Annotated in this window: 37 protein-coding genes, 2 tRNA genes and 3 rRNA genes (2 of these 42 cut by a window edge); 28 read left to right on the top strand and 14 right to left on the bottom strand. The window is 59.0% G+C overall.

Annotated elements, in window-relative coordinates; translation table 11 throughout:
- From C4J85_RS22905 to C4J85_RS22810, 19 genes are all read left to right on the top strand, one after another.
- Positions 1 to 486 carry the 3' portion of a M48 family metallopeptidase gene (locus tag C4J85_RS22905; RefSeq protein WP_124364412.1) on the top strand. 249 nt of this gene lie to the left of the window's left edge, so 486 of the gene's 735 nt are visible here — the last part of the coding sequence; the start codon falls outside the window, past its left edge; its stop codon occupies positions 484 to 486.
- Positions 486 to 815 (top strand): YqcC family protein, encoded by a 330-nt coding sequence (locus C4J85_RS22900; RefSeq protein WP_124410784.1) that lies wholly within the window; start codon positions 486 to 488, stop codon positions 813 to 815. The genes C4J85_RS22905 and C4J85_RS22900 overlap by 1 nt, the downstream gene beginning before the upstream one ends.
- Positions 816 to 1,246: 431 nt before the next feature.
- Positions 1,247 to 2,971 carry an acetolactate synthase 3 large subunit gene (locus C4J85_RS22895; protein WP_124364410.1) on the top strand — a complete coding sequence of 575 codons (1,725 nt, stop codon included), beginning with the start codon at positions 1,247 to 1,249 and terminating at the stop codon, positions 2,969 to 2,971.
- Positions 2,972 to 2,973: 2 nt separating this feature from the next.
- The gene (gene ilvN / locus C4J85_RS22890; protein ID WP_003176102.1) at positions 2,974 to 3,465 is read left to right on the top strand and encodes an acetolactate synthase small subunit; all 492 of its coding nucleotides are present in this window, start codon (positions 2,974 to 2,976) and stop codon (positions 3,463 to 3,465) included.
- A 46-nt stretch (positions 3,466 to 3,511) separates the two neighbouring features.
- Positions 3,512 to 4,528, top strand: a complete 1,017-nt coding sequence (gene ilvC / locus C4J85_RS22885; protein ID WP_124410783.1) for a ketol-acid reductoisomerase — start codon at positions 3,512 to 3,514, stop codon at positions 4,526 to 4,528.
- 146 nt (positions 4,529 to 4,674) lie between these two features.
- Positions 4,675 to 5,532 carry a CDP-diacylglycerol--serine O-phosphatidyltransferase gene (gene pssA, locus C4J85_RS22880; protein ID WP_070994366.1) on the top strand — a complete coding sequence of 286 codons (858 nt, stop codon included), beginning with the start codon at positions 4,675 to 4,677 and terminating at the stop codon, positions 5,530 to 5,532.
- Between the two features lie 63 nt (positions 5,533 to 5,595).
- The gene (gene msrP / locus C4J85_RS22875; RefSeq protein WP_124368356.1) at positions 5,596 to 6,609 is read left to right on the top strand and encodes a protein-methionine-sulfoxide reductase catalytic subunit MsrP; all 1,014 of its coding nucleotides are present in this window, start codon (positions 5,596 to 5,598) and stop codon (positions 6,607 to 6,609) included.
- Complete coding sequence (gene msrQ, locus C4J85_RS22870; protein ID WP_124368355.1) at positions 6,609 to 7,229, top strand: protein-methionine-sulfoxide reductase heme-binding subunit MsrQ; 621 nt, start codon at positions 6,609 to 6,611, stop codon at positions 7,227 to 7,229. Before msrP ends, msrQ begins: the two co-directional genes overlap by 1 nt.
- Before the next feature lie 489 nt (positions 7,230 to 7,718).
- Positions 7,719 to 9,255: ribosomal RNA gene (locus tag C4J85_RS22860) — 16S ribosomal RNA — on the top strand.
- A gap of 161 nt (positions 9,256 to 9,416) precedes the next feature.
- Positions 9,417 to 9,493 (top strand) — tRNA-Ile (locus C4J85_RS22855).
- A gap of 30 nt (positions 9,494 to 9,523) precedes the next feature.
- A tRNA-Ala gene (locus C4J85_RS22850) sits at positions 9,524 to 9,599 on the top strand.
- A gap of 249 nt (positions 9,600 to 9,848) precedes the next feature.
- Positions 9,849 to 12,740, top strand: a 23S ribosomal RNA gene (locus C4J85_RS22845).
- Positions 12,741 to 12,908: 168 nt separating this feature from the next.
- Positions 12,909 to 13,024: ribosomal RNA gene (gene rrf / locus C4J85_RS22840) — 5S ribosomal RNA — on the top strand.
- Together the 16S, 23S and 5S rRNA genes with 2 tRNA genes alongside form the textbook arrangement of a ribosomal RNA operon.
- A gap of 135 nt (positions 13,025 to 13,159) precedes the next feature.
- Entirely contained in the window at positions 13,160 to 16,612 is a 3,453-nt protein-coding gene (recC, locus tag C4J85_RS22835; protein WP_124410782.1) for an exodeoxyribonuclease V subunit gamma, read from the top strand.
- Entirely contained in the window at positions 16,609 to 20,280 is a 3,672-nt protein-coding gene (recB, locus tag C4J85_RS22830; protein ID WP_124410781.1) for an exodeoxyribonuclease V subunit beta, read from the top strand. Before recC ends, recB begins: the two co-directional genes overlap by 4 nt.
- A complete protein-coding gene (gene recD, locus C4J85_RS22825; RefSeq protein ID WP_124410780.1) occupies positions 20,277 to 22,346 on the top strand; it encodes an exodeoxyribonuclease V subunit alpha in 2,070 nt (689 codons plus the stop codon). Before recB ends, recD begins: the two co-directional genes overlap by 4 nt.
- A gap of 142 nt (positions 22,347 to 22,488) precedes the next feature.
- Positions 22,489 to 23,055, top strand: a complete 567-nt coding sequence (locus C4J85_RS22820; protein WP_124410779.1) for a YfiR family protein — start codon at positions 22,489 to 22,491, stop codon at positions 23,053 to 23,055.
- A complete protein-coding gene (locus C4J85_RS22815; protein ID WP_124410778.1) occupies positions 23,052 to 24,314 on the top strand; it encodes a diguanylate cyclase domain-containing protein in 1,263 nt (420 codons plus the stop codon). Before C4J85_RS22820 ends, C4J85_RS22815 begins: the two co-directional genes overlap by 4 nt.
- Before the next feature lie 4 nt (positions 24,315 to 24,318).
- A complete protein-coding gene (locus C4J85_RS22810; RefSeq protein WP_124410777.1) occupies positions 24,319 to 24,810 on the top strand; it encodes an OmpA family protein in 492 nt (163 codons plus the stop codon).
- Between the two features lie 147 nt (positions 24,811 to 24,957).
- On the opposite strand, the gene C4J85_RS22805 is transcribed toward C4J85_RS22810, so the two are convergent.
- Complete coding sequence (locus C4J85_RS22805; RefSeq protein WP_124410776.1) at positions 24,958 to 25,905, bottom strand: LysR family transcriptional regulator; 948 nt, start codon at positions 25,903 to 25,905, stop codon at positions 24,958 to 24,960.
- A 125-nt stretch (positions 25,906 to 26,030) separates the two neighbouring features.
- Here C4J85_RS22805 and C4J85_RS22800 point away from each other — a divergent pair, with 125 nt between their 5' ends.
- The 3 genes from C4J85_RS22800 (at position 26,031) to C4J85_RS22790 (ending at position 29,287) form a co-directional block, all read left to right on the top strand.
- The gene (locus C4J85_RS22800; protein ID WP_124410775.1) at positions 26,031 to 27,548 is read left to right on the top strand and encodes a CoA-acylating methylmalonate-semialdehyde dehydrogenase; all 1,518 of its coding nucleotides are present in this window, start codon (positions 26,031 to 26,033) and stop codon (positions 27,546 to 27,548) included.
- Positions 27,549 to 27,563: 15 nt separating this feature from the next.
- Positions 27,564 to 28,451, top strand: a complete 888-nt coding sequence (mmsB, locus tag C4J85_RS22795) for a 3-hydroxyisobutyrate dehydrogenase (RefSeq protein WP_124410774.1) — start codon at positions 27,564 to 27,566, stop codon at positions 28,449 to 28,451.
- A gap of 341 nt (positions 28,452 to 28,792) precedes the next feature.
- Positions 28,793 to 29,287 carry a C40 family peptidase gene (locus tag C4J85_RS22790; protein ID WP_124410773.1) on the top strand — a complete coding sequence of 165 codons (495 nt, stop codon included), beginning with the start codon at positions 28,793 to 28,795 and terminating at the stop codon, positions 29,285 to 29,287.
- 45 nt (positions 29,288 to 29,332) lie between these two features.
- Here C4J85_RS22790 and C4J85_RS22785 read toward each other — a convergent pair whose 3' ends face one another.
- The 4 genes from C4J85_RS22785 to C4J85_RS22770 all read right to left on the bottom strand — a co-directional run bounded on the left by C4J85_RS22785 (position 29,333) and on the right by C4J85_RS22770 (position 32,024).
- The gene (locus C4J85_RS22785; RefSeq protein WP_124410772.1) at positions 29,333 to 29,635 is read right to left on the bottom strand and encodes a hypothetical protein; all 303 of its coding nucleotides are present in this window, start codon (positions 29,633 to 29,635) and stop codon (positions 29,333 to 29,335) included.
- Positions 29,608 to 29,964 carry a DUF4398 domain-containing protein gene (locus C4J85_RS22780; protein ID WP_124410771.1) on the bottom strand — a complete coding sequence of 119 codons (357 nt, stop codon included), beginning with the start codon at positions 29,962 to 29,964 and terminating at the stop codon, positions 29,608 to 29,610. Before C4J85_RS22780 ends, C4J85_RS22785 begins: the two co-directional genes overlap by 28 nt.
- Positions 29,961 to 30,356, bottom strand: coding sequence for a chemotaxis protein CheY (locus tag C4J85_RS22775; RefSeq protein WP_124410770.1), 396 nt, complete (start codon positions 30,354 to 30,356; stop codon positions 29,961 to 29,963). Before C4J85_RS22775 ends, C4J85_RS22780 begins: the two co-directional genes overlap by 4 nt.
- Positions 30,357 to 30,482: 126 nt before the next feature.
- Entirely contained in the window at positions 30,483 to 32,024 is a 1,542-nt protein-coding gene (locus tag C4J85_RS22770; RefSeq protein ID WP_124410769.1) for a catalase, read from the bottom strand.
- A gap of 425 nt (positions 32,025 to 32,449) precedes the next feature.
- Here C4J85_RS22770 and C4J85_RS22765 point away from each other — a divergent pair, with 425 nt between their 5' ends.
- From C4J85_RS22765 to C4J85_RS22755, 3 genes are all read left to right on the top strand, one after another.
- Entirely contained in the window at positions 32,450 to 39,199 is a 6,750-nt protein-coding gene (locus C4J85_RS22765) for an Ig-like domain-containing protein (RefSeq protein WP_124410768.1), read from the top strand.
- Between the two features lie 123 nt (positions 39,200 to 39,322).
- A complete protein-coding gene (locus tag C4J85_RS22760) occupies positions 39,323 to 40,246 on the top strand; it encodes an OmpA family protein (protein WP_124410767.1) in 924 nt (307 codons plus the stop codon).
- A 289-nt stretch (positions 40,247 to 40,535) separates the two neighbouring features.
- Positions 40,536 to 41,465, top strand: coding sequence for an OmpA family protein (locus tag C4J85_RS22755; RefSeq protein ID WP_164487819.1), 930 nt, complete (start codon positions 40,536 to 40,538; stop codon positions 41,463 to 41,465).
- 151 nt (positions 41,466 to 41,616) lie between these two features.
- Here the strand turns inward: C4J85_RS22755 and C4J85_RS22750 are convergent, their stop codons facing one another.
- From C4J85_RS22750 to C4J85_RS22735, 4 genes are all read right to left on the bottom strand, one after another.
- Complete coding sequence (locus C4J85_RS22750) at positions 41,617 to 45,225, bottom strand: transporter substrate-binding domain-containing protein (RefSeq protein ID WP_164487871.1); 3,609 nt, start codon at positions 45,223 to 45,225, stop codon at positions 41,617 to 41,619.
- Positions 45,226 to 45,356: 131 nt separating this feature from the next.
- Entirely contained in the window at positions 45,357 to 47,180 is a 1,824-nt protein-coding gene (locus C4J85_RS22745) for a TolC family protein (RefSeq protein WP_256657814.1), read from the bottom strand.
- A gap of 2 nt (positions 47,181 to 47,182) precedes the next feature.
- Positions 47,183 to 48,427, bottom strand: coding sequence for an HlyD family type I secretion periplasmic adaptor subunit (locus C4J85_RS22740; protein WP_124371853.1), 1,245 nt, complete (start codon positions 48,425 to 48,427; stop codon positions 47,183 to 47,185).
- Positions 48,424 to 50,799 carry a type I secretion system permease/ATPase gene (locus C4J85_RS22735; protein ID WP_124410764.1) on the bottom strand — a complete coding sequence of 792 codons (2,376 nt, stop codon included), beginning with the start codon at positions 50,797 to 50,799 and terminating at the stop codon, positions 48,424 to 48,426. The genes C4J85_RS22740 and C4J85_RS22735 overlap by 4 nt, the downstream gene beginning before the upstream one ends.
- Before the next feature lie 449 nt (positions 50,800 to 51,248).
- Between C4J85_RS22735 and C4J85_RS22730 the strand changes: the two genes are divergently transcribed.
- Entirely contained in the window at positions 51,249 to 51,950 is a 702-nt protein-coding gene (locus C4J85_RS22730; RefSeq protein WP_124410763.1) for a response regulator transcription factor, read from the top strand.
- Between the two features lie 16 nt (positions 51,951 to 51,966).
- On the opposite strand, the gene C4J85_RS22725 is transcribed toward C4J85_RS22730, so the two are convergent.
- The 3 genes from C4J85_RS22725 to C4J85_RS22705 form a co-directional block, all read right to left on the bottom strand.
- Complete coding sequence (locus tag C4J85_RS22725) at positions 51,967 to 52,602, bottom strand: response regulator transcription factor (protein WP_124410762.1); 636 nt, start codon at positions 52,600 to 52,602, stop codon at positions 51,967 to 51,969.
- A 201-nt stretch (positions 52,603 to 52,803) separates the two neighbouring features.
- Positions 52,804 to 53,178 (bottom strand): cell wall hydrolase, encoded by a 375-nt coding sequence (locus C4J85_RS22720; protein WP_124371849.1) that lies wholly within the window; start codon positions 53,176 to 53,178, stop codon positions 52,804 to 52,806.
- Positions 53,179 to 53,800: 622 nt separating this feature from the next.
- Positions 53,801 to 54,145 carry a cupin domain-containing protein gene (locus tag C4J85_RS22705; protein ID WP_124371846.1) on the bottom strand — a complete coding sequence of 115 codons (345 nt, stop codon included), beginning with the start codon at positions 54,143 to 54,145 and terminating at the stop codon, positions 53,801 to 53,803.
- Positions 54,146 to 54,508: 363 nt separating this feature from the next.
- Between C4J85_RS22705 and kynB the strand changes: the two genes are divergently transcribed.
- Together kynB and kynA are read left to right on the top strand one after the other, a co-directional pair.
- Positions 54,509 to 55,159 (top strand): arylformamidase, encoded by a 651-nt coding sequence (gene kynB / locus C4J85_RS22700; RefSeq protein WP_124408171.1) that lies wholly within the window; start codon positions 54,509 to 54,511, stop codon positions 55,157 to 55,159.
- On the top strand, positions 55,156 to 56,028 hold the full coding sequence (gene kynA / locus C4J85_RS22695; RefSeq protein ID WP_124405275.1) for a tryptophan 2,3-dioxygenase: 873 nt from the start codon (positions 55,156 to 55,158) through the stop codon (positions 56,026 to 56,028). Before kynB ends, kynA begins: the two co-directional genes overlap by 4 nt.
- Positions 56,029 to 56,071: 43 nt before the next feature.
- Here the strand turns inward: kynA and C4J85_RS22690 are convergent, their stop codons facing one another.
- Together C4J85_RS22690 and antC are read right to left on the bottom strand one after the other, a co-directional pair.
- Positions 56,072 to 57,472: an amino acid permease gene (locus tag C4J85_RS22690; RefSeq protein ID WP_124364393.1), complete on the bottom strand. Its 1,401-nt coding sequence runs from the start codon at positions 57,470 to 57,472 to the stop codon at positions 56,072 to 56,074.
- A 71-nt stretch (positions 57,473 to 57,543) separates the two neighbouring features.
- Positions 57,544 to 57,671: the 3' portion of an anthranilate 1,2-dioxygenase electron transfer component AntC gene (gene antC, locus C4J85_RS22685; protein ID WP_124410761.1), read on the bottom strand. 880 nt of this gene lie beyond the right edge of the window; only the last 128 of its 1,008 coding nucleotides appear in the window; its start codon lies beyond the right edge, outside the window — the gene reads right to left on this strand; it ends in the stop codon at positions 57,544 to 57,546.

Raw genomic sequence — 57,671 nt, 5'->3', positions numbered from 1 at the left:
ATCAGTGCCGAACCCTGGACGCCAGGCCCAGGCACTTCGGCGCCGATCGATTCCACGCCGATCCAGACGGCGCCGGTCAACCAGGGCACTTACACCATGCCTTCGACGCCGAGCGGTATTCCTTCGTCGTCCAGTGCCGGCGGCCTGTCGGCTGACGAACAACTGGATGGCCCGGTACTGGCGCTGCTCACCACCGCCCAGCAACAGCAGGCCGGTGGTGATCTCAATGGCGCTTCGTCGAGCCTGGAGCGTGCTCAACGCGTTGCCCCTCGCGAACCACAAGTGTTGTATCGCCTGGCCCAGGTACGCCTGGCCCAGGGTGATGCGCCGCAAGCCGAGCAGTTCGCTCGCCGTGGTTTGACCCTGGCCAACGGTCGCCCCGACCTGCAAGCCAGCCTGTGGGGGTTGATCGGTGACGCGCGTGCCGCCCAAGGCGACGCTGCCGGCGCTGCCCAGGCTCGGGCAAAAGCCAAGGTCAGCCTCTGATGGATGGGCGGTTCCCGGCGATTGCCGAGCAGTTGTTATTGATCGAGCGAGAGTTGCGCGTGCAGGGCTGGTGGGATGAAGTGCCCCCCAGCGCCGAAGCGCTCAGCAGCGTCGAGCCTTTTTCGGTCGACACATTGGATTTTCACCAATGGCTGCAATGGATTTTCCTGGTACGCATGAAGCAGATCCTCGAACACGACCTGCCTCTGCCCAATGCTTCCGGTATTCTGGAAATGGCCGAGATGGTCTATGCCGACCGTCCGCGAGAGAGCCTTGGCTTGCGTAATGCGCTGAAAAAGTTCGACCAACTGATCGCTGACGCTGGTTAATTGCCTGACTGTCGGTTTTTCCGGCAGTCTTGCGCATATTTCTACCGCTTGACGACATTCAGGCGAGTTTTATCCCTCCTCACAGGCCTTTCTCCTACGTTCTCATGCGCTTAGTTGGAAAAAAGCGCAATTATTGCTTGACTTGAAGGGCCTGAAACAGAAGAATCCAAAGTCCGCTGTATCGGGACTGCCAGAAGCAGGCCCGCTCGGCAGATCATGAGGCGCACACCCGCGCCGACCTGTAACACCCGCAACGCGTTACCTCGCGCTGGGTGGGAAAAGCCCGCAACACTTGGGACGATCCCAATACTTGCTCAGTCAGTGCTGACGTAGTCGGCGACCACCGTCGCTCATGCTCTGTTGAGAAGTAAACCTATTAAGACCCGTCGGTTTTCAACGGACGGTATTCTGGCGTTTTAGAGGTGAACAACGTGGAGCTTTTATCTGGCGGTGAGATGCTCGTCCGCTTTTTGCGTGACGAAGGCGTCGACTATATCTACGGGTACCCAGGTGGTGCTCTGCTGCATGTCTACGACGCACTGTTCAAGGAACCGGCTGTTACCCACATCCTGGTTCGCCACGAGCAGGCCGCAACCCATATGGCTGACGGTTATGCCCGTGCCACCGGTAAAGCCGGCGTGGTACTGGTAACCTCCGGCCCAGGCGCAACCAATGCCATCACTGGCATCGCGACTGCTTATATGGACTCCATTCCCATGGTGATCATTTCCGGCCAGGTCGCCAGCACCATGGTCGGTACCGACGCGTTCCAGGAAACCGACATGATCGGTATCTCCCGCCCGATCGTGAAACACAGCTTCATGATCAAGCACGCGTCGGAAATTCCGGAAATCATGAAAAAGGCGTTCTACCTCGCACAATCCGGTCGTCCGGGGCCTGTCGTGGTGGATATTCCCAAGGACATGACCAACCCGGCCGAGAAATTCGAATACATTTTCCCGAAGAAAGCCAAGCTGCGCTCCTACAGCCCGGCCGTACGTGGGCACTCCGGACAAATCCGCAAGGCGGCGGAAATGCTTCTCGCGGCCAAGCGCCCGGTGCTGTACTCCGGCGGCGGCGTGATTCTGGGGGGCGGCTCCGCACCGCTCACAGAATTGGCCAAGCTGCTCAACCTGCCGGTGACCAATACCTTGATGGGGCTTGGCGCATTCCCGGGTTCGGACCGTCAATTCGTCGGCATGCTCGGTATGCACGGCAGCTATACCGCCAACCTCGCCATGCACCACGCCGATGTGATTCTGGCGGTCGGCGCACGGTTCGATGATCGCGTGATCAACGGCGCGAGCAAGTTCTGCCCGAATGCCAAGATCATCCATATCGACATCGACCCGGCGTCCATTTCCAAGACCATCAAGGCCGACGTGCCAATCGTGGGCCCGGTGGAAAGCGTGCTGACCGAAATGGTCGCCGCGCTCAAGGACATCGGCGAAACGCCGAACAAGGAATCCGTTGCCAGCTGGTGGAAGCAGATCGACGAATGGCGCGGTGACCGCGGCCTGTTCCCGTACGACAAGGGCGACGGCAGCATCATCAAGCCACAAACCGTGATCGAAACCCTGTGCGAAGTGACCAAGGGCGACGCCTTTGTGACCTCCGACGTGGGCCAGCACCAGATGTTCGCCGCGCAGTACTACAAATTCGACAAGCCTAACCGCTGGATCAACTCCGGTGGCCTGGGCACGATGGGCTTTGGTTTTCCGGCGGCCATGGGCGTAAAGCTGAGCTTTCCGGATGCCGACGTTGCCTGTGTCACCGGTGAAGGCAGCATCCAGATGAACATCCAGGAGCTGTCAACGTGCCTGCAGTACGGCCTTCCGGTGAAGATCGTCTGCCTGAACAATGGCGTGCTGGGCATGGTTCGCCAGTGGCAGGACATGAGCTACGGTAGCCGTCACTCCCATTCCTACATGGAATCGTTGCCGGATTTCGTCAAATTGGTTGAAGCCTATGGCCACGTCGGCATGCGCATCACCGATCTGAAAGATCTGAAGCCGAAGATGGAAGAGGCGTTCGCCATGAAGGACCGCCTGGTGTTCATCGATATTCAGGTGGATACCAGCGAGCACGTCTACCCGATGCAGATCAAAGACGGCTCGATGCGCGACATGTGGCTGAACAAGACGGAGCGTACTTAATCATGCGGCACATTATCTCCCTGCTTCTGGAGAACGAACCCGGCGCTCTGTCTCGTGTTGTCGGCCTGTTTTCGCAACGCAACTACAACATCGAAAGCCTGACCGTGGCCCCGACCGAAGACCCGACCCTGTCGCGCCTGACGTTGACCACCGTGGGCCACGATGAGGTGATCGAGCAGATCACCAAGAACCTCAACAAGCTGATCGAAGTGGTCAAGCTGGTCGACCTGTCGGAAAGTGCCCACATCGAGCGCGAGCTGATGCTGGTCAAGGTCAAGGCCACAGGTGCCCAGCGTGCCGAGATCAAGCGCACCACCGATATTTATCGCGGGCAGATCGTCGATGTGAGCGCCAGCGTTTATACCGTTCAATTGACCGGTACGAGCGACAAGCTGGACAGCTTCATCCAGTCGATCGGGACGGCCTCGATTCTGGAAACCGTACGCAGTGGTGTCACCGGGATTGCCCGTGGCGACAAAGTACTCAGCATCTAACCCAATTAGCGAATGGCCTTACGGCCTGGATATATAGAGGAACCTCATGAAAGTTTATTACGATAAAGATTGTGACCTGTCGATCATCCAGGGCAAGAAAGTCGCCATCATCGGTTACGGCTCCCAGGGCCACGCTCAAGCGTGCAACCTCAAAGATTCCGGCGTTGACGTCACCGTTGGCTTGCGCAAAGGCTCGGCGACCGTTGCCAAGGCTGAAGCCCACGGCCTGAAAGTGACCGACGTTGCTTCCGCTGTGGCAGCTTCCGACCTGGTCATGATCCTGACCCCGGACGAATTCCAATCCGCGCTGTACAAGAACGAAATCGAGCCGAACATCAAGAAGGGCGCCACCCTGGCCTTCTCCCACGGCTTCGCGATCCACTACAACCAGGTTGTGCCGCGCGCTGACCTCGACGTGATCATGATCGCGCCGAAGGCTCCGGGCCACACCGTACGTTCCGAGTTCGTCAAGGGCGGCGGTATCCCTGACCTGATCGCGATCTACCAGGACGCTTCGGGCAACGCCAAGAACGTTGCTCTGTCCTACGCTGCCGGTGTCGGCGGTGGTCGTACCGGCATCATCGAAACCACCTTCAAGGACGAGACTGAAACCGACCTGTTCGGCGAACAAGCCGTCCTGTGCGGTGGTACCGTTGAGCTGGTGAAAGCCGGTTTCGAAACCCTGGTTGAAGCTGGCTACGCGCCGGAAATGGCCTACTTCGAATGCCTGCACGAACTGAAGTTGATCGTTGACCTCATGTACGAAGGCGGTATCGCCAACATGAACTACTCGATCTCCAACAACGCCGAGTACGGTGAGTACGTCACCGGCCCGGAAGTGATCAACGCCGAGTCCCGTCAGGCAATGCGCAACGCTCTGAAACGTATTCAGGACGGCGAATACGCCAAGATGTTCATCAGCGAAGGCGCGACCGGCTACCCTTCGATGACCGCCAAGCGTCGTAACAACGCCGCCCACGGTATCGAAATCATCGGCGAGCAACTGCGTTCCATGATGCCGTGGATCGGTGCCAACAAGATCGTCGACAAAGCCAAGAACTAAGTCGCACGTATCAAGGGAAAACGCGGCTTCGGCCGCGTTTTTTCGTTTGGGTAAGCGGGTTCTGGTATAAAGCTGCATCGTTTGCGGGCGAACACTCGCCGCAAGTATCTGTCGAATTTTTTTCACACCGTTGCAAGGTAAAGTCCATGAGCGAACGTCCCGAAGAGCCAAGCCAGGCTTCTGACGCCGAAAGCCTGCTGCCAATCGATGAACATGTCGAAGAAGGGCATGACGCGGAAGGCCGCAAGGTCCGGCATCGTGGCATCTATCTGCTGCCCAACCTGTTCACCACGGCGAACCTGTTTGCCGGCTTCTATTCCATCATCAACTCGATGAGTGCCCAGAGCGCATTGGCGGCGGGTGATGCCGCGAGTGCCAGCAAGTATTTCGGTTTTGCTGCCATCGCCATCTTCGTCGCCATGGTGCTTGATGGACTGGATGGTCGTGTGGCGCGCATGACCAATACCCAAAGCGCCTTCGGTGCCGAGTACGACTCGTTGTCGGACATGGTTGCCTTTGGTGTCGCCCCGGCGTTGCTGGCGTTTGCCTGGGCGCTGGGTGACATGGGTAAGGTCGGCTGGATGGTGGCCTTCATCTATGTGGCGGGCGCGGCGTTGCGTCTGGCGCGCTTCAACACTCAAGTAGGCACTGCCGACAAGCGTTACTTCATTGGCCTGGCCAGTCCGGCTGCTGCGGGCGTGGTGGCGGGTATCGTCTGGGCGTTCAGTGACTATGGCATCCAGGGTTCGAAGATGTCGTTCCTGGTAGCCTTGATGGTTGCGGCAGCCGGCATGCTGATGGTCAGCAACATCAAGTACAACAGCTTCAAGGAGTTCGACCTCAAGGGGCGTGTGCCTTTCGTGGCTATTCTTGTGGTGGTGCTGGTGTTTGCGGTGGTGTTCAGCGACCCGCCAAGAATTCTATTGTTGGCCTTCCTGGTCTACGCGGCGTCGGGGCCGGTGCAGTACCTGCTGCATCTTCGCCGGGACAAAACATTGCCTTAATGTAATTTCCCCCATACTCCGCAGTCTATTGGTGCACCTGTCCTCCAATGCTGCGGAGTTGCCATGTTAATCAAGATCCCCAAAGCGTCCGATTGCCACGAATCGGATGTCACGCCTGAATCGTTCTACCTCTCTCGCCGCAGCTTGCTTGGTGGTGCGCTTGCCGGTATTGCCGCGAGCAGCTTGCCACGTTGGGCCAGTGCCGAAGAGGCGGCACGTTATGCCGATGTCGAGCCGGGCAGGGCGCCTGACTGGTTTACGCAAAAGCTTCCAGGCACCAAGTGGCAGGCTGTGACGGTCAAGGGCGAGGCCATCACGCCGTTCAAGGATGCAACCCACTACAACAACTTCTACGAGTTCGGCACAGATAAGGGCGATCCGGCGGCAAATGCGGGTTCGCTCAAGACTGAGCCCTGGAGTGTTGTGATTGATGGTGAAGTTGCGAAGCCGGGGCGCTACGCCTTGGAAGACTTCATGAAACCTTACGAATTGGAAGAGCGCATCTACCGGCTGCGTTGCGTCGAAGCGTGGTCGATGGTGATTCCCTGGATCGGCTTTCCTGTTTCCGCCTTGCTCAAGCAGGTTGAGCCTACTTCAAGGGCGAAATTCATCCGCTTCGAAACGCTACAGGATCCAAAGAGCATGCCGGGTCAGCGCTCCAGTTTCGGCTTGATCGACTGGCCTTATGTAGAAGGGCTGCGTCTGGACGAGGCGATGAATCCGTTGGCGATCCTTGCCGTGGGTATGTACGGGCGGGAGCTGCCTAACCAGAACGGGGCGCCCCTGCGTTTGGTCGTGCCTTGGAAGTATGGCTTCAAGAGCGTGAAGTCGATTGTGCGGATCAGTCTTGTCAGCGAGCAACCTAAAACGACCTGGCAGAGTATTGCTGCCGATGAGTATGGGTTTTATGCGAATGTGAACCCTACGGTTGACCATCCGCGCTGGACCCAGGCACGGGAGCGTCGTCTACCGAGCGGCCTTTTCAGCCCGAATGTGCGTGAGACGCAGATGTTCAATGGCTACGCGGATGAGGTTGCTGCTCTCTATACAGATCTCGACCTGAAGAAGAATTACTGATGCGCTATCCGATCTGGCGCATCGGCGTCTTTATAGCCGCCGCTGTCTGGCCGTTGTTCTGGCTCTATGAAGCCTGGAGTTTTGCCCTGGGGCCCGACCCGGGCAAGGTGCTGGTGGATCGCTTGGGTCTGGGCACCTTGATCCTGTTGCTGATCACGCTCGCGATGACACCGCTGCAGAAGCTCAGCGGTTGGCCGGGGTGGATCGCAGTGCGCCGGCAGCTGGGTTTGTGGTGCTTTGCCTATGTGGTGCTGCACCTGGCGGCTTATTGCGTATTTGTCCTTGGGCTCGACTGGTCGCAGCTGGGCGTGGAGTTGCGTAAGCGTCCGTACATAATTGTCGGCGCCTTGGGGTTTTTGTCTCTACTGGTTTTGGCTCTGACCTCCAATCGTTACAGTCAGCGCCGGCTGGGCAGTCGCTGGAAGAAATTGCATCGCCTGGTGTACGTGATTCTGGGGCTCGGTTTGCTACACATGCTGTGGATAGTGCGGGCTGACCTCAAGGAGTGGGCTATCTATGCTTCCATAGGTGCACTGCTTCTGTTGCTGCGCGTACCGCCAGTGATGCGTCGGATCCCGCGTCTTATTACTAAAAAGGCACCGGCAGCAACAAAAGCGTAATTAACCCTTGACGGCAGATTCTGTGCGCCTATAATTCGCCCCACTTCCGGCGCAGTCGAAACGGAAAACTTCTTGGTAAACAACGAGTTAAGTAGGTTTCGGCAGCAGGTTGCTTCAGACCATCGAAGCCAAAAGGAAGTTGAAAAAGAGGTGTTGACAGCAGCGTGTAACGCTGTAGAATTCGCCTCCCGCTTACGAGAGATCGCAAGCGCAAGTGGTTGAAGTTGTTGAAGAATTCTTCGAAAACTTCTGAAAATAACCACTTGACAGCAAATGAGGCTGCTGTAGAATGCGCGCCTCGGTTGAGACGAATAGCTCTTAACCAACCGCTCTTTAACAACTGAATCAAGCAATTCGTGTGGGTGCTTGTGGAGTCAGACTGATAGTCAACAAGATTATCAGCATCACAAGTTACTCCGCGAGAAATCAAAGATGTAACCAACGATTGCTGAGCCAAGTTTAGGGTTTCTTAAAAACCCAAAGATGTTTGAACTGAAGAGTTTGATCATGGCTCAGATTGAACGCTGGCGGCAGGCCTAACACATGCAAGTCGAGCGGTAGAGAGAAGCTTGCTTCTCTTGAGAGCGGCGGACGGGTGAGTAATGCCTAGGAATCTGCCTGGTAGTGGGGGATAACGTTCGGAAACGGACGCTAATACCGCATACGTCCTACGGGAGAAAGCAGGGGACCTTCGGGCCTTGCGCTATCAGATGAGCCTAGGTCGGATTAGCTAGTTGGTGAGGTAATGGCTCACCAAGGCGACGATCCGTAACTGGTCTGAGAGGATGATCAGTCACACTGGAACTGAGACACGGTCCAGACTCCTACGGGAGGCAGCAGTGGGGAATATTGGACAATGGGCGAAAGCCTGATCCAGCCATGCCGCGTGTGTGAAGAAGGTCTTCGGATTGTAAAGCACTTTAAGTTGGGAGGAAGGGCAGTTACCTAATACGTGATTGTTTTGACGTTACCGACAGAATAAGCACCGGCTAACTCTGTGCCAGCAGCCGCGGTAATACAGAGGGTGCAAGCGTTAATCGGAATTACTGGGCGTAAAGCGCGCGTAGGTGGTTTGTTAAGTTGGATGTGAAATCCCCGGGCTCAACCTGGGAACTGCATTCAAAACTGACTGACTAGAGTGTGGTAGAGGGTGGTGGAATTTCCTGTGTAGCGGTGAAATGCGTAGATATAGGAAGGAACACCAGTGGCGAAGGCGACCACCTGGACCAACACTGACACTGAGGTGCGAAAGCGTGGGGAGCAAACAGGATTAGATACCCTGGTAGTCCACGCCGTAAACGATGTCAACTAGCCGTTGGGAGCCTTGAGCTCTTAGTGGCGCAGCTAACGCATTAAGTTGACCGCCTGGGGAGTACGGCCGCAAGGTTAAAACTCAAATGAATTGACGGGGGCCCGCACAAGCGGTGGAGCATGTGGTTTAATTCGAAGCAACGCGAAGAACCTTACCAGGCCTTGACATCCAATGAACTTTCCAGAGATGGATTGGTGCCTTCGGGAACATTGAGACAGGTGCTGCATGGCTGTCGTCAGCTCGTGTCGTGAGATGTTGGGTTAAGTCCCGTAACGAGCGCAACCCTTGTCCTTAGTTACCAGCACGTTATGGTGGGCACTCTAAGGAGACTGCCGGTGACAAACCGGAGGAAGGTGGGGATGACGTCAAGTCATCATGGCCCTTACGGCCTGGGCTACACACGTGCTACAATGGTCGGTACAGAGGGTTGCCAAGCCGCGAGGTGGAGCTAATCCCAGAAAACCGATCGTAGTCCGGATCGCAGTCTGCAACTCGACTGCGTGAAGTCGGAATCGCTAGTAATCGCGAATCAGAATGTCGCGGTGAATACGTTCCCGGGCCTTGTACACACCGCCCGTCACACCATGGGAGTGGGTTGCACCAGAAGTAGCTAGTCTAACCTTCGGGAGGACGGTTACCACGGTGTGATTCATGACTGGGGTGAAGTCGTAACAAGGTAGCCGTAGGGGAACCTGCGGCTGGATCACCTCCTTAATCGACGACATCAGCTGCTTCATGAGCTCCCACACGAATTGCTTGATTCATTGAAGAAGACGAAAAGAAGCAGCCCAAAGGGTTGTAGCTTAGTTGGTTAGAGCGCACCCCATGCTTTGTGGTAAAGAGCAGGGTGAGGTCGGCCTTAGCAGCTCGAAATTGGGTCTGTAGCTCAGTTGGTTAGAGCGCACCCCTGATAAGGGTGAGGTCGGCAGTTCGAATCTGCCCAGACCCACCAATTTTGTGTGGGAAACGCCTGTAGAAATACGGGGCCATAGCTCAGCTGGGAGAGCGCCTGCCTTGCACGCAGGAGGTCAACGGTTCGATCCCGTTTGGCTCCACCACTACTGCTTCTGTTTGTAGAAAGCTTAGAAATGAGCATTCCATCGCTGTGATGGTGAATGTTGATTTCTAGTCTTTGACTAGTTCGTTCTTTAAAAATTTGGGTATGTGATAGAAAGATAGACTGGACGTTACTTTCACTGGTAACGGCTCAGGCTAAGGTAAAATTTGTGAGTCGCTCTTAATTGAGTATGATCGAATTTTCGGCGAATGTTGTCTTCACAGTATAACCAGATTGCTTGGGGTTATATGGTCAAGTGAAGAAGCGCATACGGTGGATGCCTTGGCAGTCAGAGGCGATGAAAGACGTGGTAGCCTGCGAAAAGCTTCGGGGAGTCGGCAAACAGACTTTGATCCGGAGATGTCTGAATGGGGGAACCCAGCCATCATAAGATGGTTACCTTACACTGAATACATAGGTGTATGGAGCGAACCAGGGGAACTGAAACATCTAAGTACCCTGAGGAAAAGAAATCAACCGAGATTCCCTTAGTAGTGGCGAGCGAACGGGGACTAGCCCTTAAGTGGCTTTGAGATTAGCGGAACGCTCTGGAAAGTGCGGCCATAGTGGGTGATAGCCCTGTACGCGAAAATCTCTTAGTCATGAAATCGAGTAGGACGGAGCACGAGAAACTTTGTCTGAATATGGGGGGACCATCCTCCAAGGCTAAATACTACTGACTGACCGATAGTGAACTAGTACCGTGAGGGAAAGGCGAAAAGAACCCCGGAGAGGGGAGTGAAATAGATCCTGAAACCGTATGCGTACAAGCAGTGGGAGCCCACTTTGTTGGGTGACTGCGTACCTTTTGTATAATGGGTCAGCGACTTATTTTCAGTGGCGAGCTTAACCGAATAGGGGAGGCGTAGCGAAAGCGAGTCTTAATAGGGCGTCTAGTCGCTGGGAATAGACCCGAAACCGGGCGATCTATCCATGGGCAGGTTGAAGGTTGGGTAACACTAACTGGAGGACCGAACCGACTACCGTTGAAAAGTTAGCGGATGACCTGTGGATCGGAGTGAAAGGCTAATCAAGCTCGGAGATAGCTGGTTCTCCTCGAAAGCTATTTAGGTAGCGCCTCATGTATCACTGTAGGGGGTAGAGCACTGTTTCGGCTAGGGGGTCATCCCGACTTACCAAACCGATGCAAACTCCGAATACCTACAAGTGCCGAGCATGGGAGACACACGGCGGGTGCTAACGTCCGTCGTGAAAAGGGAAACAACCCAGACCGTCAGCTAAGGTCCCAAAGTTATGGTTAAGTGGGAAACGATGTGGGAAGGCTTAGACAGCTAGGAGGTTGGCTTAGAAGCAGCCACCCTTTAAAGAAAGCGTAATAGCTCACTAGTCGAGTCGGCCTGCGCGGAAGATGTAACGGGGCTCAAACCATACACCGAAGCTACGGGTATCACGTAAGTGATGCGGTAGAGGAGCGTTCTGTAAGCCTGTGAAGGTGAGTTGAGAAGCTTGCTGGAGGTATCAGAAGTGCGAATGCTGACATGAGTAACGACAATGGGTGTGAAAAACACCCACGCCGAAAGACCAAGGTTTCCTGCGCAACGTTAATCGACGCAGGGTTAGTCGGTCCCTAAGGCGAGGCTGAAAAGCGTAGTCGATGGAAAACAGGTTAATATTCCTGTACTTCTGGTTATTGCGATGGAGGGACGGAGAAGGCTAGGCCAGCTTGGCGTTGGTTGTCCAAGTTTAAGGTGGTAGGCTGGAATCTTAGGTAAATCCGGGATTCCAAGGCCGAGAGCTGATGACGAGTTGTCTTTTAGACGACGAAGTGGTTGATGCCATGCTTCCAAGAAAAGCTTCTAAGCTTCAGGTAACCAGGAACCGTACCCCAAACCGACACAGGTGGTTGGGTAGAGAATACCAAGGCGCTTGAGAGAACTCGGGTGAAGGAACTAGGCAAAATGGCACCGTAACTTCGGGAGAAGGTGCGCCGGTGAGGGTGAAGGACTTGCTCCGTAAGCTCATGCCGGTCGAAGATACCAGGCCGCTGCGACTGTTTATTAAAAACACAGCACTCTGCAAACACGAAAGTGGACGTATAGGGTGTGACGCCTGCCCGGTGCCGGAAGGTTAATTGATGGGGTTAGCTAACGCGAAGCTCTTGATCGAAGCCCCGGTAAACGGCGGCCGTAACTATAACGGTCCTAAGGTAGCGAAATTCCTTGTCGGGTAAGTTCCGACCTGCACGAATGGCGTAACGATGGCGGCGCTGTCTCCACCCGAGACTCAGTGAAATTGAAATCGCTGTGAAGATGCAGTGTATCCGCGGCTAGACGGAAAGACCCCGTGAACCTTTACTATAGCTTTGCACTGGACTTTGAATTTGCTTGTGTAGGATAGGTGGGAGGCTTTGAAGCGTGGACGCCAGTTCGCGTGGAGCCAACCTTGAAATACCACCCTGGCAACTTTGAGGTTCTAACTCAGGTCCGTTATCCGGATCGAGGACAGTGTATGGTGGGTAGTTTGACTGGGGCGGTCTCCTCCTAAAGAGTAACGGAGGAGTACGAAGGTGCGCTCAGACCGGTCGGAAATCGGTCGTAGAGTATAAAGGCAAAAGCGCGCTTGACTGCGAGACAGACACGTCGAGCAGGTACGAAAGTAGGTCTTAGTGATCCGGTGGTTCTGTATGGAAGGGCCATCGCTCAACGGATAAAAGGTACTCCGGGGATAACAGGCTGATACCGCCCAAGAGTTCATATCGACGGCGGTGTTTGGCACCTCGATGTCGGCTCATCACATCCTGGGGCTGAAGCCGGTCCCAAGGGTATGGCTGTTCGCCATTTAAAGTGGTACGCGAGCTGGGTTTAGAACGTCGTGAGACAGTTCGGTCCCTATCTGCCGTGGACGTTTGAGATTTGAGAGGGGCTGCTCCTAGTACGAGAGGACCGGAGTGGACGAACCTCTGGTGTTCCGGTTGTCACGCCAGTGGCATTGCCGGGTAGCTATGTTCGGAATAGATAACCGCTGAAAGCATCTAAGCGGGAAACTAGCCTCAAGATGAGATCTCACTGGGACCTTGAGTCCCCTGAAGGGCCGTCGAAGACTACGACGTTGATAGGTTGGGTGTGTAAGCGCTGTGAGGCGTTGAGCTAACCAATACTAATTGCCCGTGAGGCTTGACCATATAACACCCAAGCAATTTGTTGCTCCTAGTTGAAAGACGAAAGAGGCCAGATTGCGGTGTGTGAAGACGCAATGAACCGAAAGTTCGATACTCACAAAACACCGACTTCTATCCCATACCCAATTTGCTGAAGCGAGGCCACATGGCCACGACTCAGTACCCGAATTTCTTGACGACCATAGAGCATTGGAACCACCTGATCCCATCCCGAACTCAGTAGTGAAACGATGCATCGCCGATGGTAGTGTGGGGTTTCCCCATGTGAGAGTAGGTCATCGTCAAGATTAAATTCCAGAACCCCATTTGCGAAAGCAGATGGGGTTTTGTTTTGGGCGGTGGAAAAGTGCCAAGACGCTCATTGCAGTGGCCTTCAGTGCTAAAGTCCACGCCTCGATTCTTGCTTTTCCAAGGAAACCGTTATGCCGGGTGCGACGTCCCTCAGCGCTGGATTCATGGTGGTTCACGGTAACCGCCTGGACGAGTTGCGCAGCCTGGTAGTCAGCTGGATGCGTCGTTATCCCCTGGCGCCTTTGGAAAACGAAATCGCTCTGGTCCAAAGCAACGGCATCGCCCAATGGCTCAAGCTTGCCCTGGCCGAAGATCCGCAAGAAGACGATATGGGCGGCTGTGGCATTGCAGCAGCAATCGATGTGCAACTGCCCGGCAGCTTCATGTGGCAGCTCTATCGCATGGTCCTGGGTCGTGACGAAATTCCCCCTAAGTCTTTGCTTGATAAGGCACCGCTGACGTGGCGACTCATGCGCCTGCTCCCGCAGCTTATCGACCAGCCCCATTTCGAGCCGCTGCAACGCTTCCTGACTCACGACACCGACCTGCGCAAGCGCTACCAGCTCGCCGAGCGCCTGGCCGACCTGTTCGACCAATACCAGGTGTATCGCGCCGATTGGCTGGAAGACTGGGCCGCAGGGCGTCATCAGTTACGCAATGGACGCGGCGAATCCAAACCCCTTAACACTGCGAACTGTTGGCAGGCTGAGTTATGGCGCGCGTTGCTGCTCGACGTCGGCGCGCAGGGCATGGCCGAGAGTCGGGCCGGCGTTCACCAGCGTTTTATCGAGCGCATCAACACGCTCGAGCAAGCGCCTCCTGGCCTACCTTCCCGAGTGATCGTTTTCGGCATTTCATCCCTGCCCGCCCAAGCGCTTGAAGCCCTGGCGGGCCTGGCCCGTTTCAGCCAAGTGCTGCTGTGCGTGCACAACCCTTGCCGCCATCATTGGTCAGACATCGTGGCCGACAAGGACCTGCTGCGTAACGAATACAAGCGCCAAGCGCGCAAAGCGGGCATGCCAGTCACCATCGACCCACAAACCCTGCATCAGCATGCCCATCCGTTACTCGCCGCCTGGGGCAAGCAGGGCCGTGACTACATCAGCCTGTTGGACAGTTATGACGACCCCAACAGCTACCGCGCCGCCTTCCGTGATGGGCGTATCGATCTGTTCAGCGACAGCCAGCCCACCACGCTGCTCAACCAGCTGCAGGACGATATCCTGGAACTGCGCCCACTCGATGAAACCCGCGAACTTTGGCCTGCGGTCGACCTGAAGCGCGACTCATCCATTCGCTTTCACATCGCCCACAGCGCCCAGCGCGAAGTGGAAATTCTCCACGACCAGTTGCTTCAACGCTTCAGCGCCGACCCCACCTTGCGCCCTCGGGACATCATCGTCATGGTCCCCGATGTCGACAGCTACGCGCCGCACATTCGCGCGGTTTTCGGCCAACTGGAAAGAAACGACCCACGCTTCATTCCATTCACCCTGACAGACCAGGGTCAACGCGGCCGTGACCCGCTGCTGATCGCCGTCGAGCACCTGCTCAAGCTCCCCGACAGCCGCTTCCCCGTCAGCGAGATTCTCGACCTGTTGGATGTTCCCGCCCTGCGCGAACGTTTCGCCATCAATGAACGCGACCTGCCGACGCTGCACCGCTGGATCGAAGGCGCGGGCATCCGCTGGGGTCTCAACGCCGAACAGCGTGCTGGCCTGGGGCTGCCCGAAGCGCTGGAGCAGAACAGCTGGCGATTCGGCCTGAGGCGGATGCTGCTGGGTTACGCCGTCGGCACTGGTGTCGCGTGCGACGGCATCGAGCCCTACGACGAGATCGGTGGGCTCGATGCAGCGCTGATCGGCCCACTGGTTGCCTTGCTCGACGCATTAAACGACGCGCATCAAGCGCTGTCGCAACCAGCACCTCCCCAAGTGTGGGGCGAGCGTCTGCAACGCTTGATGCAGCAGTTTTTCCTGCCCAGCAGCGAGCACGATGACTACCTGTTGGGCCAACTCGAACAATTAAGAGAGACCTGGCTGGAAACCTGCGAGTCGGTCGGCCTGCAGGACGAATTACCGCTCACTGTAGTCCGTGAAGCGTGGCTAGCCGGGCTTGACCAAGGCCGCCTGTCCCAGCGCTTCCTCGCGGGTGCGGTCAATTTTTGTACCCTGATGCCCATGCGCGCAATCCCGTTCAAGCTGGTCTGTCTGCTCGGCATGAACGACGGCGACTACCCGCGTGCCCAGCCCCCGCTGGACTTTGACCTGATGGGCAGCGACTACCGGCCCGGCGATCGTTCCCGCCGTGAGGACGACCGCTACCTGCTGCTCGAAGCCCTGCTTTCCGCGCGCGACCAGCTCTATATCAGCTGGGTCGGCCGCAGCATCCGCGACAACAGTGAGCGCCCGGCCTCGGTGCTGATCGGCCAATTGCGCGACCATCTCGCCAGCGGCTGGCATAACGCCGATAGCCAAGAAGCCCTGATCGAAGCGATGACCCAGGAACACCCGCTCCAACCGTTCAGCGCCCGCTACTTCCATGAAGGCGACCCGCTGTTCAGTTACGCCCGCGAATGGCAGCTGCTGCACGAAGCGCCGGCCGCAATGGCCCACGACCACGCGCTGGCACCTCACCATCAGGAAGAACCCCTGAGCCTCGGCCAGTTGCAGGATTTCCTGCGCAATCCGGTAAAGCATTTCTTCAGCCAACGCCTGAAAGTGTTCTTCGAGGCTGCCGAAGTACCGCTGGCCGACGAAGAGCCCTTCGTCCTCGACGCACTGCAACGCTACAGCCTCAGCGACAGTCTGCTGAGCGCCGCACTGGCCCGGCCCGACCAGCTTGATCAGGCCCTCAACGCCCAAGCCTTGCGCCTGCAAGGCAGTGGCCTGCTGCCAATGGTCGGTTTCGGCGAATGCCTGCGCAACGAGCTGATCGAGCCGTTGCCGGACCTGTTGCAGCGCTACCAACACCTCCTGGCGCTCTGGCCAACCCCGCACGCTGGCGCGGAACCGATCAGTTTCGAGTATCAGGGCATCCAGCTCGAAGGCTGGATCAGCGGCCTGCATCGACGCAGTGATGGCGGATTGTTAAGCGTGACCACCATCCCCAACAGCATCGGTTCGATCAAGACGCGCAAGTGGCACCGGCTGATTCGCCCCTGGGTCAATCACGTGGTCGCCTGTGCGTGTGGCGTGCCGTTGAGCACCGGGCTGGTGGCCAGTGACGACACCTTGCTCCTGGCCCCACTGGACACCGCCACCGCGCAGCACATCCTCGCCGACCTGCTGCTCGCCTGGCACACCGGCATGAGCAAACCGCTGCCCGTCGCGGTAAAAACCGCCTTTGCCTGGCTCGGCCAGACCGACCCCGCCAAGGCCCACGCTGCAGCCAGCAAAGCCTACGAGGGCGACGGCATCACCACCGACGGTGAGCGCCGTGAAACGCCCGCGCTCACTCGTCAGTTCCCCGACTATGCGACGCTGGTCGCCAGCGAAGAATTCGAAGGTTGGTGTGAAACCCTGTATCGCCCCCTGATCAGCGCCCCCTGGCGTTCACTGTCCAGCGCGGAGGCCGGCGCATGAGTAACAAGCCCTTGGCCCTGGCCTTCCCGCTCAAAGGCAGCCAACTGATCGAAGCCAGCGCTGGCACCGGCAAAACCTTCACGATTTCGGCCTTGTACCTGCGCCTGGTCCTCGGCAACGGTGGTGATGAGTCCGGCTTCGGCCGCGAACTGCTGCCGCCGCAGATTCTGGTAGTGACCTTCACCGACGCCGCCACCAAGGAGTTGCGTGAACGTATCCGTATCCGCCTGGCCGAAGCGGCGCGGTTCTTCCGTGGCGAAATCGAGCCGCCTGACGCCTTGATCGCCGACCTGCGTAATCAATACCCCGAGGAGCAGTGGCCCGCCTGCGCCAATCGGTTGGACATCGCTGCGCAATGGATGGACGAAGCGGCCGTCTCGACGATCCACAGTTGGTGCCAGCGTATGCTGCGCGAGCACGCCTTCGACAGCGGCAGCCTGTTTACCCAGACCCTGGAGACCGATCACAGCGACCTGCTCGGTGAAGTGCTGCGCGACTACTGGCGCTTGTTCTGCTACCCGATGCACGACGACGCACTCAACTGGGTGCGCAACAACTGGGGTGGCCCGGCCGCGTTGATGCCACGGGTGCGCGCGCTGTTCGGCAGTGAGCGGCCCGCCGAGGACAGCCGCGAGCCGGCCGACATGATCACCGCCTGCCTGCAGGAGCGCCGCGAGGCGTTGACCCGCATCAAGGCGCCTTGGCTGCAATGGGCCGCCGAGCTGCGCGAGCTGTGCTTGCAAGCCGTTGCTGCCAAGGCGGTCGATGGGCGCAAAATGCAGGCGCGTTACTTCGAGCCCTGGTTCGAAAAAATCAGCGCCTGGGCCGCCGACGAAACCCTGGAACAACTGGATATCGGCACCGGCTTTACCCGGCTGACCCCCGACGGCATGGCCGAAGCCTGGAAAGGCGAGCCGCCACGGCATCCCGGCATCGACGGCATGGCCGGCCTTAAAGCCGCCCTTGACGCACTGCCAACCCCGGACGCCGCTGTGTTGCAACACGCCGCGTCCTGGGTGGGCAAGCGCTTCGAAGAAGAGAAGCGGCGGCGCGCCGAAATGGGCTTCGACGACATGCTGATCCGCCTCAACGCCGCGCTCCAGGCCGACGGTGGCGAGCGCCTCGCCAGTGTGATCCGCGAGCAATTCCCGGTGGCCTTGATCGATGAATTCCAAGACACCGACCCCGTGCAGTACAGCATCTTCGACAGCATTTACCGCATCGAAGAAAACCACCTGGACAGCGGCCTGTTCCTGATCGGCGACCCCAAACAGGCGATCTACGCCTTCCGCGGCGCGGATATTTACACCTACCTGCGCGCCCGGCAGTCCACCACCGGGCGCCACCACACCCTGGGCACCAACTTCCGCTCCAGCCATGCGATGGTCGAGGCGGTGAACCATGTGTTCCAGCGTGCAGAAACCGGCCGGGGCGCCTTCCTGTTTCGTGAGCCCGACGGCCATAACCCGGTGCCGTTTCACCCGGTGCTGTCCCAGGGCCGCAAGGAACAGCTGCAGGTCGACGGCCATACGCTGCCGGCGATGAACCTTTGGCACCTGCCCACCGACCAGCCGATTTCCAATGTGCTGTATCGCCAGCAACTGGCCGCCGCCTGCGCCACGCACATCGTCGCGTTGCTCAATGGCGGGCAGCAAGGCAGCGCGGGTTTTGTCAAAGACAACACCTTCAACGGCGTGCTGCCGTCAGACATCGCCATCCTCGTGCGAGACGGCAAGGAAGCCCAGGCCGTGCGCGCCGAGTTGGCGGCGCGGGGCGTGCGCAGCGTGTACCTGTCGGATAAAGACTCGGTCTTCGCCGCCCAGGAAGCCCACGATCTGCTGGCCTGGCTCAAGGCCTGCGCCGAACCGGACGTCGAGCGCCCGCTGCGCGCGGCCTTGGCCTGCGTCACCTTGAACCTGTCACTGGCGGAACTGGAGCGTCTGAACCAGGACGAGCTGGCGTGGGAAAGCCGCGTGATGCAGTTCCGTGGCTACCGTTCGATCTGGCGCACCCAAGGCGTGCTGCCGATGCTGCGCCGCCTGCTGCATGACTTCAAGCTGCCGCAAACCCTGATCGCCCGAAGCGATGGCGAGCGCGTGCTGACCAACCTGTTGCACCTCAGCGAACTGCTGCAGCAGGCGGCGTCGGAACTGGACGGCGAGCAGGCGTTGATTCGCCATCTTGCCGAGCACCTGGCGCTGTCGGGTCAGGCCGGTGAAGAGCAGATCCTGCGCCTGGAAAGCGATGAGCAACTGGTCAAGGTGGTGACGATCCACAAATCCAAGGGCCTCGAATACGACCTGGTGTTCCTGCCCTTCATCTGTTCGGCCAAACCGGTGGACGGCACGCGCTTGCCGCTGCATTACCACGACGAGCAGGGTAAATCCCACGTCAGCCTGCGGCCCACCGCAGAGTTGATCGCCCAGGCCGACGATGAGCGCCTGGCCGAAGACCTGCGCTTGCTGTATGTCGCCCTGACCCGCGCCAAACACGCCTGCTGGCTGGGCATCGCCGACCTCAAGCGCGGCAACGGCAGCAGCTCCGTGCTGCACCTTTCGGCGCTGGGCTATTTGCTCGGCGCCGGTGCACCGCTGGGGGAGTCCGCCGACCTGGCGCGCTGGTTGATGGCGCTGCAGGAAGGCTGCCCGACCATCAGCTATGGCCATGTGCCGCAAGCGCAAGACACTGTGTTTCATCCACCGCGCAACGAAGCCACCTTGCTGGCCCCGCTGCTGCCTAAACGCAAGGCCGCAGAAAACTGGTGGATTGCCTCCTACAGTGCCTTGCGCATTGGCGACAGCATGAGCGCCGCGAATCTCGAAGCGCCTGAAAGCCCACAGGCCCAAAAACTGTTCGATGACGAACGTCTTGATCCCGATGCACCACGGGAAGTGGCGGCGTCCGGCGGCGATATTCATCGTTTCCCACGCGGTCCAAATCCAGGCACCTTCCTTCACGGCTTGTTGGAATGGGCCGGTGAAGAAGGCTTCAACCTGAGCCCCGAGGCCATCGAAAAGGCCGTCGGCGCCCGCTGTAACCGCCGCCATTGGGAAGGCTGGATCGTCACCCTCAGCGCCTGGCTTGGCCACTTGTTGCAAACGCCGCTGCCTGTGTACGACGACCGCGTCAGCCTCAGCGCCCTGCAGCAGTACCAGATCGAAATGGAGTTCTGGTTCGCCAGCCATAAAGTCGACGTGCTCGCCCTCGACAAGCTGGTGTGCCAGTACACCCACCACGGCGTCTCCCGCGTGGCGGCCGAACCGGTGTTGCTCAACGGTATGTTCAAGGGCTTTATCGACCTGACCTTCGAGCACGACGGTCGTTATTACGTGGCTGACTACAAATCCAACTGGCTTGGCCCTGACGATTCGGCCTACACCCTGGAAGCCATGGAACAGTCGATCCTCGAGCATCGGTACGACCTGCAATACGTACTTTACCTGCTGGCCCTGCATCGCCAACTCAAGGCGCGTCTGCCCGATTACGACTACGAACGCCACATCGGCGGCGCCCTGTACCTGTTCCTGCGCGGTACGCAATCGGTGAGCCAGGGCGCGTATTTCACCCGGCCACCGCGAGAACTGATCGAAGGGCTGGACCTGTTGTTCCAAGGCAAGCCTATCCCGCCCAAAGCCGAGCCCGCCTGGGAACAAGGAGTGCTGCTATGAGCCTGTCGCCGTTACTGCCGCAAGAGCTGACACCTCTCAGTCGCGCCGCCGACCTGGTGCAATTACTCGAGCGTTGGGTCGAGCGTGGTTGGTTACGGGCCCTGGACAAAGCCTTCGTCGGCTTCCTGCATGAGCTTGACCCAGAAGCCGATCCCTTGGTGTTGCTGGCGGCGGCGTTGACCAGCCACCAATTGGGTCACGGCCATGTGTGCCTCGACCTGTTCGAAACGCTCAAGGCGCCGGACTTTGCCTTGTCGCTGCCGCCTGAAGGCGACCTGCAAACCGGCGCGATGCTGTTGCCGTCGCAATTGCTCGAAGGTTTAGACGGCGCCCACTGGTGTCATGCCCTGGCTGCCAGCCCCTTGGTCGCGCTGGCTGTCGATGGCAGTGAGTCGGCCCGAAGCCGTCCGTTGGTGCTGTCCGGAAAACGCCTCTATCTGCGCCGCTATTGGGCGTATGAACGGCGCATCGACAGCGCCTTGCGCCTGCGGCTGGCCAGCCACGAAAGCGTCGCCACCGATTTGCCGCAGCGGCTCAATGGTTTGTTCGATCAACCGGCGCCCGATGGCGTGATCGACTGGCAAAAACTGGCCTGTGCCCTGGCCACCCGTGGCGCGTTCAGCATCGTCACGGGCGGCCCCGGCACCGGCAAGACCACCACCGTGGTGCGCCTGCTCGCGCTGTTGCAGGCACCGGCTGTGGAAAGCGGCAATCCCTTGCGTATCCGCCTGGCCGCGCCCACCGGTAAAGCCGCTGCCCGTCTCACCGAGTCCATCAGCCAGCAAGTGCTGTCGCTGAAAGTGCCCGACACTGTGCGTGAAAAAATCCCGACCCAGGTCACCACGGTTCACCGCTTGCTGGGCAGTCGCCCGGGTACTCGGCATTTTCGTCATCACGTCGGCAACCCATTGCCGCTGGATGTGCTGGTGGTGGACGAAGCGTCGATGATCGATCTGGAAATGATGGCCAACCTGCTCGACGCCTTGCCCCCCCATGCTCGCCTGGTGCTGCTGGGCGACAAGGACCAGCTCGCTTCGGTAGAGGCGGGCGCGGTGCTCGGCGATTTGTGCCGCGATGCCGAGGCCGGTTGGTACAGCCCGGCCACGCGCCAATGGCTGCAAGCGGTCAGCGCTGAAAATCTCGCCGACAGCGGTTTGCAGGAGGACCTCGACGGCACTCATCCCCTGGCGCAGCAGGTGGTGATGCTGCGCTACTCGCGGCGTTTCGGCGAGGGCAGCGGCATCGGCCAACTGGCGCGCTGGGTGAACCAGCAGAACGCTGAGCAAGCGCGCAAGCTGTTGGCCGCGCGCAGTCATGACGACCTGTTCTGCCTCAGCCTCAAGGGCGAGCATGATCATGCCCTTGAGCGCGTGGTACTGGACGGGCAGGGCGCCGGCGCCCAGGGCTATCGCTATTACCTGAATCTACTGCACTCGGCGCGGCCTGCACTGGACACCCCGCGTGACGATCACACCTGGACCCACTGGGCGCAACAACTGCTGCAAGCCTTCGACGCATTCCAGCTGCTCTGCGCGGTGCGCAAAGGCCCGTGGGGCGTCGAAGGCCTGAACCTGCGCATCACCGCCGCCTTGCACAAGGTACGGCTGATCGAAGGCGACGAGCAGTGGTATGAAGGCCGTCCGGTGTTGATGACCCGTAACGACTACGGCCTGGGCCTGATGAACGGAGATATTGGCATCGCCTTGAAGTTGCCCGAAAGCGACGGCGGGCCCCAGGTGCTGCGCGTGGCTTTCCCGCGTAATGACGGCCAGGGGGGCGTGCGCTTCGTGCTGCCCAGCCGACTCAACGACGTGGAAACCGTGTATGCCATGACCGTGCACAAATCCCAGGGGTCAGAGTTCACCCATACCGCGCTGATCCTGCCGGACGCGTTGAACCCGGTGCTGACCAAAGAACTCATCTACACCGGTATCACGCGTGCCAAGCGCTGGTTCAGCCTTATCGAGCCCCGTGCCGGAGTCTTTGAGGAAGCCGTACGGCGCAGGGTCAAACGCTTGAGCGGGCTGATGCTGGAGTTGGACGCCACGCCCGCAGAAGCTGACTGAGTGGTCATGTAAGATTTCTGATTCAGATGACTGATTTTTCTGAAAAAATAGTCAGCCCCGCGAAAACCCCTGCGTCGTGGGATTTTCCGCCGCTGTGCTATCGTTGCGGCATCACCTTGAAATTTCTTGAGAGAATTGCTGCATGAACGTGGCTGTCTCGCTCACCGAGCGTAGTTTGAGCTGGAGACGCCTGCTGCGGGTGGCGGTGCTATGCCTGCTCGCCCCGCAGGCATGGGCTCAAACATCCAGCCCGGCTGAACAGCGCGCCCAGGCGGTGACCCAGGTCGTGCTCGGTATCCTCAGTTACGCCCGCTGGCCGGTGGAGCCTGCGCAACTGCGCTTGTGCATCGTCGGGCCCACCCAATACACCGACGACCTGATCAAAGGCACCACCCAGGCGACCGGCCGTCCGGTGACGGTGCGCCGCCTGCTGGCGAGCAATACCGATATCGTCAGTGCCTGCGACGCTGTTTACATCGGCAAACTCAGCGCTGACGAACGCAGCGCATTGTTTACCTCATTGATGGGCCACCCGGTGCTCAGCATCAGCGAAGGCGGTGACCAATGCACCGTGGGTAGCCTGTTCTGCCTGCGGGTGAGCGATGCGCAAGTGTCGTTCGAGGTGAACCTGGACTCCGTCGCCCGCAGCGGCGTACGCATTCATCCGAGCGTGCTGCAACTGTCGCGCCGGCGAGCACCGGCGCCATGAAGGCTGCTAAGGCACGGCCGACCCTGGGTTCGGTCATCGGCAGGGGGCACCTGATTCTGGCGTTGGTGGCGGTGACCCTGGCCAGTGTGTCCCTGACCCTGCTCGGCGTGCTGGCGCTGCGCGTGTACGCCGAACATAACCTGCACTTGATCGCGCGCTCGATCAATTACACCGTGGAAGCGGCGGTGGTGTTCGACGACAGCGCCGCAGCCACCGAAGCCCTCAGCTTGATTGCCTCAACCGAAGAAGTGGCCCAGGCCGAGGTCTTCGATGCAAGTGGCAAACTACTGGCGCAATGGGTACGACCGAACACTGGCATGTTGTCACGAGTTGAGCTGGAACTGGCGCATGCCTTGCTCGAGCAGCCCATCAGCCAGCCGATCCTCCATCAAGGGCAAACGGTCGGCAGCATCCACCTGACCGGGCATGGCGGCAGCCTGTTGCGCTTCCTGCTTAGCGGCCTGGCGGGCATTGTGATCTGCACCGCGCTCAGCGCCTGGGTCGCGTTGCACCTGGCGCGGCGCCTGTTGAACGGTATCACCGGGCCGCTGCAAAGCCTCGCCGCCGTGGCCCACGCCGCCCGCAGCGAGCGCGACTTCGACCGCCGCGTGCCCCCGGCGCAGATCGCTGAACTCGACAGTCTGGGCAGCGACTTCAACGCCCTGCTTGGCGAGATGGAAGCCTGGCAGAACCACCTGCAAAGCGAAAACGAAACCCTTGCCCACCAGGCCAGCCACGACAGCCTCACCGGCCTGCCCAACCGTGCGTTCTTCGAAGGCCGGTTGATTCGTGCCTTGCGCAGCGCCGCCAAGACCAATGAGCGGGTGGCGGTGCTGTTTCTCGACAGCGATCGTTTCAAAGACATCAACGATAACTTCGGCCACGCCGCCGGCGATGCGGTGCTGATGGCCGTTGCCGAGCGCGTGCGTGCACAACTGCGCGAAGACGACTTGGTGGCTCGGCTGGGCGGCGATGAGTTCGCCGTGCTGCTCGCGCCGCTGCACAAAGCCGAAGATGCACAGCGCATCGCCGACAAGATCATTGCCAGCATGGACGCGCCGATCCCACTGCCCGGCAACACTCAGGTGGTGACCTCCCTCAGTATCGGCATCGCTATTTATCCCGAGCATGGCGCCACACCCGGCACCCTGCTCAATGCCGCCGACGCGGCGATGTACCAGGCCAAACGGCTGTCTTCGGGCAGCCAGCAAACGGCGGAATCGGAGCATTCCGTCGTCAATGTCCAACACAGGAGTTGATCCCTTGTTTTCTAACCTACGCGTTCTATTCATCACCTTGCTCGTCGCCTGCCTGGCCCTCGGCGGCTGCCAGACCCCACCGGCCAAAGGCCTGACCCCGGCGCAGGTCACCGTGCTCAAACAGCAGGGTTTTGAGCTGACTGACGAAGGCTGGGCCTTCGGCCTGTCTGGCAAGGTGCTGTTTGGCAGCGACGTCGAAAGCCTCAACACGCCCAGCACCGACATCGTCGAGCGCATCGGCAAGGCCCTGGTGGGCGCAGGCATCGAACGCGTACGCGTCGAAGGTCACACCGACGCGTCGGGCAAAGAAACCTACAACCAGACCTTGTCCCTGCGCCGCGCCAAAAGCGTGGGCGAGGTGCTGACCCGGGTGGGCATGAAAGAACAAAACATCCAACTGCGCGGCCTGGGCAGCAGCGAGCCGGTGGCGGCAAATACAACCACGGCGGGGCGCACCGAGAATCGTCGCGTGTCAATCGTAGTCATCGCGGACTAAAGCATTTCCCCCACCTCAACCTGAAATGCACTCCAAATGTGGGAGGGTGCTTGCCCCCGATAGCAGTGTGTCAGCCAATACATCGGGTGACTGACACTCCGCCATCGGGAGCAAGCACCCTCCCACATTTGCGCTTGTGCGGTGCTATCAATCAGCAAACCGCATCTCCCGCGTTTCCCCCATCAACAACCCCCGATTCTGCTCCGTCACTTCCCGGATGTAGTCCCACAACAACGTAATCCGCTTCAACTTGCGCAAATCTTCCCGGCAGTACATCCAGAACTGCCGCGTAATCGCGATCTGCTCCCCCAGCACCGGCAGCAATCGCGGGTCCTGCGCCGCCAGAAAGCACGGCAATATCGCCATCGACCGCCCCTGCTGCGCCGCCACGTACTGGGCAATCACACTGGTGCTGCGCAGGCTGGCGCTGGCGCCGGGCACTACATTTGCCAGGTACAGCAGCTCCGAGCTGAACGCTAAATCATCCACATAGCTGATAAACGGATGCTCGGCCAAATCCGCCGATTTGCGGATCGGCGGGTGTTGGTCGAGGTATTGCTGGGTCGCGTATAACTGCAGCTTGTAATCGCACAGTTTGCAGCACACATACGGCCCGTGTTCCGGGCGTTCCAGGGCGATGACGATGTCGGCTTCGCGCTTGGACAGGCTGATGAAGTGCGGCAGCGGCAGGATGTCGACCGAGATCGCCGGGTAGGTATCGACGAAATGACTCAATTGCGGGGTGATGAAAAAACTGCCGAAGCCCTCAGTGCAACCCATGCGCACATGCCCGGACAGCGCCACGCCAGAGCCGGAGACTTGTTCGCAAGCCATGTGCAAGGTGCTTTCGATGGATTCGGCGTAGCCCAGCAAGCGCTGGCCTTCGGTGGTGAGCACAAAACCGTTGGTCCGGGATTTTTCGAACAGCAGGGTGCCGAGTGACACTTCCAATGAACTGATGCGCCGCGACACGGTGGTGTAGTCCACCGCCAGGCGCTTGGCGGCCACGCTGGCCTTGCGGGTGCGGGCCACTTCGAGGAAAAACTTCAGGTCATCCCAGTTCAGGGAGCCCAATGATGTGATGTTTTTTTGCATATTGGACCGGCTTTTATGTGCGTTCTTATTAGAGATTTGCACATCTATACTCCAAAAACAGTCCGAACGCCTCCTTCTTCAAGGCGATTCACTCTCTGCATAACAACAAGATTCCGGAGACCCTCATGAACGCATCTGCCGATATTTCCGTACAACAGGTCAAGTTGCTGATCAATGGCGAGTGGGTCGAGTCCAAGACCACCGAGTGGCAAGACATCGTCAACCCCGCTACCCAGCAGGTGCTGGCCAAAGTCCCGTTCGCCACGGCCGATGAGGTCAACGCTGCCATCGACGCTGCTCATCGCGCCTTCCAGACCTGGAAGCTGACCCCGATCGGCGCGCGCATGCGCATCATGCTCAAGCTGCAAGCGTTGATCCGCGAACACTCCAAGCGCATCGCCGTGGTGCTCAGCGCCGAGCAGGGCAAGACCATTGCCGACGCCGAGGGCGATATTTTCCGTGGGCTTGAAGTGGTGGAACACGCCTGTTCCATCGGCACCCTGCAAATGGGTGAATTCGCCGAGAACGTCGCCGGCGGTGTCGACACCTACACCCTGCGCCAGCCCATCGGCGTCTGCGCCGGCATCACGCCGTTCAATTTCCCGGCGATGATTCCGCTGTGGATGTTCCCGATGGCCATCGCCTGCGGTAACACCTTCGTGCTCAAGCCGTCCGAGCAGGACCCGTTGTCGACCATGCTACTGGTGGAGCTGGCGTTGGAAGCCGGTGTGCCGGCTGGCGTGCTTAATGTGGTACACGGCGGCAAGGACGTGGTGGATGCGCTGTGCACCCACAAGGATATCAAGGCGGTTTCGTTCGTTGGCTCCACCGCTGTGGGCACGCATGTCTACGACCTGGCCGGTAAACACGGCAAGCGTGTGCAGTCGATGATGGGCGCCAAGAACCATGCGGTGGTGCTGCCGGATGCCAATCGCGAGCACACCCTCAATGCCCTGGTTGGTGCTGGTTTCGGCGCTGCGGGCCAGCGTTGCATGGCCACCTCGGTGGTGGTGCTGGTGGGGGCGGCCAGGCAATGGTTGCCGAATCTAAAGGCGCTGGCGCAGAAGCTCAAGGTCAACGCGGGCAGCGAAGCGGGCACCGATGTCGGCCCGGTGATTTCCAAGCGGGCCAAGGCGCGCATCCTGGAGCTGATCGAAAGCGGTGTGAAAGAAGGCGCGAAGCTGGAGCTGGACGGCCGTGACATCAAGGTGCCGGGTTTCGAGCACGGCAATTTTGTCGGCCCGACGCTGTTCTCGGGCGTGACCACCGACATGCGCATCTACACCGAGGAAATCTTCGGCCCGGTGCTGGTGGTGCTGGAAGTCGATACCCTCGATGAGGCCATTGCGCTGGTCAACGCCAACCCGTTCGGCAATGGCACCGGCCTGTTCACCCAGAGCGGCGCGGCGGCGCGTAAGTTCCAGAGCGAAATCGATGTAGGCCAGGTCGGTATCAACATTCCGATTCCGGTGCCGGTACCGTTCTTCAGCTTCACCGGTTCCCGTGGCTCCAAGCTCGGCGACCTCGGCCCGTACGGCAAGCAAGTGGTGCAGTTCTATACACAGACCAAAACCGTCACCAGCCGCTGGTTCGACGACGATACAGTCAACGATGGCGTCAACACCACCATCAACCTGCGCTGACTCCGGGAGACGACCATGAAGATTGCATTTATCGGCCTGGGCAACATGGGCGCACCCATGGCCCGCAACCTGATCAAGGCCGGGCACGCGTTGAACCTGTTCGACCTGAACCAGACCGTGCTCAAGGAGCTGGCCGAATTGGGCGGCCGCATCAGCGACTCACCGCGTAACGCGGCCCAGGGCGCTGAACTGGTGATCACCATGCTGCCGGCCGCTGCGCATGTACGCAGCGTGTGGCTGAATGAAGACGGTGTGCTCGCCGGCATCGGCGAAGGCATTCCCGCAGTGGACTGCAGCACCATCGACCCGCAGACCGCCCGCGATGTGGCGGCCGCAGCCGCCAGGCAAGGTGTGGTGATGGCCGATGCCCCGGTCTCCGGCGGCACCGGCGGCGCGCAAGCCGGCACGCTGACCTTCATGGTCGGCGCCACCCCCGACCTGTTCGCCACCCTGCAACCGGTGCTGGCGCACATGGGCCGTAACATCGTGCACTGCGGCGAAGTCGGCACCGGGCAAATCGCCAAGATCTGCAACAACCTGCTGCTGGGCATCAGCATGATCGGCGTCAGTGAAGCCATGGCCCTGGGCGACGCGCTCGGCATCGATACCCAGGTGCTGGCCGGCATCATCAACAGCTCCACCGGGCGCTGCTGGAGTTCGGACACCTACAACCCGTGGCCGGGCGTGATTGAAACGGCGCCGTCGTCGCGCGGCTATACCGGCGGTTTTGGCGCCGACCTGATGCTCAAGGACCTGGGCCTGGCCACTGAAGCAGCGCGGCAGGCCAAGCAACCCGTGATCCTGGGAGCCGTGGCCCAGCAGTTGTACCAGTCGATGAGCCAGCGTGGGGAAGGGGGCAAGGACTTCTCGGCGATTATCAACAGCTATCGCAAACCGCAATAGAGCGTTCTCCGGGGGCCTGCTATGCATGGGCTCCCGGTTTTTGCGGCTCAGCGAGCCTTCTGGCCTGTTGTCGGCGAATCGCTCAGGACCATTGGGACAGCCCTGTCGCCATGAGATCTAGTCAGGTTCCCGATACGCGTTCATACACGGTAGGTCACCATTGCAGCCGCTAATGGGTGGGGTCCACGACAATATCCATTACTCCCGTTCGTCGATTCCTACACGCTTTTGGGTATGACTGAGACAAGTCTTATGTGATGGCCGTCGCCACCTGAATACTATTGCACCCCCAACCAACTTACCTCTATCTTTCGGTGCATAAAGTGTCAAAGTTTACATTAATGATTGTGTTCAGTTATTTGTTTTCGGACTATTTATTTGCTTCTACAAAACAAAACTCTTCTAGCAAGTCGACAGGCGCGAGCCAGGGTCAAAATGTTAATCCTGAATCGTCAGGCTATATGGATAATCTTATCAATCGTGCTCACGAGTTGATTGGCGTCCCTTACCTGTGGGGCGGTAATTCGGTGAGTAAAGGCTTTGACTGCAGCGGGTTGCTTGTTTATCTTTTTCGCAGTGAGGGCGGGATAAATATTCCCCGAACGACGTCCTCGATGCTCAGTTCAAAGGCTAAAACGGTTTATCGTGATGAACTGAAATCCGGAGACGCTGTTTTCTTCAAACACAACAGCGGCAGTCGCATGAATCATGTGGGGGTTTATATTGGCGATAATCGATTTATTCATGCACCCAGAACAGGAAAAAGCATTCGTATCGACTCGCTGAACAATAGCTACTGGAATAAAAGTTATTTCACCGCGAAGCGCTTTCATTGAGTGCTATCAAATAGTTTCCTGTTCAGGCAAGACCGTCGGCCGGCATTATCCTGGCCTCGAATAACCGGTCATGACCCTCCAAAAGTCCGTTCGCGGACTTTTTTTATAGCGGTATTTTTCTATACCCACGGCGCTGTTACCCGATTGCGGGTGGATAAAACCAGCCAAAACCCAGGCGATGATCTGCGCGTTTTCCTCGATGACCTCAAGCTGCCTGGATAGCTGAGCGGCCGTCGTTGTGACGCCCGCATCATTGATCCACCTCCCAAGGTCTTCAGTGGTGCTCTCCAGCGCTATGACGTTCATGTTCAGATGCTGAATCAGGGTGTGCAATAAATCGGTTTGCATTGCGTCTGTCTCTGTCGATTGATCGACCGCTCAGGTTTGCGCGTGGCTATTGCCTGTTCTGCAAGCGCAATCTTGTGCATGGCCAACTGCGACAGTCGGCTTACTTCAGGTGAGTCAATATCGGTGTTGGATAACAGGTCGGCCTTGATCAGCACGGCAAATGCTTCTCTGACTTCGCTGACGACTAATGTGAATGACTCAGGCTTGTTCTGAAGTTGTGTAAAAAGCTCACGGGCCTGTATGAGGTCAGGATGTGGCGTTGATTGAGCACATCCCGCCAGGCTCAAGACACAGGCGGTAAAGATGGGCAGGCAGATAGCATGATTCATTGGTCTGTAACGCCTGGGCGAGAGCCTTTGGCCCACGGCAGATGTCTGAGGCACGCAAAGGGGGAGGGCGGATCGATCTCCGCCATGAAATGCTCGATGAGTTCAAGAGTAGGCGGGGAATGCAAGCGGTCATACAGCAGCGTAGGGGGGACCTTGTCGGTACTTTGTCGGGCCAGCCGTGGGAAAGGGGGGTTAATGTTCGAAGCCAGGGCTTTGTTGGCAATCAATACGTCAAAATAGTCGATGAGACTGTGGTTCACGACGTGAAGGTCTTCGCTGCTTTGCAAGGCGAGAATCCGGTAGTAACCCAACGTATTCAGGCATTTCTCAATTTGGATCAACCGAGGCAGGCTGGTGTCCGCGATGAGTATTTTCAATTCCTTATCAGGCACGACGCCCCCTTTGTTCTGTGCTGTAGGTCACGCTTGCTTCTGTAGCCGCTGCCGACTCGGCAGCGGCTACAGAAGTAGAGGCGTTCGGGCTATGTGTCGATATCCAGGGGCATTGCTACCCATGACTCAGTCCGTCAAGTCAGCAGCCAGCAACTGAACGCGAGCAAGGTCGCCGTTGACGATCTTGGCCACGCCAGTGCCGTATTCGGTGTCAGCCTTGTACAAGAAGGACAGGATGTGGTGCTTGCTCTGGTCGTCCGCACTGGCGAGTGAACCGCCGAAACTTTCGATCAGGTTCTGACGTTCTTTTTTGCTGAATGAGCGGTACAGATCGCCCGCCTGCTTGAAGTTCTGCTCACGCTGGATCTTGACCTGCTGAGTGTTGCCCGACAGCGGTAGCATGCTGTAGCGAGCGCTGGTCGGTTCTTCTCGCATAAGTGAGCGGCTTGGCTGGTAGTTGATGCCGGTGGTGCTGCTGGCGGCGTTCATTGCACCGTCCTGGTTGCCGTTGTTGACGGCTTTTTTCGGCGCGTTGATCGGCAACATCTGCGCATTGGCGCCCAAGCGATACATCTGGGTATCGGCATAGGAAAACAAACGTCCCTGCAACAGGCGATCTTCCGAAGGCTCGATGCCCGGGATCAGGTTGGATGGGGCCATCGCTACTTGCTCGGTTTCCTGGAAGACGTTGGTCGGGTTACGGTTCAAGACCATTTGCCCGACTTTGCGCAGCGGTACGTCCGGCCAGACTTTGGTGGCGTCCAGCGGATCAAACTCGAAGTTACCCAGCTCCTGCGGCCTGATTACCTGGATATACAGATCCCACTTTGGAAAGTTGCCCTTATTGATATGGCTGACCAGGTCCTGGGTCATATGGCTGTAATCGGCCCCCTGTACCTGGGCGACTTCTTTAGGCGATAAATTGCGGGTGCCTTGCAGGCTCTTCCAGTGGAACTTGACGTAGTTCACCTCGTCCTTGTCATTGACGAACTTGTAGGCATGTACGCCGTTGCCGTCCATTTCCCGGTAACTGGCCGGGATGCCCGCATTGGAATACAGCTCGGTCAATGTGCGGGTCGCTTCCGGTACATGAGAGAAGAAATCGAAGCGGCGCGAGTCATCGTCAAGGTTGGTGCGGGGGTCGGGTTTGAACGCATGGACCATGTCCGGGAACTTGATCGCATCGCGGATGAAAAAGGTCGGGAAGTTATTGCCCACCAGGTCCCAGTTGCCATCGGCGGTGTAGAACTTGGTGGCGAAACCGCGCGGGTCACGCAGGGTTTCAGGGGAGTGCGTGCCGTGTACCACAGACGAGAAGCGGACGAATACCGGAGTGACCGTGCCGGAGGTAAACAGCTTGGCCTTGGTCAGCACGCCGAGGCTGTCGGTGGCGGTAAAGGAACCATGGGCCCCGGTGCCACGGGCATGCACCACGCGCTCGGGAATGCGCTCGCGGTCGAAGCGTTGCAGCTTCTGGATTAATTGCACGTCCTGCAGCAGCACCGGGCCGTAGGCACCGGCGGTTTGCGAGTTCTGGTTATCGCCGACGGCGGCGCCATTATCACGAGTCAGGTCCGCGCCCTGGGCCGAGAAAGGCAGGGCGCTGGTGGCGAGCACGCACGCCAACCGCAGCGGGGTGAATACATTGAGGAGAAAGGGAGCCTTCATTCGGGATTCCTGGCTATTGATGAGAAAGCGACCCTCCAACCGACAGTGTGTTGCTGGGACAAGGGCTAGGCCGCGATACGTGGTAGGAGCGTTACCTTTTTAGGCTCACTCAGAACGCATCACCGTCAATGTAGGACTTGTCTCAATTTCCGATAATTGAGTGTTCATTTATTCCGCGGACAAAGGTGTGTACGTGAACTAAGACGTCCATCGTCGAGTTTGAAAAGTGCCATGTGTAAGTCAGTAGTTGCCGTATTGCTCGTAGGATTATTCCGGGTTTTGGGACATGTCTCATATCGACAGCGTTCGCCGGTCGTCAACATTCGTCCTATTCCTGGGTGCCGCTTTCGAATGGGTGTCCAGGGAAAATTCAGACGTGCCGAAACACCGGCACGGAGACTAACCTGACGAATGAAGGCATCACTTTGAACACAAACGCAGTGAACGTCGCCGTGGTGGACGGCAAAACAATTACCGAATCGGTGGAGCTTCGCACCACCCAACAGGGCGCCCCTGTGCGCATCAAAGCGGTAAAGGATGGCAAGTACATTCTCGCCGAGGGCGGTGAAAAACCGGTTGCCCCCGAGAACCTGACCATCAAGCGCGTCGGCAACGACCTGCATGTGGCCACTGAAGGTACCGACCCCGACCATTCGCAACTGATCATCGAAGGCTTCTACGAGCACCCTGGCCAACTGGTCGGTGTGGCGGAAGACGGTGCCTACTACGAGTACATTTCGTCTGACGCTGAAAGCGATCACGCTGCAGCCTTTCTGGCCGATGGCGTTTCCTCCCCGCAAGTGCTGGGTTCCGAGGAGCTGGTTGGTTTTGGCGAAGGCCTGATTGCTGGTACTGGCCTCGGCTGGTTCTGGCCCGCTCTGCTGGGCCTGGGCGCGTTAGGTCTGCTGGGTGCGGCTTACAAGCTGGCCCGCGACGATGACGACAACAAGCATCATGAAGAAGGCGGCAAGCCTGGCTTGGACACCCCTGTCATTGGCGGCGCCACTGACAACGTTGGTGCGGATCAAGGCCCGATCAAAAACGGCGGCGCCACCGACGACACCACGCCGACCTTCGGCGGCACCGGTACGCCGGGCAATATCATCATCATTGAAGACAACGGCAAGCCGATCGGCGAAGTCGTGGTCGGCGACGACGGCAAATGGGAATACACCCCCACCACGCCATTGCCTGAAGGCGAGCACTCGATCATCGTTGTCGAAAAGGACAAGGACGGTAACGTCAGCGGGCCATCCGACGAATTCGATTTCATTGTCGACATCACCGCGCCGGGCAAATCCGCCATTGACGCGATCACCGATGACTTCGGCGACCAGACCGGCCTTATCGCGCAAAACGGTCTGACCGATGACAACACCCCGACCCTGAGCGGTACTGCCGAGGCAGGCGCCAAGCTGGAAGTGTTCGCCAACGGCGAAAAAATCGGCGAGACCGTGGTTGAAGAAGACGGCACCTGGTCATTCACCCCATCGCCAGCCCTGGCGGACGGCGAATACAGCTTTACCACCGTGGCCACGGATGCAGCCGGTAACGCTGGCCTGCCCTCCGACCCGTACATCGTAATCATCGATACCATCGCGCCGGTCAAGCCAGGCATCGGTACCGGTGGTATTGAAGAAGCTATCGACAACGTCGGCCCGATCACCGGCGACATCGGCAACGGCGGCGTGACCGACGACGGTACCCCGACCTTTGGCGGCGGTGGCCTGACTCCGGGCGATACCGTGACCATCATCGACGATGGTGTGGAAATCGGCGAAGTCATTGTTGGCGACGACGGTCGTTGGGAGTTCACTCCCGACCCTGCCCTGATTGAAGGCCCACACCCGATCACCGTGATCGTGACTGACCCGGCCGGAAACAAAAGTGAGCCGTCGGATCCGTACATCGTGATCATCGACACTACCGCACCCGTCAAACCAGGCGTGGGTACCGGTGGCATCGAAGAAGCCATCGACAACGTAGGCCCGATCACCGGCGACGTCGGCAACGGCGGCACCACCGACGACGGCACCCCGACCTTTGGCGGCGGCGGCCTGCAACCTGGCGACACGGTTACCATCATCGATGATGGCGTGGAAATCGGCGAAGCCATTGTTGGTGACGACGGTCGTTGGGAGTTCACTCCGGACCCAGCCCTGATTGAAGGCCCACACCCGATCACTGTGATCGTGACCGATCCTGCCGGTAACGTCAGCGAGCCATCCGATCCGTACATCGTCATCGTTGACACCACTGCCCCGGTCAAGCCAGGCACCGGTACCGGTGGCATTGAAGAAGCCATCGACAACGTAGGCCCGATCACCGGCGACGTCGGCAACGGCGGCACCACCGATGACGGCACGCCGACCTTTGGCGGCAGTGGCCTGCAACCTGGCGATAAAGTCACCATCATTGACGCTGGCGTGCCGATCGGCGAAGCCATCGTTGGCGATGACGGCCGTTGGGAGTTCACCCCGGACCCAGCCCTCGTGGACGGTCCACACCCGATCACCGTGATCGTCACCGACCCGGCTGGCAACGCCAGCGAACCGTCGGATCCGTACATCATCATCGTAGACACCACGGCCCCCGTGGCCCCGACCATCGACAGCGTGTTCGATGACCAGGGCGGCTCCACCGGCAACATCATGCCGGGCGACATTACCGACGATGCCCAGCCGGAAATCAGCGGCCAGGCCGAGCCAGGCAGCACCGTAATCATCTACGACAATGGCCTCGAAATCGGTCGCGCGCCGGTCGGTACCGATGGTCGCTGGACCTTCACTCCGGCTCCTCCGTTGCTCAATGGTCCGCATGACCTGACGGCCAAAGCCGAAGACGCTGCCGGTAACATCAGCGATCCTTCCAACAGCGTCGACTTTGAATTGCTCGCAGGCGGCACACCACCCGCGCCAAGCATCACTGGTGTTCACGATGACGTGGCCGATATAGTTGGCAACGTCATGCCCGGCCAAAGCACCAACGACACCGAGCCACAAGTCAGCGGTACGGCCCAGGCCTTCTCCACCGTGACCCTGTTCGCCAATGGTGTGCCAGTCGGTAGCGTTGTCGCCGATGCGTTGGGTAACTGGACCATCACCCCGGCGCCGGCACTCACCGCAGGCCTGAACAACCTGACCGCCACCGCCACCAACTCGGTCGGTAATACCAGCCCATCGACCGGCAATTACCCGATCACCGTGGACACCACCGCACCTGTGGCGGCGGATGCCAGCCTGCTCGAAGACAATGTCGGCGCCATTGTCGGCCCGATTGCCGACGGCAGCACCACTGACGACAGCACCCCGACCTACAGCGGGACCGCCGAGGCAGACACCACCCTGATCATCTATGACAACGGTATTGAGATCGGCCGTGTGCCGGTGGACAGTGCTGGTAACTGGAGCTTCACTCCGGCACCTGCGCTGGCTGACGGCCCGCACAGCTTCAGCACCGTGGTGGTGGACGCTGCCGGCAACCGTAGCCCGGAAAGCACGCCAATCGACTTCACCGTCGATACCTCGGCCGTGGCCATCAGCATCGAACAAGCGACGGATAACGTCGGCCCGATCCAGGACCCGCTGTCCAGCGGAAGCATCACCGATGACGCCACACCGACGTTGAATGGCCAGGCCACCCCAGGTTCGACCGTCAATATCTACCTGGACGGCAACTTGCTGGCGACCGGTGTGCCGGTCATTAACGGTCGTTGGGAATACACGGTTACGCCGGCCTTGCCGGAAGGCAGCTATGCCTTCACAGCCACAGTTGTGACCGTAGCCGGTGGCGAAAGCGCACCGACTGCCGACTTCAACCTGGAAATCGACTTGACCCCTTCGGCGGCCCCGACCATCGAAGACGTGCGTGATGACGTCGGTTCGGTCCAGGGTTCGTTGCTCGATGGCGCCACCACCGATGACACCACGCCGACCCTGTCGGGCCGCGGTGAAGCGGGCGACACCATCATTGTGCGCAACAACGGCGTTGAAATCGATCGCGTCACCGTTCAACCGGATGGCACCTGGAGCTTCACGCCGAACCCGCCGCTCAACAATGGCTCGACCAACGAGTTTGATGTGATTGCGCAGGATCCGGCCGGTAACCAGAGCGCGCCGTCCGATTCGTGGACCGTGATCATCGACACCGTGGCCCCCGTGGCCCCGACCATCGACAGCGTGTTCGATGACCAGGGCACTTCCACCGGCAATATCCTGCCGGGCGACATCACCGACGATGCCCAGCCGGACATCAGCGGTCAGGCTGAGCCAAACACCACCGTCGTCATCTATGACAATGGCCTCGAAATCGGTCGCGCGCCGGTCGGTACCGATGGTCGCTGGACGTTCACTCCGACTCCGCCACTGCTCAACGGTCCGCATGACCTGAGCGCAAGGGCCGAAGACGCCGCTGGCAACATCAGCGATCCGTCCAACAGCGTCGATTTCGAGCTGGTTGCCGGCGGTACACCACCCGCGCCGAGCATCACCGGCGTTCACGATGACGTGGCCGATGTAGTTGGCAACGTCATGCCGGGTCAAAGCACCAACGACACCGAGCCACAGGTCAGCGGTACGGCTGAGCCGTTCTCCACCGTGACCCTGTTCGCCAATGGCGTGGCAGTGGGCAGTGTGATTGCCGATGGCGCAGGCAACTGGACTATCACCCCGGTACCAGCACTGACCCCAGGCCTTAACAACCTGACCGCCACCGCCACCAACGCCGCCGGCAATGTCAGCCCGCCAACCGGTGATTACCCGATCACCGTGGATGTCACTCCGCCTGCGGCGGCAGATGCCAGCCAGTTGGACGATAACGTCGGCGCCATCGTCGGCCCGATCGCCAGCGGTAGCACCACCGATGACAGTACCCCGACCTACAGCGGTACTGCCGAGCCGAACACCACCCTGATCATCTACGACAACGGTGTGGAAATCGGCCGTGTACCGGTCGATGGCGCAGGTGACTGGACCTACACCCCGGCCCCTGCCTTGGCTGACGGTCCGCACAGCTTCAGCACTGTGGTCGTGGACGCCGCGGGTAACCGTAGCCCGCAAAGCACGCCGATCGACTTCACCGTCGATACCTCGGCCGTGGCTATCAGCATCGAGCAAGCGACGGATAACGTCGGCCCGGTCCAGGATCCACTGGCCAGCGGCAGCGTTACCGATGACAGCACACCGACATTGAATGGCCAGGCCACCCCAGGTTCGACCGTCAATATCTACCTGGACGGTAATCTGCTGGCAACCGGTGTGCCGGTCATCAACGGACGTTGGGAATACACGGTTATGCCGGCCTTGCCAGAAGGCAGCTATGCCTTTACCGCCACCGTGGTCACCGCAGCCGGTGGCGAAAGCGCGCCGACTGCCGACTTCAACCTGGACATCGACCTGACGCCTTCGGCGCCGCCGACTATTGATGATGTAACCGATGATGTGGGCGCCATCCAGGGCTCGTTGCCTGATGGTTCCAGCACCGATGACACCACGCCGACCCTGTCTGGCCGTGGTGAAGCGGGCGACACCATCATTGTGCGCAACAACGGCGTTGAAATCGATCGCGTCACCGTTCAACCGGATGGTTCCTGGAGCTTCACGCCGAACCCGCCGCTCAACAATGGCTCGACTAACGAGTTCGATGTGATTGCGCAGGATCCGGCCGGTAACCAGAGCGCGCCGTCTGATTCGTGGACGGTGATTATTGATACCGATGTCCCAATCGCCTCGGCGGTTGTCGAGAGTATGGGTAAGGACAGCGGTGCGGACAGCGGCGATTTTCTCACCAACGATGGCAGTGCTGGGCGTTTGATTCAGGGCTCTTTGACAGCGGCATTGGTAGCCGGAGAGAAGGTTCAAGTTTCCACCGACGGTGGTGCTACCTGGCTTGACGCGTTGATGAACGCCGATGGGAGCTGGAGCTTCCTCGATCAGAACAGCCAGACCGGTGACTGGACCATTCAGACTCGAGTTGTGGATCTGGCGGGGAATGCCAATACAACGGAGCAGTCTGTCATTCTTGATACAATCGCACCAAATCCGCCTACTGGGATTCTGGTGAGTGGAACTACAGCAACAGTAACGTTTGTCGGGGGAGATGTTAATGTTGGCGATAAGATCCAACTTGTCGTTGATGGTGCTCGTGTTCTTCATACACTGACTTCGGAAGATATTTCGGCAGGTACTGTTGATTTTGCAATTGCTCCTGGGTCGTTGGATGTTAGTGCTGCTGTAATTGATCAGGTCGGAAACTACTCAGGCTATTTGAGGGAGTCTTTTACAGAAACATTTAATGATCAGGTAGTGGCGGGCCCATCTACAAGTTTAGACCTTGAAATGATGACCATTAGCTCCACTTCGGCCTCAATTGAAGTTGTTAATAATATCAATATGCCGACCACGAGTGTGTGGCTTCATAATGCGATAACCACAATTACTTTGGATGCTCCGTCGACAGAGATCGGATTTCAAATGGTTGGGGTTGAGGGTAATAATGTTGTGCAGATATTGAGGCCTGATGGTAGCGTCTTGGACTCTGTAATGATTTTGGCTGGAGCAAGAGATTTCAATTACGTTGCCCCACCTGGGGAGCAAATTGGCTCTGTAGTTCTTAATATAAATGATCCCGTGGACGGGATTCAGATTGACAATATTAAAGTGGAGGGGCGAGTTCTGGATATTCCTGTAGTGCAGTCTGTGGGTGACCATGGAGAGTATTATGGGTCCAGTGCAGATAACTTCTTTAATGTCTCTGATGTAAGTGTTCTAGATAATGCTGATAGTGCCATTCTTGGTGGCGCAGGTATTGATACGTTAAACCTGGCTGGCACGGGTCAGCTCTTGGACCTCACCGCCATCGCCGGCAAGCTTGAATCGATCGAAATCATCGACCTCACCGGCACCGGCAATAACACCCTGAACCTCAATCTGGGCGATGTTCTGGAATTGGGCGAATCCTCGATCTTCACCGAAGACGAGTCGGTCCAGATGATGATCAAAGGCAACGCCGGCGACGTCGTCAACCTCGACGACCTGTTGGCTGACGGTACCGACCCGGGTGATTGGGCAGGTCAAGGCCAGGTGATTGTGGAAGGCGTGACGTACAACGTGTTCCAACACTCCTCACTCGATGCCCAGCTGCTGGTGCAAGACGGGGTAACCACCAACCTGGTGTAAACGCGAACACCGTGCGCAGGCCTGGCCTGCGTACGGCTTGCGTTGCCAAACGGTTGGCCTGGCCAGCCTCAACTCATTCAATAGCTGCGGGCGCCTGCGGGTGCCCACGGTGGAGTCATGATCATGTTTAAACGTATAAACATTTTTAACGTTGCACTACTGAGTGTGGCCTTGGCCAGTGCCCAGTTCGCCACGGCCGAGGAGTTCATGCCCGGTGCTGTATCGAGCAAGGTCTTCGGCACTCAATACACCCCCGTGGCGCCGGTCTCCGAGCGTCAGGTGCAAGTGGTGTATTACCGCGCCAATGGCATGGGCACCCAGCAGGGCGCCGCCCATGTGTATGTGGACCGCGAGTTTCACGCCGGCCTGTTGCCGGGTGGCTTCAGCAGCTTTTGCGTCGCGCCGGGCAATCACAGCCTGGGCGCCTACGTAAAAGACGCGCCGCAGTACAAAGGCAAGAGCACCGACGTGTTCTCGGCCAACCTGGAAGGCGGCAAGACCTACTTCCTGCAAGTACGCGAAGACGGCTACGGCGCGCCGCAAGCCGTGACTCGTGTAGAAGCCGAACGTGCGCTGATGGGCATGCGCAAGCAGGTCCAGGCGCTGTCCCGCGCTTCGACCGTGCAGGCCTGTGACTACCTGCCGATGCCGGTGCAAGCGCAGTACAAGGACTACGCCTTGTCCGGTGACGTGCTGTTTGCCTTCGGCAAATCCGGTACCCAGGACATTACGTTCAAGGGCCGCGAAGCCATTCGCCAACTGGTCACCCAGCTGAAGCAGGAAAACACCAACCTGGACCGTGTTGAAGTGGTCGGCCATACCGATGCTATCGGCTCTACTGCCTCCAACTACACCCTGGGCCTCAAGCGTGCACAGACCGTGCGCAGCCTGTTGCTCGACGGCGGCTTGCGCGCCTCGTCGGTCACCGCCAGCAGTGCCGGTTCCGATCAGCCAGTGAGCAACGCTTGCAACGGCTCGCGCTCCGAGCAGATCGCCTGCTACGCCGTTGACCGTCGTGTGGTGGTGCGGGTCGATACGCGCAACTGATACACACACCTGATACTCCCAGGCAGATTCCTCTCTCCTGGTTTTAACCCGATGCACGGATGGCGTCGGGTTTTTTTTGCCTGCTCAAAGGCCGCTGTTGAAAATCCCTCCTACAGGGACGGGGTCATCATCTGGCCTGTTTGGGCGTTTCTGAGACGTGTCTTATAGCTGCACAAGGTGCGCCGTCGGATAATTCCGACTCAAACGGTTGGTCCTCAACACCAGCCCCATTCTGTTTTTTTTCCCAGGGCCCGATGTTGGCGTTGGCGATGGAACCACGATGACACTCATGCGAAACACAACACTGGCGGGCCTGCTGACAGGCGCCACCTTACTGGCAAGCTATCCCGCATTGGCGCAGGAGCCCAAGGCCGGTCAAGTGGCGGGGCGGGTGTTCTATGCCGCTTATATACCGCCGCCGCCGGTAGCGGTGGACCAGACGCAGGTGGTGTATTACCGCAGCAAGGACGGCGTGCAACGCGCCGGTGCCGCCCATGTGTACATCGACCGGGAGTTTCACACCGGCCTGTTGCCGGGTGGCTTCACCAGCTTCTGCCTGGCTCCCGGCAGCCATACGCTGGGTGCTTACCTGAACGATGCGCCGACCTACAAAGGAAAAACCACGGACCTGTACCTGGCCAACCTGGAAGGCGGGCGCACCTACTACCTGAAAGTGCGTGAAGACGGCGGTACTTTCCCGATGCCGTTGAACCGCGAAGAGGCCGAGCGCGAGCTGAAGGCCACGCGTTCACAGATGCATGCGTTGTCGCGTGCCACCAACGTCGAGGCCTGTCGCTATTACGAGTACTTGAAGGACGATGAGCGCTTCAAGCACTACACCTTGGCCAGCGATGTGCTGTTTGCCCATGGCAAGTCCGACTACCGCGATATCAGCACGGCGGGGCGCACTGCCATCGAGCGTTTGCTTGGTGAGTTGCAGCGCGATGAAGCGCAGATCAAACAGGTCCGGGTGACGGGCCATACCGACCCGTTCGGCACCGCCAGCGACAACCAACTGCTGGGCGAGCGACGGGCCCATACCGTGCGCCAGATGCTGGTGGACGGTGGCATGGCCGAGTCGATCCTCAGCACCGACAGCGCCGGCAGCCGCGAACCGGTGGTACATACCTGCTACGGACCACGGCTGGAACAGATCAATTGCTATGCCCCGAACCGCCGCGTGGCGATTCGCGTGGAGCTTGACCGCGCCGAGCCCTGAGTCAGTCCCGCAGGGACTGCATCGCGCTTGTTGGCGTTGATTGCCTGGCGGATGGGCATCCGCTACGAACCCGCTCTCAAGAAGCATCGCTTCTTGATTTACCGTCGTGCTTGAACCCCAGGCTCGGCGGTTTTTTTTACTTTGAATTTGCTCAAAGACTGGCCAGCAATTCTTCTTCCAGTACCTGCATGGCGCTCAAGATCCGCTTGACCTGTTGATCGCAGGCCGCCGCATCACGCAGGGTTGCCGATGCCTCCAGCGCCACGCAGGCATCAACCATCTCCACGGCATGGGCCATTTGCGCACCACCCTTTATTTTGTGGGCCAGGCTGACCATTTTTTCGAATTCGTTATCGAGCCTGAGCTGTTCAAGTCGAGCGCCATCGGCCCCGTTGGTGGTGATGAACTCGTTGACCAGGGACGCATAGGCCTCGGGCGCCAGGGCTTTGAGCTTCTGCAGCTCGCTGCCCTTGACGCGGGAGGCTCTCTCCCGGCGTTCGACCTGGGCCGAGACGTTGCCGATATGCTGGGTCAGGGCCTCGATGCCCAGGGGTTTGAACAGGCATTGGGTCATGCCTGCGTCCAGGCAGTCCTGGATGATGTGCGACTGGGCGTGGGCGGTAAGGCCGAAGACTGGATGGGCGCCGAGCGCGCGGGACTGTTCGCTCTCGCGCATCTGCCGGGTCAGTTCATAGCCGTCCATATGAGGCATGTTGCAGTCGGTGATGGTCAGGTCGAAGGGCGGCTGGGCCTGTTTCCACTCGGCCAACGCGGTCTCGCCGTTGTCACAGGCCACGGCGCGATGGCCCAGGTATTCGATTTGCTGGCAAAGCAACAGGCGATTGGGCGCATGGTCTTCCACCACCAGGATCTTCAGGCTGCGACCCGTTTGGGTCGGGGCCGCAATGGTGGCGAGGGCGGGCGCCAGAGCTGATCGCTCAGCCGTGAAGCGAAGCTGGAAGCACGACCCCTTACCGGGCTGGCTGTCAACGCTCAGCCGGGCATCGATCAGTGTCGCCACGCGGGTGCAGATGCTCAAGCCCAAGCCGGTACTGCGCCCACTGATGGTAGCGGCGGGCGCCACTTGAACGAAGGGTTCGAAGATCGCCTTTTTCTGCTGCTCGTTCAACCCACATCCTGAGTCACGCACTTCGATCAGGTAGCTGCCAAAACCTGTAGCGGCATCGTTCGGCAGCTGTTTCAAGGACAGCTCGACAAAGCCTTGTTGGGTGAACTTGATGGCGTTGCTGATCAGGTTCGCGACAATCTGGTCCAGCATCAGCGTGTCGATGATCACCTGCTGATCACGGGCCTTCAGCAGCAGGTCGAAGCGCAGCCCTTTATTGTGCGCGTTGACCTGGAACAGCTTGTGAATGGAGCGCAGCTGTTCGCCGAGTTGGGTAGGGCGCGGGGACGGCTGCATGGCGCCGGCCTCGATTTTCGACAGGTCCAGAATGTCGCCGATCAACGACAGCAACGACTGCGCCGATTGATGCGCCACGGTGAGGTTTTCATCGATCTGTTGCGCGGTGCCACCGCGCACGCGAAGCATCTCGATCAACCCGATCAGCGCGCTGATGGGCGTGCGAATTTCATGGCTCATGCTTGCCAGGAAAATCGATTTGGAATCGTTGGCCTCATCAGCGGCCTCCAGAGCCTGCTGCAACTGTTCCATCAATTGTTCACGTTCGCTGATGTCCAGCCAGCCGCCGATCACCCCCGAAAATTCTCCCGCGCTGCTCTGGTAGGGCAGGGTCCAGTGATAGATCCGGTGTTGGCGGCCTTTGACGTCGATTTCCAGGTCCGCGAATGTCGGTTCACCGTGGTGTTGGGTGTCCTGATAGATTTTTTGGTACTGGCGACTCAACTGCGGTGAGATGACGCCGGCGTCGAGCAGGGTCTTGCCAATCACCTCTTCCGGCGTCGTCTGTAAAAACTCCAGATAGGCGCGATTGCAGTGAGCCAGCCGTCCGGCCTTGTCTCGTACATATAGGGCGATGGGGGAGCCGTCGATCAGGGTTTTGCTGAAGGCCAACTGGTCACTGAGGGCCAATTCGGCACTCCGCCGTTTCTTGATCTGGATCTGCAGGTAGTAGTTCCACACCAGAAACGCGAGGACGAAGGCGATGGCCACACCGACAACTTTATAAACGTCGTCCTTATAGGTATTCCATGAACTGGAGACCGCTGGGGCCGCATGATTGCGCCAGCGGTCGCTCAAGGTCTTGAGCTCCTCGGGAGGAATGCCCAGCAGCACCTTGTTGATGATGCTTTTCAGAGGAAGGTCGTCGGCACTGACTGCCATCGAAACCCGTGCCGGAGTGGGACCGATCACGGCAGCAATCTTAAGATCCTGCTGGAAATGGTGCTTGATAAAGTAGTCGGCACCGAAGCGGGTATGCACGCTGGCATCGACGTCACCGTCAGACAGCAGTTCGATCCCGCGCACCGCCGTGGGGACCGGAATCTGGATGATTTCAGGGTGGTACCGAGCCAGCCATTGCGACAGTGGGTTGCCGGTAGCCACGGCCAGGCGTTTGCCCTTGAGGTCTTCAAGGCCCTTGATCTGCCCCCCTGAACGGCTTACCGCGACAAAGGGGCTTATCAGATAGGGCCGTGTGTATTGCTCGGGGGAGAGTCGTAAATCGCCAATGCTCACGGCCGCGATAAGCTCCGCCTGGCCTTCCTCCAGTTGCTTGATCATGTAGGGGAGGCTGTTGCCGCCAATAATCTCAAACTCCAGCCCGGTACGCTGGCTGACGATTTTCAACAAATCCGCCCCCAGGCCCTGGAGCCGGTCCTGATCATCGAAAAACGTCAGGGGCGCGTAGGAGCCGGCCACCAGCACCTTGACCTTGCGATGGGCTGCGAGCCAGGCCGTTTGCTCGGCATCCAGGTTCAGCGGCGGTTGCTCGACCACGAAGTTATTGCTCAGCCCCCAGCGCGTGGTGATCCGCATCATGTCGGCGGGGGAGATGGCGTCCAGTGCGCTGTTGATGGCGGCAAGTAGCTGGGGTTGGCGGTCGCTGACGGCGAAGTTGATATCGGCCGAGGTGGAGAGGGCGTCGCCGGAAATATACACATCATTGCTGAAGAGCAACCTGATCAGGAATTCGGCCGTGATGGCGTCGGTCCAGAGCGCATCGGCCTGGTCATAGACCAGCGAGGTAAGGCTGTTGAGATGATTGGAATATTGGATCAGGGTCGCGTTCGGGTACTGCTTGTGTAAAAGCGCGCCGACCGTATCGTCGCCCACGTAAGCCAGGCGCTGTCCACTCAGGTCCGCCGAGGGCAGCTGGGTTTCGCCTATATGCCGGACAATCACCTTGCGGTTCAACAAGTAAGGCCTGGACTGGGTAATTGCTCCGTCCTGGCCTTCACTGACGTCATGCAGCGCCACCATGTCGACCTGGCCTTGCTCAAGCGCCTCCCTGGCCTTGGCCCGGGTCGCGTAACGCCAGATTTTCATGCGCAGCCCGGTGGCCTCGCGCACCACGTTCAGGTAGTCGGCCGTGACGCCTTCGAATTGATCTTGCTCGAACCCCATGTGCAAGGGGGGTAACGCGCCGCTCCAGATCGCCACATTGATCAGGGGGTCGGTAGCCAGCCAGGCTTTGGTGTGTGGATCAAATTCCACATGAGGGGCAGTGAGCGGGGCGTTGACCAATAACTCCACGAGCGCGGGAGGCCGCGCCTGTGCATTCACCGAAAACAATAGAACCAGGAGCACCGACCAGCAGGCGACGGAAAAATCAGGCATTTTCAAAGCATCTGTTCCCTTGAGGCATTGATAGCCAAGCCCGCAGAGGGTGCGCGTCACCCTCAGGCATGGTTGTGGCACATTCCATGCCGGCTGCTCTTTGTTTGGCGGACGCCGTCGGGACACGGCGATCAACTCCCGGTACGCAACCATCGGGCCAATGTACCAGCTCCCGCATATTGACGCAGGATGGACTGGTAGCCGTCAAAGCGATTGGTGATCTCGCTGACCTGATTGCTGTAGTGCTCGTTTTCGGCGCTGAGCACATCGAGCAAGGTGCGCTTGCCCAGGTGGTGCCACTGCTGGAAAAAGTCTTCGCGAATCCGCCCCGACTCGTTTGTCAGTTCACGGTACAGCTCCGAGCGTTCAAGCATGGTGCGTGCATCGTGGTCGGCGGTGCGGATACGGAACTCCAGGTCACGGCGTTGTTGATCGACTTCATAGCGACTGGCATCGGCGCGTTGCAACGCGGCGCGTTCGGCGGCGCGGGTCGAGCCACCACGGAAGGCGCCCCAGGTCACCGACAAGTTGGTTTGCCAGGGTTGTTCGCGGCCCAGGGTGTCTTCGGCGGTGCTTTTGCTGATGACCCAGTTCAACTGCGGCAACCCGCCGGCACGCACGGCTTTGGCTTGCAGTTCGGCGGACTCCGTTTCGGCAGTGGCCTTGCGGATGGTCGGGTGTTCCTTGGCGTCGTTCAGCAGCAAGTCGAGGTTGGCCAGGCGAATGTTCCATTCCGTCGTGCGCGGGATGGCTACCGGGCGGTCGCCCACCAGTTTGCGTAGGGTGATTTCGGCATCCTTGGCCTTGGCATTGGCCGAGTCACGCAAGGCTTGTGCCTGCAGCATACGGGCCTTGGCCTGGGTCAACTCGCTGGAGCGGCCTCTGTCGACGGCGACAATACCGGCGAGCATTTTGACCAACTCATTCATGCGGTCGGCAAATTGCTGGCTGAGGTCGACAATGATCCGCTGTTTGCCCAACTCGATCATGGTGGTGACCACTTCATAGCCGAGGGTTTCCTTTTCCGACTCCAGGCTTTCATCGGCGGCGTGGGACAAGCGTTTACGGCTGTCGATCGAGTGCCGAATGCGCCCCCAGTCGTACACGGGTGTGGTGACGGCCAGGTTGATGCCGCCACTGCCGGTCTCGGCATCGGAGCCTTTGCCGAAATTGACCGGTGAGGTCTGGGTGCCAATGTCGACTTGTGGCCAGCGTTGGCCTTCGGCTTCGGCGATATCTTCTTCAGCGGCCTGTTGTTCGGCCTTGGCACGGAAAATCGTCGGCGCACGCTCGATGGCGGCTTCCACGGCGCGATTGAATACGGCACGAAGCTCGGCTTCGGAAGGGCCGGAAATGTAAGTGCCCTCGCCACGCCGGGCGGCCAGGCGCGGTGGCAATGCGGCCAATGAGAGGGCCGAGACACTGTGGACTTGCTGTTGGGCCTCACGTATTGCCCTCGACGCCGAGGGGGCGGCGTTTACGGCAGGTTTGACCGCATAGGCAGGCGCGACCGGCGCGGAAGTGGACGCCGGGCGTGCGGGTGCAATCGTGCGGTCGGCGGTGGCTGCGGAAGCGGGCTCGAAGGTGAGCACGTCGTTGGCCTTTCGCCCAGCGGGTGCCGCTGCGGCAGGTCGTGCCGGTTTGGCGTCGGCCGTCATCGGCTTGAACTCAAGCGTCCCCCGTGCGGCCGGTGTAGACACGGGGGCCGGCGCTGGATTGAACGAGGCGAGCTCGCTGTCGCGGCGATTGACGTTGGCGCTGCGTTGCGGTGCGGTCACGGGCGCCGCTGCCGGTTTCTTTGCTAACGGCGCCGCCGGCTTCTGCGGTGCGACCGGCATAAACGTCAGCAACTCTTCGGCTATGGCTTGTTGAGCGATCACGCCACCGAACAGGCAGCACGACACTAACCAGGCGGCCGGGGTCAATCGAAAACGGCGTTGCTTGGAAACAGTCATGCTTATCGCTCCCGGAAGGCTTCACGTGCCTTGAGCACGGGTTTGAGCAGGTAGTCGAGAATGGTCTTTTCACCGGTGCGTACTTCCACCGAAGCAACCATCCCTGGAATGATCGGCAAGGAGCGGCCACCGGCTTCCAGGTTGCTGCTTTCGGTCAGGACCAGGACTCGGTAATAGGTGTCATCCGGCCGGCCGGCCGCGGCTTTCTGATCATCTTTCAGGGTGTCGGGGCTGATATGTTCAACGTGGCCCTTGAGGCCGCCATAAATGGCGTAGTCATAGGCGGTGATCTTCACTGTTGCGGGTAGACCGGGCCGCAGGAACGCCACATCGGCGGGGCGAATCTTGCCTTCCACCAGCAACTGGTCTTCCAGCGGGACGATTTCCAGGATCGGCTCACCGGGCTGGATAACCCCGCCGCGCGTGTTCACTCGTACGTTCTTCACGGTGCCGCGCACCGGCGCATTGATGGTGGTGCGCTCGACCACGTCTGCTCGCCCCACCAGGTTCTCGGTGGTCTGGGACAGTTCCAGCTCGAACTTGGCCAGTTCGGAGTTGGCCTCGGCCTGGTAGCGGTTAATGCGCTCGACGATTTGCGACTTGATCTCGTTGGCCGAGCGTCGCATACGCAGGATCTCGACTTCTGACATCAAGCCTTTGGCCGCCAAGGGCTCAGCCAGCTGGATCTCCCGGGCCGACAACGAATAACTGCGTTGCAGGGCGGCGAGGCTTTCGTCCAGGGCGTTTTTGCGCGCCCGGTAGGCTTGTTGCTCCTGTAGCACGACGGCCGGGTCGGTCATCACTTGTTCGTCGAACTCCAGGGGTTGTTGATACGCCTCGGCCCGCAGGCGGGTGATGCTTGCCTTCAGGCCGATGACCTTGGACAGGGTCTCGCGATAGCTGGCCTGGGCTCGGGTCGGGTCGATCTTGAGCAGGATCTGGTCCTTCTCCACGATGTCGCCTTCACGCACATTCATCTCGGCCAGAATCCCGCCTTCCAGGCTTTGAATCACCTGTTCACGGCTTTTTGAAATAATCTTCGCCTCGCCCAGGGTGATTTCCTCGACACGGGCGAAATACGCCCAGACCAGCCCACCGACCAATACGGCTGCGATGAGCTGAAGAATCAGCCGCGAGCCCGGTGTGGTTTGTGCCAGCAGTGACTCCTGCACGTCATTCATGAACGCGGCATCGCCAGGCATCAGTGCCGAGGCGGGTTCACCCCGGCCAAATAGTTTCTTGATCATTGTTCTGTCACCGCAGGTTGTTCCGGGGTTAGGGCAGGCGTTGCCTGGGCGTCGTTGTTACGGATGGCGTCCGGGGTCATAACCCGTTGAGGTACGACAGGGCGTGCCGGGCCGATGTTGGCGTGGGTACGCGGCTTGGCCGGCGCGGCGGCGGCCGGTTTTGCCGCAGCCTTGGCCGTGTTGCCATTGAGGGCCTCGAGGATGGTGTCCTTGGGGCCGTCAGCGGTGACCTTGCCGTCATCGACAATAATGATTCGCTCCACCAGCGAGAGCAGGGACGGGCGGTGAGTGACCACCACCAACGTCTGGCCTTCGGTGGCGCGCTTGAGGTGTTCGAGAAACTGCACTTCGGTCTGGCCGTCCATCGCGCTGGTGGGTTCATCCAGCAACAGCAGGCTGGGCCGCGCCAGCAAGCTTCGCGCCAGGGACACCAACTGACGCTGGCCGCCTGACAGGCCTTCGCCCATCTCGCCGATCGGCAGGTTGATACCTTTGGGGTGGCGCCCTGCGACATGGTCCAGCCCGGTCAGGCGGATCACCCGCAGGAACTCCTCGGCCGTCGCTTCGGGCCGGCCGATCATCACGTTTTCGCGCAGGGTGCCGTAGAACAGGCGCGCATCCTGGCCGACATAACCAACGGCTCTGCGCCAGTCCGCCGGGTCGATCTGGTTGACATCCAGGCCATCGGCAAACATTTGCCCACTGACCGGCAGATACAAGCGCGCCATGACCCGCAGCAGGGTGGATTTGCCGCTGCCGATGCGCCCCAGAATCGCCACGCGTTCGCCGGGCTTGATGACCAGGTTGATGCCTTGCAGCACGGCCGGGTTGGGTTGCATCGGTGGCGCCGGGTACGAAAAACCGATGTTCTTGAGGCTGATCTGACCCGTGATATCGGGCTTGGGCAGGTACTCGCGGGAAACATCGCGGTCCACCGGCATGGCCATCAGGCCGTTCAGCGAGCTCATCGCCGCCTTGGCCTGCTGGAAACGCAGGGCCAGGCCGACCACCTGGCTCAGTGGCGCGGTGGCCCGACCGGCAAGCATCACGGTGGCAATCAGCGCACCCATGGTCAGGTCGCCGGCATCGATCAGGTAAACACCGATGACGATCAGCGCCACGGTCTGGATCTGCTGGAAGAAGGCCACGCTGCCGGACGCCATGCTGGACAGTTCGCGCGATTTCATCGAGGTGTTGGCGGCCAGCGCGCTGAAAGTTTCCCAGCGGCGCTGCATGTAGGCTTCGCCACCGATGGCTTTGAGGGTTTCCAGGCCTTCCACGGATTCGATCAACACCCCTTGCTTGAGAGACGCTTCACGCAGGTTTTCTTTCATGGTGCGGGCCAGCGGCCATTGGATGCCCACGCTGATGATCAGGATCAGTGGGATCAACAGCAGCGGCACCCAGCCCAATGGGCCGCCTACGGCAAAAATCACCGCGACGAACAACAGCACGAAGGGCAGGTCGGAAATGGTCGCCAGGGTGGCCGACGTGGCGAAGTCACGAACCGATTCGAATTCGCGCAGCTGGTTGGCAAACGAGCCGGAGGAGGCGGGTTTGTGCTCCATCTGGATCGACAGCGCCTGGCGAAACAGCATCGTGCCGAGCACCAGGTCGGCTTTCTTTCCCGCGAGGTCCAGCAAGTGTGCCCGCACATAACGCGCGATGGCCTCGAAGACCATGGCCACCACCACGCCGATGGCCAGCGACCACAGCGTGATAAACGCCTGGTTGGGCACGACGCGGTCGTAGACGTTCATGGTAAAGAAGATGCTGGCCAGGGCTAGCACGTTGATCAACACCGCCCCGATGGCCGCGCTGCGGTAATAGCGACGATAACGCCACAGCGTGGAGAACAGCCAATGACCGGCGGCTTGGGGTGTTTCATCGCCGGCGCGCACGTCGATCTTGGCTTTTGGCTTCATGAGAATGGCGAAGCCGGTGTACAGCTCATCCATGGCCGTCTGGTCGACTTCGACCGGCTCGCTGCTGATTTCTGGCAGGACAACCTGGTAACGACAGGCGCGTTTGTCCTCGGCTTCGGTGTCGAGGTGGTAGCCCAGCAAAATACAGCCGCCGCGATCCTTGCGCAGCAGAATGATCGGCATCAGTTGTTTGGGCAGCACTCGCACAGGCCGCTCCACCATCCCGGCAGTCAGCCCGGCATTGGCCAGGCTGCGCATTGCCAGCGAAGGCGTCAGCAGGCCGACTTTAGGTAAACCGGCCGTCAGCGCCTGAGGCGACTTGCCCAGGTTGTAGTGATCACACATCCAGGACACGCTCTGTAACAGCGTGTCCTGGATCTGTGTTTGAGGCGCAGGCATCGCCTGGGCGTCCACGTCTTTTTCAACGGGCGCGCTATGAGTAGCCATCAGATTCGGTCCTGGGCTGGGCCCGCCTGGTGGCGAGCTTATCGGCGTGTGTATGCAGGGGGACGCCTGGATGAAACAGCGTTTTGATGAGGTGTAAAACGTCTCCCGACCATTGAGATAATTCTGATCGCTGAGTGGGCATGTGTGAACGAGACTTGTCCCAAAAGCGCTGGGAGCCAGTGCGCTGGGTGTGCGTTCGAAAATGTCGGCTGGGTAACTCTTGAAGGTCTTTTGGCGGGCCCGACGGGGGACGGTTTATCTTCGTAACGTTATGAAAAATCAGGACCTACCCTGGACATGATGGCGCGTCGAAACCTTTTTTATAATCGGGGTGATAGGCAAAACTATTGGAAGTTATCTTTCATTCCACATTTAGGATAACGTGCTACTGGCAACGTGAATTTGTAGGAAAGTTCCGAGCCCATTGCCAGACTTGTGGAGTCCTGAAAATGAAGTGGTCGGTTGTTTCACCCCTGCGGATTGTTCTACTCGATGACCACGCTCTAATCAGAGAGGGTCTTAAAGTTCGGCTTTCCGCGGAGTCGGATCTGAAGGTAGTAGGGGTTTATTCGGGCAGTGCCGGATTGCTGGAAGCATTGCGCACCGAGCCCGCCGATCTGTTGATCCTCGACTACCAGCTCAGTGATGGCGAACTGGACGGCTTACGGTTGATTCAGTTATTGCGCAGTCATTATCCTGAGTTGCGTATCCTGATTTTTTCTTCCGTGGAACGGCCTGCCACGGTCAATATGGCGATTCGTGCGGGGGCCAACGGCTTTTTCGGAAAGTCGCAGGAAACTGAAGAATTGGTGTTTGCTGTCAGGACGGTCGCGTTGGATCGTTTGTACCTTTCCCCGTCTATGGCCGCTGAACTGGATTCGACACCCAAGATGCCAACCCCTGCGCTTTCTGGCGAGCAAGAGGTAGACGTCGATGGCCGCGACCCCCTGATCGATTATCCAGCACTGTCGCCCAAGGAACGTGAGGTGTTGCGTTGCTGCTTGGGAGGAATGTCGGTCTCTCAGATCGCTGTCAAGTTTCTGCGCAGCCGCAAGACCATCAGCGGGCAGAAACAGGCGGCCCTGCGCAAGTTGAACGTGCGTACGGATACTGAACTGTTCAAGTTGCATCTGGACCTTAAAGACATCTGAAGGCTGCGCGCGGGTGTCACGATTTGGCGAGGTTGTTACGTTTTGCCAAGTCGTAGAGGTCCAACAGCGTATTGGCATTGAGTTTAGTCAAAATGCGGGTTTTATAGGTGCTGATGGTTTTGCCGCTCAGTGACATGCGTTCGGCAATCTGCTTATTGCTCAGCCCTTGCGTCAAATACTGTAAAACGCCAAGTTCCCGCACAGACAGACTTCTGAGCAGCTCTTCTTCCTGATCCGTACCCGCTTCACGACGGGTGAGGCAAAATGCCGAATCAGGGAAGTAGGTATGGCCGTTCTTTACCGCCCGCATTGCGTTGATCAACTCGCACAGATCATCGTGTTTGGCGACGAACCCATGAGCCCCGGCTTCCATGCAGCGCATCGCAATGTGGTTTGAAATCTGTGCAGTCAACACAATGATCTTGACCGGCTGACGCAGGCCAATCAGGCGGCTGATCACGGTCAGCCCGTCAACTTTGGGCAGCCCTATATCGAGTATCACGGTCCCTGGCTGAAGTTCGCGGATGAGGTCCATGGCATCCGCGCCATTTCCTGCTTCCCCGACGACTTTGTAACCTTCACCCTCCAACAGGATGCGCAGCGTCATACGAACAACGGGGTGGTCGTCGACAATTATTACGTGATTGTTCATGGGGACATCGCTTTAGAAAGTAATTTGAAGGGTTTATGACTGAAAGCCTGTTGGGTGGCAATTACAGACGGTATTTTTGAGACAAGTCTTGAGCCCCATGACGACCATGGTGTTGTACTTAAATAGAAGTTGCAGGCGTGGCGTGCGACAAAGTGAGTGGCTGATTTATATCGGTAATGAGTACGGTCGGTATTTTCGATTCTAATGGTGTACATAAAAAATATGCTCGCCAATCGTTGCAGTCTTCTTCAACGAAGTGCGCCAGATGGGTCGCACTGTCCGTGCATGAAAATGCGTTGCACCGTGGGTAATATCTTCATGATGGCCCGCGACAACCCGGTTCGCGACACGCTTGGCGTTCGCCCATGCGGCGGATTCGCTTGGCAATGATGGGTTGGCACGGCGGGTCCAGGAGAACTGATTTCTTTCATACACCACTTGGCAAACGCTGGAGGCCTGCCAGTCGGCGCGATTCATCGTCACCATAGCAACCGCGATCTGACCATCAAGCGGTTCGCCTCGGGCTTCATGATAAATGTTGAGCGCAAGGCACATTAAAGCGTTTTGCAAAGTCATTTAGAAGTTCTCTGACGCTGATCGCAGCACTGGGCTTCAACGGGCTTTAGAGGGAATATGCAGGCGCCGATTGTGTAGACGCGAGCATAGGGAGGCTATAAGAACTGTCTCAAACCTCTGGCGAGGCGCAATACCGATAACTAAGTAAAAAGAGAGTTGAATGTTCGCAGGGGCCAATTGGATTCGGCGCTAAGTGTGTGCTGATTGTATTTAGAGCGGGTTCAAATACATGACGCATCATCCGGTGAGACTGGACAGCCTGTCACTGTTTGAGGCTGGCAGCACTGAACTCAAGCCGGGCTCGACCAAGGTGGTCAACCGTTGTGTAGATATCCAGTTGATGCCGAAAGTGGGCGCCTGCAGGGCGCCCAAAGTTGGGGAGGAAGATTTCTCTCGTTGCTTGAACATGCATTGATCTGCGCCCACGGAATCGGGGCACTCACCTAAAGAGTGGTAGCATCCGGCAAGGTAGGTGACGGTTTGTAGCGAGGCATCCGAATGCATGGATCGCGTAGCAGCGGTTTCTCACCAGGCTGAAAAGGTCTTTGAGGACCGAAATGCTGCTGCACAATGGGGTGGAATTGATAGTGAACAATCCGAGTCTCAGGATGGGAACAAATGGTCATGCAAAAACAAAATACTTCCGTACTGTCTCTACCACTTCCCAAGTTCCTTTCATGCCAGGTTCAACTATAAAAATATCCCCCGCTCTAAGGTGGATAGGGTCTTTTCCATCGGGAGTGATTATGCAATATCCTTCCCTAAAATCGCAGTATTCCCATTTCAGATAATCAATTCGCCATTTTCCTGGGGTACAGATCCAGGTGCCCATGATCTTGCTGCCGTCTTCACTGGTGTAGGCGTTGAGGTTGACGGTATGCGGGTCGCCTTCGAGTTTTTCCCATTTGCAGGCATCCAGGACTGGCAGGGGATGGGTGTCGCGCAGAACAGTAATCGGCTGGGGCATGATGACTCCGAGGCAAGGAAACAGAAGTTGAACCCTATAGCGCCGAGCTGTTTGCCAGTGGTCTGAACTCGACATCGGGATGCCCAGAACCGCAGCACAAGGCGATCCAGCAGGCACTCTGCAGTCAAATGTGGGAGGGGGCTTGCTCCCGATAGCGGTGTGTCAGTCAGTGATTTATTACCTGAACCACCGCCATCGGGAGCAAGCCCCCTCCCACATAGGTCATCTTGCGAATTTCCGAGCATGAATTGACCATTTCTTCGCAGTAAGTGCGAAAGATTTCCCGCTTTGCGCCAGAATTCGCAAGAAAATTCACAGCTGGCCCTCGTATCATTCACCTCAGTGACAGCCGAGAGCCTTGAAATGAACCCAATAAAAACGTGGTGGGATATCAGCCCGCCCTTGAGCGCGGCGACCCCGACCTGGCCGGGCGATACGCCGTTCCAGGAAGAGCGCGTGTGGCAGTTCGGTCCGGAGTGCCCGGTGAATGTGGGGCGTGTGACCTTCTCGCCGCACACCGGCGCCCATGTGGATGCGCCGCTGCATTACAGCGCCGACGGCGCGCCGATTGGCGAGGTGTCGCTGGATGTGTACATGGGCCCGTGCCGGGTATTGCACTGCCTGGGTAGCGGTGCTCTGGTGCAGCCCCATCAACTGCAAGGGCGTGTGGATAACCTGCCGGAACGGGTCCTGCTGCGCACTTATCCACAAGCGCCACTGACGCAATGGGATTCGAACTTCACCGCCATCGCCCCGCAAACCATCGAGCTGTTCGCCAGCCTTGGCGTGCGCCTGATCGGTATCGACACCCCGTCCCTGGACCCGCAACAGTCCAAGACCATGGATTCGCACAACGCCGTGGCGCGCCATGGCATGGCGATCCTTGAAGGCATCGTGCTCGATGACGTACCGGAGGGCGACTATGAACTGATCGCGCTGCCGCTGCGCTTTGCCCACCTGGATGCCAGCCCGGTCCGCGCAATCCTGCGCCCGCTTTTGGAGCCCACGCGATGAGCCAATGTCCCTTCTCGCCAGAATATAAGCCTGCCGGCGACCAACCTCCGCAGGATTGGCACAACGCTGAGCTGAATTTTTCCGAGTCCATGAGCTACGGCGACTACCTGGACCTGGGCAAAGTCCTCAGCGCCCAACACCCGCTGTCGCCGGACCACAACGAAATGCTGTTCATCATCCAGCACCAGACGTCTGAGCTGTGGATGAAGCTGATGCTGCATGAACTCAAGGCGGCCCGCGAACATGTGCGCCTGGGCGAGCTGCCGCCGGCGTTCAAGATGCTGGCGCGGGTCTCGCGGATCTTCGACCAACTGGTGCACGCCTGGGCGGTGCTGGCGACCATGACTCCGTCGGAATACAAGGCGATCCGCCCGTTCCTCGGGCAGTCGTCGGGGTTCCAGTCGTTCCAGTACCGTGAGATCGAATTCATCCTCGGCAACAAAAGCCCGGCACTGTTGCGGCCCCATGCCCATCGTCCGGAGTTACTGCTGCAATTGCAGGTGGCGATCGCCACGCCGTCGCTGTATGACGAGGCGATCAACCTGATGCTCAAGGCGGGCCTGGCGATTGACCCCAAGCGCGCCGAACGCGACCCGACGGCCGCTACCGTGCACGATGACTCCGTGGAAGCCGCGTGGCGTGAGGTGTACCGCGACCCGAGTCGGTACTGGGATTTGTATCAATTGGCTGAGAAGTTTATCGACCTGGAGGATTCGTTCCGCCAGTGGCGCTTCCGGCACGTGACCACGGTGGAACGGATTATCGGCTTCCAGCCGGGCACTGGCGGCACCGAAGGCGTGGGGTATTTGCGCAAGATGCTCGATACGGTGCTGTTTCCCGAGTTGTGGCGAGTGCGCTCTACGCTCTAAACGCAATCCAAATGTGGGAGGGGGCTTGCCCCTCCCACAGGAGTTACTGCGCTGTCACGAGTTTCGTGTTTCGGACCCGCAAGCGGTAGGCCACATAGATAATCGCTACCCACACCGGCATCGCATACACCGACTCACGTATTCCCGGAATGGCCAGCATCACGCTGATGATCATCAGCATGAACGCCAGGCACAGGTAATTGCTGAACGGGAACCAGAAGGTCTTGAACGACGGCGTCACGCCTTGCTCGCCCATGGCCTTGCGGAACTTGATGTGGGTAATGCTGATCAGCGCCCAGTTGATCATCAGCGAGGCAACCACCAGCGCGAACAGCAGCTCCAGGGCACTTTGCGGCGCGACGTAGTTGACCACCACACACAGCAGGGTCACCGCCGCCGAAATTGCCAGCGCGCGCAACGGCACGCCTTGCTTGTTGAGTTTCATCAGCGCCTTGGGCGCGTCGCCTTGCTCGGCCAGGCCGAACAGCATGCGGCTGTTGCAGTACACGCCGCTGTTGTACACCGACAGCGCCGCGGTCAGCACCACGAAGTTGAGGATGTGCGCCGCGGTGTCATTGCCGATCAGCGAGAAGATCTGCACGAACGGGCTGCCGCTGTAGGCATCGCCCGAGGCGCCGAGGGTTTGCAGCAGTTGGTCCCACGGGTACAGCGACAGCAGCACGGTGAGGGCGCCGACGTAGAAAATCAGGATCCGATACACCACCTGGTTGATCGCCTTCGGGATCACCTTGCGTGGCTCGCTGGCCTCGGCGGCGGTGATGCCCACCAGCTCCAGGCCACCGAACGAGAACATGATGAACGCCATGGACATCAACAACCCCATGCCGCCGTTCGGGAAGAACCCGCCGTGGCTCCACAGGTTGCTGACCGACGCCTGCGGGCCGCCGGTACCGCTGAACAGCAGGTAGCAGCCGAGCACGATCATGCCGACAATCGCCACCACCTTGATGATCGCGAACCAGAACTCGGCTTCGCCGAAGAACTTCACGTTCAGGGTATTGATCAGGTTCACCGCGACGAAGAACACCAGCGCGCTGACCCAGGTCGGGATTTCCGGCCACCAGAACTGGATGTACTTGCCCACGGCCGTCAGTTCGGCCATGCCCACCAGCACGTAGAGCACCCAGTAGTTCCAGCCCGCCAGAAAGCCCGCGTAGCCGCCCCAGTATTTATGCGCAAAGTGGCTGAAGGAACCGGCCACGGGCTCTTCGACGATCATCTCGCCGAGCTGGCGCATGATCAGGAAGGCGATGAAACCGGCAATCGCGTAACCCAGGATCATCGACGGCCCCGCCGACTTGAGCACCCCGGCCGAGCCGAGGAACAACCCCGTACCGATCGCCCCTCCCAAGGCGATCAGTTGAATGTGCCGGTTTTTCAGGCCGCGCTTGAGGCCCACCGGGTTAACCATGTCATCCGCCATTAACGTTCCCTTCTACTTGTTTTTCTTAAGGGTGAGCGCAGGCCGCATCAGCCCCTCAGAAGTGCTGAGGGTCAGATATTACTCTGCGTAAACTTTTCGTAATACAGCTGAACGCCATCAAGTGCCTGATCCGCCAGCCATTGTTGGATCGATTCGACCATTGGCGGCGGGCCACACACATACATATCCGCCGATCTGT

The organism is Pseudomonas sp. R4-34-07 (genome assembly GCF_003852375.1).
Taxonomy (GTDB): Bacteria; Pseudomonadota; Gammaproteobacteria; order Pseudomonadales; family Pseudomonadaceae; genus Aquipseudomonas.
This window is presented reverse-complemented; position numbering and strand designations above follow the sequence as displayed.

Excerpts from the sequence above, each read along its gene's own strand:
- C4J85_RS22900 (WP_124410784.1), top strand. The coding sequence starts at position 486 with ATGGATGGGCGGTTCCCGGCGATTGCCGAGCAGTTGTTATTGATCGAG.
- ilvN (WP_003176102.1), top strand. The coding sequence starts at position 2,974 with ATGCGGCACATTATCTCCCTGCTTCTGGAGAACGAACCCGGCGCTCTG.
- ilvC (WP_124410783.1), top strand. The coding sequence starts at position 3,512 with ATGAAAGTTTATTACGATAAAGATTGTGACCTGTCGATCATCCAGGGC.
- pssA (WP_070994366.1), top strand. The coding sequence starts at position 4,675 with ATGAGCGAACGTCCCGAAGAGCCAAGCCAGGCTTCTGACGCCGAAAGC.
- msrP (WP_124368356.1), top strand. The coding sequence starts at position 5,596 with ATGTTAATCAAGATCCCCAAAGCGTCCGATTGCCACGAATCGGATGTC.
- msrQ (WP_124368355.1), top strand. The coding sequence starts at position 6,609 with ATGCGCTATCCGATCTGGCGCATCGGCGTCTTTATAGCCGCCGCTGTC.
- recC (WP_124410782.1), top strand. The coding sequence starts at position 13,160 with ATGCCGGGTGCGACGTCCCTCAGCGCTGGATTCATGGTGGTTCACGGT.
- recB (WP_124410781.1), top strand. The coding sequence starts at position 16,609 with ATGAGTAACAAGCCCTTGGCCCTGGCCTTCCCGCTCAAAGGCAGCCAA.
- recD (WP_124410780.1), top strand. The coding sequence starts at position 20,277 with ATGAGCCTGTCGCCGTTACTGCCGCAAGAGCTGACACCTCTCAGTCGC.
- C4J85_RS22820 (WP_124410779.1), top strand. The coding sequence starts at position 22,489 with ATGAACGTGGCTGTCTCGCTCACCGAGCGTAGTTTGAGCTGGAGACGC.
- C4J85_RS22815 (WP_124410778.1), top strand. The coding sequence starts at position 23,052 with ATGAAGGCTGCTAAGGCACGGCCGACCCTGGGTTCGGTCATCGGCAGG.
- C4J85_RS22805 (WP_124410776.1), bottom strand. The coding sequence starts at position 25,905 with ATGCAAAAAAACATCACATCATTGGGCTCCCTGAACTGGGATGACCTG.
- C4J85_RS22800 (WP_124410775.1), top strand. The coding sequence starts at position 26,031 with ATGAACGCATCTGCCGATATTTCCGTACAACAGGTCAAGTTGCTGATC.
- mmsB (WP_124410774.1), top strand. The coding sequence starts at position 27,564 with ATGAAGATTGCATTTATCGGCCTGGGCAACATGGGCGCACCCATGGCC.
- C4J85_RS22790 (WP_124410773.1), top strand. The coding sequence starts at position 28,793 with ATGATTGTGTTCAGTTATTTGTTTTCGGACTATTTATTTGCTTCTACA.
- C4J85_RS22785 (WP_124410772.1), bottom strand. The coding sequence starts at position 29,635 with ATGCAAACCGATTTATTGCACACCCTGATTCAGCATCTGAACATGAAC.
- C4J85_RS22780 (WP_124410771.1), bottom strand. The coding sequence starts at position 29,964 with ATGAATCATGCTATCTGCCTGCCCATCTTTACCGCCTGTGTCTTGAGC.
- C4J85_RS22770 (WP_124410769.1), bottom strand. The coding sequence starts at position 32,024 with ATGAAGGCTCCCTTTCTCCTCAATGTATTCACCCCGCTGCGGTTGGCG.
- C4J85_RS22760 (WP_124410767.1), top strand. The coding sequence starts at position 39,323 with ATGTTTAAACGTATAAACATTTTTAACGTTGCACTACTGAGTGTGGCC.
- C4J85_RS22755 (WP_164487819.1), top strand. The coding sequence starts at position 40,536 with ATGCGAAACACAACACTGGCGGGCCTGCTGACAGGCGCCACCTTACTG.
- C4J85_RS22750 (WP_164487871.1), bottom strand. The coding sequence starts at position 45,225 with ATGCCTGATTTTTCCGTCGCCTGCTGGTCGGTGCTCCTGGTTCTATTG.
- C4J85_RS22745 (WP_256657814.1), bottom strand. The coding sequence starts at position 47,180 with ATGACTGTTTCCAAGCAACGCCGTTTTCGATTGACCCCGGCCGCCTGG.
- C4J85_RS22740 (WP_124371853.1), bottom strand. The coding sequence starts at position 48,427 with ATGATCAAGAAACTATTTGGCCGGGGTGAACCCGCCTCGGCACTGATG.
- C4J85_RS22735 (WP_124410764.1), bottom strand. The coding sequence starts at position 50,799 with ATGGCTACTCATAGCGCGCCCGTTGAAAAAGACGTGGACGCCCAGGCG.
- C4J85_RS22730 (WP_124410763.1), top strand. The coding sequence starts at position 51,249 with ATGAAGTGGTCGGTTGTTTCACCCCTGCGGATTGTTCTACTCGATGAC.
- C4J85_RS22725 (WP_124410762.1), bottom strand. The coding sequence starts at position 52,602 with ATGAACAATCACGTAATAATTGTCGACGACCACCCCGTTGTTCGTATG.
- C4J85_RS22720 (WP_124371849.1), bottom strand. The coding sequence starts at position 53,178 with ATGACTTTGCAAAACGCTTTAATGTGCCTTGCGCTCAACATTTATCAT.
- C4J85_RS22705 (WP_124371846.1), bottom strand. The coding sequence starts at position 54,145 with ATGCCCCAGCCGATTACTGTTCTGCGCGACACCCATCCCCTGCCAGTC.
- kynB (WP_124408171.1), top strand. The coding sequence starts at position 54,509 with ATGAACCCAATAAAAACGTGGTGGGATATCAGCCCGCCCTTGAGCGCG.
- kynA (WP_124405275.1), top strand. The coding sequence starts at position 55,156 with ATGAGCCAATGTCCCTTCTCGCCAGAATATAAGCCTGCCGGCGACCAA.
- C4J85_RS22690 (WP_124364393.1), bottom strand. The coding sequence starts at position 57,472 with ATGGCGGATGACATGGTTAACCCGGTGGGCCTCAAGCGCGGCCTGAAA.